41 protein-coding genes (2 of these 41 cut by a window edge) are annotated in these 57,671 nt (G+C 42.3%); 27 read left to right on the top strand and 14 right to left on the bottom strand.

Annotated elements, in window-relative coordinates:
• The 14 genes from C4F40_RS12820 to C4F40_RS12755 all read right to left on the bottom strand — a co-directional run.
• Positions 1-557: the 5' portion of an SGNH/GDSL hydrolase family protein gene (locus C4F40_RS12820; protein WP_196939783.1), read on the bottom strand. The gene continues 622 nt to the left of window position 1, outside the view; the window shows 557 of its 1,179 coding nt (coding positions 1-557); the start codon lies at positions 555-557; the stop codon falls past the left edge of the window.
• Between the two features lie 276 nt (positions 558-833).
• Positions 834-2,096 (bottom strand): SGNH/GDSL hydrolase family protein, encoded by a 1,263-nt coding sequence (locus C4F40_RS12815; protein ID WP_196939782.1) that lies wholly within the window; start codon positions 2,094-2,096, stop codon positions 834-836.
• Positions 2,097-2,108: 12 nt separating this feature from the next.
• Positions 2,109-4,493 (bottom strand): family 78 glycoside hydrolase catalytic domain, encoded by a 2,385-nt coding sequence (locus C4F40_RS12810; RefSeq protein ID WP_196939781.1) that lies wholly within the window; start codon positions 4,491-4,493, stop codon positions 2,109-2,111.
• 95 nt (positions 4,494-4,588) lie between these two features.
• Positions 4,589-6,478, bottom strand: coding sequence for a beta-N-acetylhexosaminidase (locus C4F40_RS12805; RefSeq protein ID WP_196939780.1), 1,890 nt, complete (start codon positions 6,476-6,478; stop codon positions 4,589-4,591).
• A gap of 34 nt (positions 6,479-6,512) precedes the next feature.
• Complete coding sequence (locus C4F40_RS12800) at positions 6,513-7,547, bottom strand: hypothetical protein (RefSeq protein WP_196939779.1); 1,035 nt, start codon at positions 7,545-7,547, stop codon at positions 6,513-6,515.
• Between the two features lie 160 nt (positions 7,548-7,707).
• Positions 7,708-8,844, bottom strand: a complete 1,137-nt coding sequence (locus tag C4F40_RS12795) for an InlB B-repeat-containing protein (RefSeq protein WP_196939778.1) — start codon at positions 8,842-8,844, stop codon at positions 7,708-7,710.
• A gap of 92 nt (positions 8,845-8,936) precedes the next feature.
• Positions 8,937-10,214: a fibrobacter succinogenes major paralogous domain-containing protein gene (locus tag C4F40_RS12790; RefSeq protein WP_196939777.1), complete on the bottom strand. Its 1,278-nt coding sequence runs from the start codon at positions 10,212-10,214 to the stop codon at positions 8,937-8,939.
• Positions 10,215-10,253: 39 nt separating this feature from the next.
• Positions 10,254-11,981 carry a RagB/SusD family nutrient uptake outer membrane protein gene (locus tag C4F40_RS12785; RefSeq protein WP_196939776.1) on the bottom strand — a complete coding sequence of 576 codons (1,728 nt, stop codon included), beginning with the start codon at positions 11,979-11,981 and terminating at the stop codon, positions 10,254-10,256.
• Positions 11,982-11,990: 9 nt separating this feature from the next.
• On the bottom strand, positions 11,991-15,332 hold the full coding sequence (locus C4F40_RS12780; RefSeq protein ID WP_196939775.1) for a TonB-dependent receptor: 3,342 nt from the start codon (positions 15,330-15,332) through the stop codon (positions 11,991-11,993).
• Between the two features lie 235 nt (positions 15,333-15,567).
• On the bottom strand, positions 15,568-16,698 hold the full coding sequence (locus C4F40_RS12775) for a FecR family protein (RefSeq protein ID WP_196939774.1): 1,131 nt from the start codon (positions 16,696-16,698) through the stop codon (positions 15,568-15,570).
• A gap of 316 nt (positions 16,699-17,014) precedes the next feature.
• Entirely contained in the window at positions 17,015-17,578 is a 564-nt protein-coding gene (locus C4F40_RS12770) for an RNA polymerase sigma-70 factor (protein ID WP_196939773.1), read from the bottom strand.
• A gap of 437 nt (positions 17,579-18,015) precedes the next feature.
• Positions 18,016-19,449 carry a glycoside hydrolase family 28 protein gene (locus C4F40_RS12765; protein WP_196939772.1) on the bottom strand — a complete coding sequence of 478 codons (1,434 nt, stop codon included), beginning with the start codon at positions 19,447-19,449 and terminating at the stop codon, positions 18,016-18,018.
• A 90-nt stretch (positions 19,450-19,539) separates the two neighbouring features.
• Positions 19,540-20,169, bottom strand: coding sequence for a 3-oxoacid CoA-transferase subunit B (locus C4F40_RS12760; protein WP_196939771.1), 630 nt, complete (start codon positions 20,167-20,169; stop codon positions 19,540-19,542).
• Positions 20,170-20,173: 4 nt separating this feature from the next.
• On the bottom strand, positions 20,174-20,887 hold the full coding sequence (locus tag C4F40_RS12755; protein ID WP_196939770.1) for a CoA transferase subunit A: 714 nt from the start codon (positions 20,885-20,887) through the stop codon (positions 20,174-20,176).
• A gap of 152 nt (positions 20,888-21,039) precedes the next feature.
• On the opposite strand from C4F40_RS12755, the gene C4F40_RS12750 reads away from it, so the two are divergent.
• The 27 genes from C4F40_RS12750 to C4F40_RS12620 form a co-directional block, all read left to right on the top strand.
• Positions 21,040-21,633 (top strand): hypothetical protein, encoded by a 594-nt coding sequence (locus tag C4F40_RS12750; RefSeq protein ID WP_196939769.1) that lies wholly within the window; start codon positions 21,040-21,042, stop codon positions 21,631-21,633.
• A 183-nt stretch (positions 21,634-21,816) separates the two neighbouring features.
• On the top strand, positions 21,817-23,319 hold the full coding sequence (atpD, locus tag C4F40_RS12745; RefSeq protein ID WP_196939768.1) for a F0F1 ATP synthase subunit beta: 1,503 nt from the start codon (positions 21,817-21,819) through the stop codon (positions 23,317-23,319).
• An 83-nt stretch (positions 23,320-23,402) separates the two neighbouring features.
• Positions 23,403-23,651, top strand: a complete 249-nt coding sequence (gene atpC, locus C4F40_RS12740) for an ATP synthase F1 subunit epsilon (protein WP_196939767.1) — start codon at positions 23,403-23,405, stop codon at positions 23,649-23,651.
• 365 nt (positions 23,652-24,016) lie between these two features.
• Entirely contained in the window at positions 24,017-24,907 is an 891-nt protein-coding gene (locus C4F40_RS12735) for a branched-chain amino acid transaminase (RefSeq protein ID WP_196939766.1), read from the top strand.
• The gene (gene ilvD / locus C4F40_RS12730; protein WP_196939765.1) at positions 24,891-26,591 is read left to right on the top strand and encodes a dihydroxy-acid dehydratase; all 1,701 of its coding nucleotides are present in this window, start codon (positions 24,891-24,893) and stop codon (positions 26,589-26,591) included. Before C4F40_RS12735 ends, ilvD begins: the two co-directional genes overlap by 17 nt.
• A gap of 110 nt (positions 26,592-26,701) precedes the next feature.
• A complete protein-coding gene (ilvB, locus tag C4F40_RS12725) occupies positions 26,702-28,441 on the top strand; it encodes a biosynthetic-type acetolactate synthase large subunit (RefSeq protein WP_196939764.1) in 1,740 nt (579 codons plus the stop codon).
• Positions 28,442-28,443: 2 nt separating this feature from the next.
• Entirely contained in the window at positions 28,444-29,034 is a 591-nt protein-coding gene (gene ilvN / locus C4F40_RS12720; protein WP_196939763.1) for an acetolactate synthase small subunit, read from the top strand.
• A gap of 88 nt (positions 29,035-29,122) precedes the next feature.
• Positions 29,123-29,590: a DinB family protein gene (locus C4F40_RS12715; RefSeq protein WP_196939762.1), complete on the top strand. Its 468-nt coding sequence runs from the start codon at positions 29,123-29,125 to the stop codon at positions 29,588-29,590.
• A 114-nt stretch (positions 29,591-29,704) separates the two neighbouring features.
• Entirely contained in the window at positions 29,705-31,186 is a 1,482-nt protein-coding gene (gene ilvC, locus C4F40_RS12710; protein ID WP_196939761.1) for a ketol-acid reductoisomerase, read from the top strand.
• Positions 31,187-31,275: 89 nt separating this feature from the next.
• A complete protein-coding gene (gene leuC, locus C4F40_RS12705) occupies positions 31,276-32,673 on the top strand; it encodes a 3-isopropylmalate dehydratase large subunit (RefSeq protein WP_196939760.1) in 1,398 nt (465 codons plus the stop codon).
• A gap of 95 nt (positions 32,674-32,768) precedes the next feature.
• A complete protein-coding gene (leuD, locus tag C4F40_RS12700) occupies positions 32,769-33,353 on the top strand; it encodes a 3-isopropylmalate dehydratase small subunit (RefSeq protein WP_196939759.1) in 585 nt (194 codons plus the stop codon).
• A complete protein-coding gene (locus C4F40_RS12695) occupies positions 33,353-34,816 on the top strand; it encodes an ATP-binding cassette domain-containing protein (protein ID WP_196939758.1) in 1,464 nt (487 codons plus the stop codon). The genes leuD and C4F40_RS12695 overlap by 1 nt, the downstream gene beginning before the upstream one ends.
• Before the next feature lie 7 nt (positions 34,817-34,823).
• Positions 34,824-35,897: a 3-isopropylmalate dehydrogenase gene (gene leuB, locus C4F40_RS12690; protein WP_196939757.1), complete on the top strand. Its 1,074-nt coding sequence runs from the start codon at positions 34,824-34,826 to the stop codon at positions 35,895-35,897.
• A 156-nt stretch (positions 35,898-36,053) separates the two neighbouring features.
• Positions 36,054-37,211, top strand: a complete 1,158-nt coding sequence (locus C4F40_RS12685; protein WP_196939756.1) for a 2-isopropylmalate synthase — start codon at positions 36,054-36,056, stop codon at positions 37,209-37,211.
• Positions 37,212-37,246: 35 nt separating this feature from the next.
• Positions 37,247-38,494: a threonine ammonia-lyase IlvA gene (ilvA, locus tag C4F40_RS12680; protein ID WP_196939755.1), complete on the top strand. Its 1,248-nt coding sequence runs from the start codon at positions 37,247-37,249 to the stop codon at positions 38,492-38,494.
• A gap of 121 nt (positions 38,495-38,615) precedes the next feature.
• A complete protein-coding gene (locus C4F40_RS12675) occupies positions 38,616-39,134 on the top strand; it encodes a DUF2911 domain-containing protein (RefSeq protein ID WP_196939754.1) in 519 nt (172 codons plus the stop codon).
• A gap of 814 nt (positions 39,135-39,948) precedes the next feature.
• Positions 39,949-42,930, top strand: coding sequence for a SusC/RagA family TonB-linked outer membrane protein (locus tag C4F40_RS12670; RefSeq protein WP_196939753.1), 2,982 nt, complete (start codon positions 39,949-39,951; stop codon positions 42,928-42,930).
• A gap of 9 nt (positions 42,931-42,939) precedes the next feature.
• A complete protein-coding gene (locus C4F40_RS12665; RefSeq protein WP_231390051.1) occupies positions 42,940-44,445 on the top strand; it encodes a RagB/SusD family nutrient uptake outer membrane protein in 1,506 nt (501 codons plus the stop codon).
• A gap of 23 nt (positions 44,446-44,468) precedes the next feature.
• On the top strand, positions 44,469-45,563 hold the full coding sequence (locus tag C4F40_RS12660) for a fasciclin domain-containing protein (protein ID WP_196939752.1): 1,095 nt from the start codon (positions 44,469-44,471) through the stop codon (positions 45,561-45,563).
• A gap of 4 nt (positions 45,564-45,567) precedes the next feature.
• Complete coding sequence (locus C4F40_RS12655) at positions 45,568-46,683, top strand: DUF5007 domain-containing protein (protein ID WP_231390049.1); 1,116 nt, start codon at positions 45,568-45,570, stop codon at positions 46,681-46,683.
• 11 nt (positions 46,684-46,694) lie between these two features.
• Positions 46,695-49,844, top strand: coding sequence for a SusC/RagA family TonB-linked outer membrane protein (locus C4F40_RS12650; RefSeq protein WP_196939751.1), 3,150 nt, complete (start codon positions 46,695-46,697; stop codon positions 49,842-49,844).
• A 7-nt stretch (positions 49,845-49,851) separates the two neighbouring features.
• Positions 49,852-51,456 (top strand): RagB/SusD family nutrient uptake outer membrane protein, encoded by a 1,605-nt coding sequence (locus C4F40_RS12645; protein WP_231390048.1) that lies wholly within the window; start codon positions 49,852-49,854, stop codon positions 51,454-51,456.
• A gap of 11 nt (positions 51,457-51,467) precedes the next feature.
• Entirely contained in the window at positions 51,468-52,202 is a 735-nt protein-coding gene (locus tag C4F40_RS12640) for a fasciclin domain-containing protein (RefSeq protein ID WP_196939750.1), read from the top strand.
• A 56-nt stretch (positions 52,203-52,258) separates the two neighbouring features.
• A complete protein-coding gene (locus C4F40_RS12635) occupies positions 52,259-53,875 on the top strand; it encodes a DUF5008 domain-containing protein (protein ID WP_196939749.1) in 1,617 nt (538 codons plus the stop codon).
• Between the two features lie 13 nt (positions 53,876-53,888).
• Complete coding sequence (locus tag C4F40_RS12630) at positions 53,889-55,613, top strand: LamG-like jellyroll fold domain-containing protein (protein WP_196939748.1); 1,725 nt, start codon at positions 53,889-53,891, stop codon at positions 55,611-55,613.
• A 9-nt stretch (positions 55,614-55,622) separates the two neighbouring features.
• The gene (locus C4F40_RS12625; RefSeq protein ID WP_196939747.1) at positions 55,623-56,999 is read left to right on the top strand and encodes a discoidin domain-containing protein; all 1,377 of its coding nucleotides are present in this window, start codon (positions 55,623-55,625) and stop codon (positions 56,997-56,999) included.
• A gap of 24 nt (positions 57,000-57,023) precedes the next feature.
• Positions 57,024-57,671: the 5' portion of a PKD domain-containing protein gene (locus tag C4F40_RS12620; RefSeq protein WP_196939746.1), read on the top strand. Its footprint extends 417 nt past the window's final position; 648 of the gene's 1,065 nt are visible here — the first part of the coding sequence; the start codon lies at positions 57,024-57,026; its stop codon lies beyond the right edge, outside the window.

Raw genomic sequence — 57,671 nt, 5'->3', positions numbered from 1 at the left:
GTCCTCTTGAGTTTACCGTGGATTTTTTGATCGTACAGTTTCGGCGGCTGAGGAGAAAATGCGCCCTTTCGCTCTGGCACGTAGGTCACCGCCAGTTGGTACGAAGGAAATAGTTTGTGTTCATCATACAGCACAAAATAGCCACTATCTTTTGCCAATTGGTAGTACCCTTCTTTCTTCTTGTCCTCTTTAAAAAGCAATTCATCATCCCGCAAAAATGGAATAGGAGAATTGTCGGTCAGCACAATCTCGCGACCATTGACCACCCAATCTTTACCTTCTCGGTATTCCTTTTCCAGATAAACATCTTGTATTTTCAATACCTTCTTAGCCGGAAATAACAAATGACCGATAGCTCCCTTTTCAGACTTACTGATGGGCAATATCAGTTCATGGACAATGGTATCCGCCTTCATAAAAGGGACAAGATAATCCTTCAGTGAGATGTAAGCAGGCCAATGTAAATTTATGGTATCTACATTCACCTGGGCATAGGCACTACTCAAAAAAGAGCAGGACGCAGCTAACAAACAAGCAGCTATAATCTTTTTTAACATAATCTATCTAATGATTTATTTAAGTTTAACAATATAGAGATTACCATCTCCAGCCATAAAATCCTCCGTAAATTGGTTCGAAGCATCGACAGGTATAATTCTCTCAACACCAGTATCTTTTTCAAGGACCTTGAGCGACTCAACATTGCCTGTTATTTTCAAGGTGACAGACTTCGCTACCGCATAATCCTCCGTGCGATTCCAGTTTCATAAACGTAATGCCCAATTTCTTCATTTCCTTATTCAGCTGTTGAAGTACATGAATATTTATTGTACCTACGGCGTCAAAATAGCCGATACGATATGTGCGTACCACCTCGCCAAATAGTCATTGGGGTGATTGATATTGTTTGAAGTCATATCTTGATAGGATTTGTTTTGCAACAACCATTTATGCCAAAGGGTAACGTCCGCCACTGCAACGCCTTTTGTGGCTAAATTTAACATCGGAATACGATAGCTTTCCTGACTCTTACTATGAATAGCAAGGGGGTTCGCCAGCATTGGCGACACTAAAACAAACTCACAGGCTGGATTTTTCTTTTTTGTAATGTCCATGATCCGCTGCAACTGTCCGATAAAATCCGCCTCCGACACACCAAAAGTCCCATCATTCATCCCAAACGCAATAACCACCAAATCAGGATTTTCATTCGCCACACGCTGTTCCGCATTTTCCACTCCCCATTGGGCCACCATGCCTCCTTTAGCATTATTGATATAGGATATTTCAGAAGAATACGTCGATCTTAGTTGATAAACCACCAATTGAGTCCAATTGGGCATAAAAGGCTTGACTCCCAAATAACCACTCGTATTCCCCCCCACTTCTATACTATTCCCGTAAAAGACAATCTTCAGTGGATCTCCCTGTTTCAATTTTTGTAAGGTACGCTCCAGTTTACCGTGTATCTTCTCATCATACACCTTTAATGGTTGATCAGGAACAGTGTGTCCCCGATCTGGTATATAAGTCACCGCTAACTGATGTAAAGGGAAAAGTCGGTGCTCGTCATAAAGCACAAAGTAGCCAGGCTCCTTAGCCTCCTGATAAAACCCTTCCATTTTTTTATCTGCTCCAAAAAGCAATTCAGCCGATCGTAGAAACAACATAGAAGATTGTGCCGTAAGCGTGATTTCACGGCCATTGACTACCCAGTCTTTGTGCTCTTGGTATTCCTTTTCTAAATAAACATCCTGGACCTTCAATATCTTCTTCGCAGGAAACAACAAATGTGCAGAAGCATTGCTTTCCGTCTGCTTAATCGGCAATATCAGTTCATGAACAATCGTATCTGCCGCTGTAAAAGGAACCAAATAATCCTTCAATGAAATGTAGGCCGGCCAATGTAAATGTATGGTATCTACCCCAGCCCCTCCGGATGCAGGATTCTCAGTTTCTTCTTGTGGTCGCTCTTCCGGACGCACGGCTAGTCCCCTTAGATCCTTTTTAGCACATCCGATCATAATCAAACCACTAAAAAAGAGGTAAAATAAGTGTCCGAAAAGTTTTGTTCTTATGCCCATCAGCTTTTTCATATTAAAAATCCTTTAAAGTTTAATTGTATTAAATCCAGGACTTAGTTCGATCTGCGTGTTCTCCCAAAAGAATACACCTGTAATTCCAATAGGCAATTCTATCGTCCCTTCAATGCCTTTACGCCCTTTTCTCTTTAGGTCGAAAGGGATCGCTCCACTCGGATGAATAGCCTTTCCTTTTACCGTAGACAATCTTCCCAGATGAGGTTGCACCTTCACCTTTTTATATCCAAAATCCATCGGCTCGATACCACAAACCGTAGTCATAAAATCAACCAACGGATGTGCGCTCCAAGCATGGCAATCCGATCGTGTCGGTTCTGGCGTCTCCGCGAATGTCGTTAGACCTAGCTCCAACATGTTTTCCCAAGGGGCTAAAAAATCTAGATAGTTGTCCGCTAAGCCCGCTTTCTTGACCGCTTGGAATACATAAAACTTAAAGTAAAGAGAGGCTTCCAACACCGTTCCGTCTGTGTTCATCACCTTATTCATGACACCTCTTTGCTGCTTTTCAGTAAACATACCTACCAAGGTCGCTAGCGCATTGGCGTGCTGACTAAAAGAATTCCTTTCAGGAGAATCTGCCAACAAACCTTTGGTCGGATCCCAACACAACGCATATATGCTGGATTTCATCTTCGCAGATACATTTGCATAGTACGCCGCCTTATCTTTTTGCCCCAAAGCATGAAAAATATCCACCGCCTTTTCCAAGCCCAAGACATACAATAAGGACAACACGGATGAGTGACCGTCAAACGTGCCCGGAGGCGTTCCACCAATCGGTAACTCTGCTTTCCACGGACCAAAAGACCAATCGACAAAGTTCCAATAATCCATCTGCCCGAGCATACCATTCGGTTGGGTATTATCCTCAAACCATTTCAAGATATGCGTTATCGTCTGCACTTGCTCTGCGCTATATGCGGCATCATCACGATACATCATGTAATCGTGCACCATAGCGATCCAGAACAACGAAAACCCCGGTATAATCTGATATTCTGACGAAGGATATCGACTTTGCGTCAAGCCATTGGGCATCGTTGACATTTTAAAATGTGCTATAGCCGCCTTCACCAAGCGATCATCGGTTGTCAAATTAAGCGAAATCAATGCCTGTACCCTCGTGTCGCCTATGTATTGCAATTGTTCATAATATGGACAATCGTAATATAGCTCTCCGGCGCATAAGCGTGTCGTGCGCCATCCCACCTGCCATATCTCCTCCAATAGCCTGTCCTCGCTCTCAAACACGGCTGTCCTTTGAAACGGATAGGCTGAAAAATAACTGTATACATCCTCCAAAACCAACGGATCGTCTTTTGTTTCTATCGCCAATTCGACATAACGGAATGTCCGCAACCACAGGGGTTGAAACGTGCGTGCATCTGCGCCATCTGCAACATAAGTATCTTGCAACATATCGGGCATTTGCTTACCAATGACAATATCCCTATTCCCTTTGACACCTTGAGCGTCGACCAAAGCCTCCGCATAAGCCAACTTTATCAAACTTCCTTTTCCTTTTGAAACGACTATCTCGGGATAGGCCGTCGTCAATATGCCCCGATCCAATAAAATCTTTACTTTAGTATATGCAGGGATGACCATAGCCTTAAATCCCTTTTCAATATTTGTTTTTGCCTTTTTTCCCTCGTGATCTAAGAGATGTACAAAATATTCTTTTTTATAGTCCAACTGAGGGATTGTCCTTGGAGTTAAAGCCCAGTCCCAACCACTTGTCTTCCCCTTGGGTGTCCCACGTCCCAATAAACGGGGTTGCAACCAGGACTGATCATCATAGCCCAGATTCTGCCATGCGAAAGGATACAAACGACCATCCACGACTTCATTGGGCCCTACGGTTGTGTATACTGCAAAACCCTTCGGCGTTTCATACGCTTGATTCACGTAGACCTTCCAATCGGCTCCTGTACTCAAAAAGCTTTCCCTCTTGGAATTGCCCTGCAAAATAAACGCTGTTTTATTCGTAATTTGAGCCATTGGTGCAAATTCAGCGAAATTCCAGATCACCGCAGCCACGACATTTTCGCCTTGTTTTAAATACGGTGCTAAATCATACGTGTCAAAGAACCAATTATTCAAATCGCCCCTTGCCGGCCCTTTACCTACTTCTTCGCCATTGACATATAATCTATACCTATTGTCTGCACTGACGTGTACCAAAAACTCCTGATCAACCGCTGTCAACTGAAAAGTTTTACGAAGATGAAGCACCTGAAAATCCTTTAATGAGATCCCTGGGGCCGTTATCCATTGTGCATCCCATTTCTTATGTATAATAGCAGAGTCAATAGAAGGCGGCACAGCGTACACATTCCCATTCGGGCGAAAAAACAAGAATAAATGGAGAAGAACTAGAATCCTATACATCGTTATTTAAATTAGGTGAAGCTTCGGCTGCAACCTAGGCTATAATCTGTACACACAGGTGTATTTAAACTCGTCTGACACATTTCTTGAAAAAATTAGCGCAATAAAGGATTTTGTAAATCCGTTAGCGGGAAATTAACCTCTCTTCCCAACGGCTGACCATTACGATACGTGATCACCCGAATATGCGATGCTCCTTTTGGCACCTTCAAAGGATTCTTGTCGTATTTTTCCGAGAATTTATCCGCGATCGTACCATCAAAATTGTAATAAATATCCGCGTCAGGATACTCCGAATCTAGCTTGACCAACCACTCATCCGTCGTCTTATCGTGTACGCCTGTTATGATCGCATTTTTAAAACTTGTGGCATAATTTACCTCCGCAGCAGCAAATCTCGGTAAGTGATTTTCGACTTTAACCAAAAAATCTGGCCAGCTATGTTTACTTTTCGGTGACCAAAAAACCTCTGACAGTGCCAACGCTCTCGGCCATGTCATATACTCCAGGTGACGGTCGTTTGGAATACTTTCTGCCCACAGATTGCCCTGCCCACCTAAGATGAATTCCTCTTTGGCTCCTTGAGGCACGATATCAAAATTGTAGCAGTGCTTTAGTCTAACAATGCCGCCGATGATACTGAACGGTTCTGAGGATGGGTCTCCCTGGTAAAAATCCAAATACGTTTCCCAATCGGGAGTCATGACCACATTTCGACCTTCTTGTGAAGACTTAATACCTGCTCCGTTACCTTGCCAGCTGTAGACAGCTGTCTCGGGATCCATCCCTTCCATATAATCTCCATACCAACAGATCATTTTCTTCCCTTTGGACTGAATGATTTTTTCCATTCTTTTCTGAAAATAGTTTTGCAGTTGGTTGCCCGTACTGATATTTAAGCTTTTCATAAGTTGCTGGCATCCCTCATGCTTATTCCAATAATCATAATTTACCTCATCGGCACCTACATGAATATACTCACCCGGAAACAATGCGGCTACCTGTGTAAAAACACTATCCAACAAATCATACACCGCCTCATTGGAGACACAAAGCACATTATGCTCATGACCGATACCTCTTCCGTTGTTGATCATAAACTGTTCTCCCGAACAGGATAACCATGGGTAAGCAACTATCATGGCTAAGCTATGTCCCGGAACATCGATCTCCGGCAAGATGGTAATGTATCGCTCTTGGGCGTATTGAACGATTTCTTTGATATCCTCTTGGGTATAGTATCCTCCATAGGTCTGCGCTTCATTTTCCTCAGGCATCAGTGAGGCCCATCTTCCTTTACGCTCCGCTCGCCAAGCGCCTACTTCGGTCAACTTAGGATAACCTTTGATCTCTATACGCCAACCATTGTCATCCGTCAGATGCCAATGAAAAACATTCAACTTGTATTTGGCCATTTGGTCGAGATATCCTTTCACAAAATCCTTAGAAAAGAAGTGTCTGCTCACATCCATCATCAATCCTCTCCAGCCAAAGCGGGGATAATCCACAATGTCCACACAAGGCAAATCCCAAGCATTTTTCTGTATCAACGCACCTGCTTCAATCTCCTTTGGAAAAAGCTGCTTGATGGATTGTATACCATTGAAAAGACCGTGTGCAGTATGTGCTTTGAGATGCACCCCTGCCGATGAGATACGCAATTCGTAACCTTCTTTACCCAGCTTAGACTGATCAGATTCGGAACTGATTTCAAAGAAAACCGAATTGTTAACTTTGCTTGACACAGCTTTTGCTATCTGCAGAGCATAGCCAGTCACCGGCGCGATTTCCTTTTGAAAAACGTCAATAATATCTCGAGCCTCTTCATTGTTGTATTTTAGTGTAGTCGAAGCCTGTAGTTTAAAGGTCCCGGCTTTTCTCTCCATATGATGGGGCTCTGGAATGATATGTATATAGGAAACGGCAAAAGTGAGCTTACTGGAAAAGAAAAGCAAGCAGAGTATACTGAAAAAATAAGTTCTCATTGAATTAAATATTAATATGGATTATAAAATAGCGTTACGGGGTAATGGTGACCTTGAAGTTTTTGATTGCTGTAGCCATGACGTACTTATCCGATTTGGTGGGAAGCACAATTTCTGTACCCAACAAAAAACTCACCACTTCATAATTACCCAAATTATCACTCAACGGTCTATCTGGATAATTTTCCTTGATCTCCTTAATGATCTTTGTCATGTCTTCTCGCGTGATACTCCAGCCAAAATATTGAAAATCACTCCAGGCATTCCCTCTGAAAGAGCCTGAGTTTTCCATCTGCGTGATATATCGTGAGCTGCTGCTTAGGATCGTCGGCACCATGACGTTGCCACTGCATTTATCGCAATCATCTACCATAAGCCCCTCATGTGCCGTCCCTCTACTGTCCCAAATTTGGGCACCTATATAGAAAACCGTTCCGTGCACTACATCGCGCAGCGTAAAATTAGGCCCCAAATAACCAATACCATTGGTACCATACCCATTAGCGATGGGCATTTTGGCTTCAAATGACATGTTGAGCGACTTTCTATTATCCGCAAAAGGTCTTATTCTTTTGCTCTGGGAAAATGTCGCATGTAGGGGGTGTACCGGAAAAATCAATGTCCCCGACATCTGCTCTATGATGTCCGGAAATAGGTGTGGCGCATTTATTGCGCCGACAGCATCGCCCGCAGCTTGGAAAGCTGTCGCACCTTTACGCCCGTTGGCTGTAGAGATACTGAATTGAGAGTGTAGAAAAGGGAGTGAACTGGCTACCCCAGTAAATTCACCCATATCCCATGCTGTGATCGGGAAGAAATAGTGTTCACCAGAAGTATAGCGATGCAAAGAATACGCTGTCATCAGCATCCGATCCTCCAACTGATATGCAACCATATTGGGATCCTTGGACACATAGTTTTCTAGGTTGGTGACTATCGGTTGCTCAAACAACACCCGTACTTCAGGCGTTTCTGGTTTATCATTCGGTTGCTTTTCTTTTTGACACGCGAACAATATACCGGTCAACAAGATCAAGCCTTTAAAAAGGACATACATTCTCTTCTTCATAGCTGTATATTTTGAACAAGGATCAAGCAACGCTATCCACAGGCATAGCATAATAGGTCTAGCAGCAAAATCAATGTTGAAATGAAAAAGAACATATTGTTAACAAGGCTTGATGCCCCGTTAACAACATATGGGTTCTTTCTTATCTAATTACAATGAGTTAGTTTTTGTCTATCTTGACATTAAAGTCAGAAAGATTAAGCATGGTCACATTGTGTCCATTTTTAACATAGTTGGGCAGTTCAAATAAGATTCCCGCCATTGTCAATTCATACTTGGATATATCCGTCGAGAAATTCTCCTTCGAGTCGCGGATGGCTTTTTCCAGATTTTGTTTCGTCAGGTGCACCTCAAAATACTTTTGTTCTTCATAAGGTTTTGACTGTAAGGTTGCAGACATAGGCGCTTTGGTCACGTACGTACTCTTCGCCTCCAAAGGCGAAGACACAAAGCTCACAAATGTATCATGCGCGTTCGCCGTTTCGGGATATGTACCTCGCGATTCGTACATCGGTATGATGTAGGCAAACGTTATCCCATTGACTTTGTCTCTAAAATAGAGACCAAATGACAACTGCGTGACAGGCGCCTGCTCCGCCGTAAAATTATTATCAGCGACACGTCCCTGCGGATCGGTCAATTCGACAAAAGGTACCGCAGCTTTGACACTGAGCGATATATATTGACCATCGACTGACCATGGCGTAATACTTTTCTCTGTAAATTGTTTGGATAACCACATATGTGGGCCACCTCCTGTGATAGGTGTGTATAGCCCCTTGGCTTCAAGCTCCTTGGTATTTATGACCATCGAGATATTGCCTTTATCATTCACGACACCGGATTTTTCTTTAGAAATACCGTTTTCTATAAAATCATCTCCGATATAACGGGTAGTTAGTATCAACTTATTCTCGGGTGTGCTGTTCCCATAATTGGCTATCAGCGGAATCTCGATCTGCTCTGCTTTATTGACGAGCGAATTTTCAGCGGTTCTTCTAAACACGGCAATCAGATCCAGATCACTACTTACTTTAAATGTGTATTGCCCCTCCTTTGAAAAAACCTCGCCACTACCCGCGATCTGCCAATAGTCAAACACGAAGCCATCTATCGGCTTGGCAGATATCGTCGCCTCTTCTCCTTTTTTCAAGCTTGCCTCACCGGCGACTTCTCCCGCATGGGCCGGATATATCGCGATTTTGATTTGATGGTTTTGATTGTCCTCTCTTGCTGTACAAGACAGGCTAAAGAAGGCCAACAATATCATATAAAAAACTGTCTTTATCGTACTCATTTTCTTTCTTTTTATTGCCAATAATTGCTCATGAAGATGAATACTTTCCTGTTTAATGAAGATATCAAACAGGAAAGTATATCAATTGTCTGTTACTCTTTAATTAATCTGACCGACATCTGGAAGAAATTTCGATCTCCTTGCGGAACTTCTATTATATTAGTACCATTGTTTATCAAAGCAAATCTAAACTGTAGACTAGGATCATTAGCTGACAGTGTTTTCGTCCACCAAAAGCCTACTGCACCGATCTCTATAGGCCCACTACCGTACGCTGAAAACCCACCACCGACTGCTGTAAAGCCTTTACTATTGGTTGCTCCCGTGTTCGGCGCATTCCATAGGCTGGTACTTTTTAATTGACCACCATCCTGACCGACAAAGGCCGCTAGCTTTTGCCAATCTTCCAACGTAGGGACTCGCCATCCTTCAGGAGCCAAATTGCGTGCATCAATGGCTGCATTGGCGGAATACAACCTCCCATAAGCATCCAGATACTCTGGGGTAAGATCCAATAGTCCCGCAATAAGGTCTCCATTTCTGTATTTTCGAGACTGAAAGTTTTCGCCCATCCAGATCTGATCGCCAATACGCACCTCTGTGTATGCATTACCGTCATTATCCGTCACCAGCTGACGAGTACCATTAAAAAACACCGTTTCACCATAGCTGATACCGCCATTGCTGATCGTATAAGCACGAATACGATAGGTCTTCGTTATATCCAGACTGCTCAATGGAACATCCACAAAATACTCCGCTTCGTCCAAGGATGCGTTAGATGTCAGCTTATCACCCTCAATCGTCGGTACACCCGTCAGCGTCCAGCATATTCCGCGTTCGACAACCGCATCCAGATGATCTGTTACACGACCTCCTAAACGTACCACGGCCGCATCTTTAACAGCTTCCAACGTCACAACAGGAGATAACGGGGTCGGGGTCGTAAATGAAAACTCTTCGCCGTACGCAGTACCTTTATCATTCGTCGCATAAGAACGCACATAATAAGTAGTACTATGGGTCAGTTTGGTCAATGCACTGCGATACTCGCCTTTGGTAAAACCATTGCCATTTCTGAAATCACCTATCGTTGGTGCGGGATTCTCCGCCCAAACAATACCTGCTGAGCGGATCTTTCCTCCTCCATGTTGAAGAACCTCACCCCCACTTTGGGCTGCAACTTGCGAAATATTCGTTGTGGCCAAAGTTTTGACCACAGGAGGCTCCATTTGGGAGAGCGGGACATCATCATCCGCTGTATCCCGCGCAAAATAATCCTTTTGACAGCTCAGTACAAAGAGCATAGTCAAAGCGCATAAAACGGGAAATATCGCCCTATATATTCTTATATTCTTGATCGTTTTCATACTTATTCTTTTTAAATCGTCAACAAAACAGACTTGTCTTTACCATCCCGGGTTTTGATTGTCAGAAAAATCAGGCACATTACTCAACTCACTCGATGGAAGCGGGAAAATCAAATACTTATCTTGCCAAGATGCTCTGCGCTGCACAACAAAACGCGTATAGACATAGTTGTTGGGACTTACTTGTGTGATTTCCATACCGGTGACCAATTTATCCACCTGATCGATGATTTTCCAACGTCGTACATCCCAGAAACGATGCTCTTCTAAAAACAACTCGACCCTACGCTCCCGACGGATGCGGTCTCTAAATTCTTCTTTCGTCAGCCCCGCGGCGATATCAGGCATATCGGCCCTTCTTCTTACCGTATTGATCGCTTCATAAGCCAAACTGATATCCACTCCCGCTTCATTCGCTGCCTCCGCAAAATTGAGGTAGATCTCCGCCAATCGATACTTCTTAAAACTCGCATTCGATCGCTCACTTACCTGAATCATAGGATCGATAAACTTGCGCAGATAATAACCTGTTCCTGTATTGGCATTGACCTCTGTCCTTAACATTTGATCGGCTCCGCCGGTAAAAGTTTCTACGGTGTGGATATTGCCCCGAATATTATCATAACTCGCGCCATTGTACCAAATCGAAGCATAAAACCGTGGATCACGTCCGACATAGGGCGCATTTTCATTGTAACCAGAAGCCGTACTGATGATGGGGTCGAGGTGATTGGCATCGTTGTAACCCAAGATAGCAGGAAGACCTGTGGCCTGCATATCATAACTATCGACCAGTTCTTGTGTAGGTGTAGCGCCAGCACGATCTACCCCCGTCTTACTCGGGATATTGTTCATCGTGATAAAATGGGTCCTGCTACCGCCGCCAGTTTCCATGATAGTTTCCCGATCTTGAGGCTGAGGTACGACATCATAACCCCTCAAGAAGTAATCGCCATAGTTACTGTACAATTTATACTCATCATTTTTTGTCAATTCTTGGATTGCTTCTTTACTGGCTTGCGCCGCCGCCGCCCATTTGCTGATATCACCTTCTGGATTGGCCGCATCTTGTGAATTCCAAAGCGGGCTCGCATTGTATAATAACGCCTGCGATTTAATCGCATGCGCAATCGCTCTCGTCACCCGTCCGCCTTGGCTACCAACAGTTATCCTGATCGGCAGACGCGATTCTGCTAATGCATCATCCAAGTCACGGACAATAAAATCAACGTTCTCTTGGAAAGTAGGACGCTTCAAAGAGGTAAAATTAAAATCCACCGCTATCTCTTTGTCGATAACTGGCATCGGCCCGTATTGCTTGATCAACTCCAGGTAATAAAAAGCGCGCAATATTTTTGCCTCCGCTTTAAATAAGCCCCTGTTGTTTTCATTGGTTACCTGCGCACGATCTATATTCTCAATAAATACATTCGCATAGCGTATACCCGACCAGCAATTGTTATAAAAATCATTGACAAAATTGTTGTTCGGACTCAAGGAACCATTGGCCCAAGCAATACCAATCCCCTCTTTGTAATAGCTCTCATCAGACAAGCCTGAGATCGTCTCAAAATAACCGTAAGACATAAAATAACCTGGAACAAATTGGTACACCGTATTCAGAAAAGCCTCTGTTCTGATCGCGTCCTTCCAAACATCTTCCATCGTAATCCTACCATCTGGCGTTATATCCAATGGATCATTCTTACAGCCTAGCGCAAAGTAAGAAATACCAATACTCACTATATATACAATAATTTTTTTCATAATAGTCGCTTAAAAGATAATGTTTAACCCTACATTATAATACCTCACCACAGGATAAGAATAACCTTCAGCTAATTCGTCCGACAGCTCCGGATCAAAATTTCTCGTTGGCAATCGATCCCATGTAAACAGGTTAAAACCATTTCCATAGATACGAACCGAGTTGATACCGAACCGCTTGGTCACATCGGAGCCCAACGTATAGCCGATCTCCATATTTTTCAACCGGAGGTAACTGGCATCCATCGTGAAGTAATCGTTTTTCCACTCATTTTGTGTGGATAATGTCGTCAATCGAGGATAGGTAATCTTGTCGCCATTGTCCGCTCTTTCCTTCGTCCAGCTATTCAAGTGCATATCATAGAAGTTGTTTCGCGGAAAGATATTTCTATTGCGATAAAAATTGGAAACATTGGTCACGCCTTGCAACAAAGCACTAAAATCAAAACCTTTGTAGTTGAAACCTAGTGCCCCTCCTAAGGTATACTCTGGAACGGAAGGATGTCCGATAGGCGCCATATCTTTTTCATCTACAATACCGTCTCCTGTTAAATCTCTGTATTTGAAGTCTCCAGGCCTTGGTGTCGTGCTGACATTTTGTACCGGAGAAGTCGCAATATCCATATCATCATAAAAAAAGCGGTCTACCAAATAGCCCCATCCTTGTCCAATAGAATATCCTGTTGAGGTATACCGGTACGCAAAGTCATCTCCTCGGATAGGCTCGTCTATAAATAGAACCTTATTTCTGGCATAACTCAGGTGTGCTTTGGAAAATAGAGAAAAATCAGCATTAAAGCGCTTTTTGTAATTAAGCTCTATTTCGTATCCTTTATTTTCTACTTTCCCCATATTCGCAGGAGGAAGTACGCCACTGCTCAAACCGATCACACGAGAGATACTCTGCCTATAAATCAAGATATTATCCCTGCGCTCTCTAAACATGTCCACGTTCAATGTCAATTCATTCCATAAACCTACTTCCAATCCGATATTGGTCATTTTGGCCAATTCCCAAGTCAAGTCGGCATTACGCAACGAACTGATGTTGATCGTCTGCCCTCTACCCAAGCTGCCACTGCCACCGCCGCCCATCTGGATATTGTCCAGGTACAAGAATCTTCTTCCTCCTATCCGATCATTACCCACATGTCCGTACGAACCTCTTACTTTTAACAGCGTGACAAGATCATTCTTGAAAAAATCTTCGTTAGACACTAACCAAGCTCCCGAAACAGCAGGGAAAAAGCCAAAGCGCTTGCCTTTCGCAAATTGCTCAGACCCATTGTATCCAGCATTGAATTCGGCAAAGTACTTGTCGGCATAACCATAGGTCAGACGTCCTGAGAAACCTCTTAGGTTGTAAGGCAACTCCGCATTGATCACGGTCTTCTCCTGTTGAAACAAAAGCAACCCGGTCACATTATGCTTTGCGAAACTGCGCTGATAATTTAAGAAGGCCTGCACATTGGACCGTGTCTGGTACGTTCGAATACCATGTAATCCCAAAGGTGTATTTTCATTGGAGTCGTAGGGTCTATAATTCACGACATTTTCCCCGGCTTCATTTTGAATGATTTCATAAATGTAACGAGGGTACTGTTTGGTGGCATAAAAATTATTCGCCGCTTTGGTATCGTAGGACATGATAGCTTTGGCAGACAATCCTTTCGTGATGAAATCCAAGTCATGCTCCATACCATACGTCGCTGTCACATTCGTGATAGCACGCTGCACGTAGCCCGTTCTGTTCAACTGTCCATAACTCGGCATTGCTACAGTCTGGCTGGTAAGAACTTGTCCATCAGGAGTCAAAGGTCCCGGAAGCGTCGCATTCAGATCATTCATATAGGCCAAGATCCAAAGCGACGGCGAGCTAGATGCCAAATTGTCCAAAGACACACCTTCTACATATGCTCCTGCTGCTGAATTCAATTTCTCCAAATATCCCGCAACATTCATGAAGGCTTTCAGGCGCTTGTTCAGATCGATATCAATATTGGACCTGAAATTATACCGATCCATTTTAAAGGACGGATCATACGAAAGATCTTTTTCGGTCTTGAATTGCCCCCCTTGGTTGATATACCCTGCGTTTACAAAGTATTTGGCCATTTTGCCTGCGCCCGACACATTTAAATTATACCTGTGTTGCGGCGCATAATCCTTCAACAGGATATTTTGCCAGCTGGTGTTGGGATACATCGGGTCATTGCCAAGCCGATATTTCTCGATCTGCTCCGCCGTAAATTCATGGGTTCTCCCTTCATTTTCGAGAGCAAGGTTTTTCAAAACAGCATAGTCGTACGAATTTACAGGCTTTGGTGACCTTGTAAAATCCTGAAGAGAGAACTCTGAACTGAAATTAATCTGCGGTTTTTCACCTTTGCCTCGTCTGGTGGTGACCAAGATAACACCATTCGCTCCACGAGTACCAAAGATCGCCGTAGAGGATGCATCCTTTAAGATCGTCACAGACTCGACCTCATTGGGATCAATATACGTCAATTCCCTTTCAACACCATCCACCAAAATGATCGGGTTCTGGCTATTGATCGTACTGACACCGCGTAAGTACAATTCTGCACTTTCACGACCAGGCTCTCCGCTACGTTGAATGGAAGTCAGCCCCGGTAGCCTGCCAGCGAGTGTAACAGCCAAGTTTGCTGCAGGACTCTGCTTGATTTCTTTTGTCTGGATAGATGCAATAGATCCGGTGACCGTTTCTTTCTTTTGCACACCATATCCTACGACCACAACTTCATCTATATCTTCCAGAACAGACTCCAGGACAATGTCTGACGTGGTTTGACCTTCGGTCAACAGCACTTCTTTTGCGTGAAATCCAACGATTTGATAAATCAAAGTCTCTCCAGCTTGTGCTTCGATCTGATACCTTCCGTTCGTATCTGTAGAAGCACCTCTAGCCGTACCTTTGACCAAAATACTGACGCCAGACACGACATTGCCGTCAATATCTCTTACAATTCCTGTCAGCGTCTGCTGTACTATCTTAACAGACCGTACATTCTTCGTCGAGGTATTGGTCTTTTTCTGAGCGCCTTGACGATTCAGGACAACAATCTTATCCTGTATTTCATATCCATAAGGCTTACCTTTGAACAGAGCGTCCAATGTGTTTGAGAGGCTCTCATTATTTACCTCAATATAAACAGACTCTAGATTTATCTCTCTTTTGTTGTAAAAGAAAGTGTAGCCACTCTGTTTCTCAATTTTGCTTAGGACTTTAGCCAGCGGAGCATTACGCTCCTTCAGGGTTACCCGCTGTCCATTTGCTATTAGCTGTAAACAACAAATGGTTAACAATGTGATTGTCAGCTTCAAACGCATAATATTTTTTTTATTAAAAAGCAATAAAAAGCGTAATAATAGTTTTAAAAACATACCTTTGTATGGTTTGGGTTATTTAATCATAAAATATCTACTTCGAATTGGATTTTGTTGGTTTGCCCTAACTATTAGCTGGAAATGTTGCAAGCGTTTCCAGTTTTTTCGTTACACAAACCTCTTTTTTAAGTCTCTCCTGTTTTCATATCAATCATAATTAAAGGTTAGTTATATCCTGTTACTTTATAATAAGGTAACGATTGTCTTTCCACTCGTAGCTGACGCCTGCACTTTTCAGCACATTGAGCGCAGTAGCCAGTGTTACTTTACGTGGAATTTTTCCGACAAACAAATAGTCAGAAGTGGTTGATTCATATTTTATCTCGATATCATACCATCGTTCAAATTCTTTCATGACGGTATAGATACTGGCATCATTAAAATAAAAATAACCATCTTTCCATGCCGTAAATTCTTCCACATTAACCTCACCCACAGAAACCTGACCGCTCTTCAAGATAGCTTGTTTGCCGACCGTCAATACAGCCAGATGACTCGACGGCTTACCTAATGCGCTGACTCCTACGGCCCCTTCTGTCACCGTGGTGACTGTACCCTCTTCATACATATTCACATTGAATTTCGTGCCTAATACCTCCGTCAGCTGTTGGTTATTTCTGACATAGAATGGCACTTTTTTGCTATGCGCATACTGTGTACTGATTTCAAAAAATGCCTCTCCTGACAGCAGTTCAACTTCTCTAAATCTCTCATCGAACTTCTTCGGAAACTTCAAGGATGAGGAGGAGTTTAACCATACCTTCGAGCCGTCTGGCAGTTGTATTTGATACTGTCCTCCCTTTGGTGTGGATAGAATAGCAGATAAGCTCTCGTCCGTATCCTGATCAAAAAGTTTTGCCCCGTCAACGTAGGCTATATTATCTCCCACAATCAATCCTTCGTGCTGCTCACTCAAATCTATTTCTTGCCCATCTGCCAATGTCAATGTTGCCTTATTTCCACCAGGCTGTACTTGACTTACATGATGGATTGCACCATTGTCATTTATCTTTTTGCTATACCAAAAGTATCCTCCAAACAAGAAAAACAGCGCCAGAGAAGCTGCAACTGCCATTTGCATTTTTGGCGTAAACAAAACACGCTTTGTCCTTGAATCAGAAATATTACGGTTGACTTTATCCAAAATCCTGGATTGCAGTTCTGCCTCATCGCGAGCGAAAGTAAGCGGAATATCCACCTCGTCATTTTGCGCATGATACCACTGCGCAAATTCTTCCTTCTCCTCATCTGTTATACTGCCGTCCAGCCACTTTGATGCTAACTCTTGATACCGCCTCTCGCTACGCATAATTTTAACCTTTACATATATGTATCAGATGCAGGACAAATCCCTTAGTGCTCAAAACATTTTTTTTAAAAAAATTCAAAAAAAACAATATAACGATAAAGAAGACATGCGTAACTCATAAAAATTGGATGATTTTAAACTAGCTGCTGTGAGAAAGTAAATGTCTAATATGCGATATCGTGATTTTTAATTGAGCATATTAACTCTAGAAAGTGTAGGGATATGTAATTGGGTTTTTTGTATATAAAAGTACCGGAAATAGCACTAATTGAATGTGATTGCAGCATTAAAATTAGATTATAATGCAATAAATAATCTATAATAATGTCACCATAAAGTTGGTAAGTTTTGACCGAAGAGTTTTAAAGGCTTTTCCAAGATGGGCTTCAACAGTTTTTTCAGAAATACCGAGTTCTTCTGAAATTTGCTTCTGCGAATATCCCTCTTCTCGACTTAATTGAAAAACCAGTTTACATTTTTCAGGCAACTGTTGCACGTATTTACCTAGTTCTGTCCGAAGTTCGTCAAAAGCTAAATATTGCTGAGTAGAATCGTCTATTGCGTGGTCAGTCAAGGCTGCATCAACATACTTTTGCATATTGTAATATCGATTCAACGTTCTGATGACTCTATACTTTACCGAAACAGCCAAATAACTGGACAATTCTGATGTGATTTCTACCTTATCTCTACGATTCCAAAGCGAGGTAAAGATGTCTTGCACGACTTCTTCTGCATCCTCCAGATTATGCATTCGATTTGCAGCCAAAACAAATAGCTTCTTCCAATATCTATTATAGATCTCTGTAAAAGCAACGGCATCACTTTGAATAAGCAATGACAGCAGCTCTACATCTGTGTGATTGGAATACGAACGCATAATAGAGGTTTCTCTGTACTTAATGTAATGCTACTAATATAAAAAAAGTATTCGGTGATGAAAAATATTCTATGTAAACTTTCCCTCAGTATACTATTATACTTCCCTATCCGCTCAAAGCAAGGTAGTGAAAAGGTGCCGAGACTGTTCTTGTTGACAAGATTGGACTACCACTTTTTACAAATATTCCGTAATTGGTTGCGTAAGCAATGTTTCAATTGTCTTATTCTGACACCAATATTGCGTTCATAAATTACTTTTAAATAATTATAGATTTATAAATGTGTTCTAAGATAAAACACGCTGTTCATATAACTGTTATGAACTGTCATGTCTTGTTTCGGAAGCGACCCACGCTTACCACAATATCTTTTCTAAAATACAAAAGCCCTTTTTAGGGCTTTGCATTGACTAATAAGCGAATAAAAAAGAAAGGATTAAAACTTTTCAGATTTTTCCTTTTTGCTATTATTTGCACTTTCTATTGACTCGATGATCTTTCCGTTTATTTTAAAATTGGAGAAAACAACATTTTCTGTATAATTGCTCTGAACAGGAATACCTACTCCATTAATTGACGAATTAATGACCGTAAAATTCGTTATTGGAGACTCTTTATAGGCGTCTATCAAAACGCCAAATTTCCCTCCTTTTTCGACCTGTAGGTTCTCTATCCATACATTTTTAATTTGCGGAAGGTGGTCGCCGGGATTCTCGTAGAACATATTAAAGCGAATAGCGGCCTCCTTATATGTACCGACTTTAATATTCCGAACATATAAACCGTCTATTGTTCCTCCTCTTAATGAACTTGTCTTCAATCGGATAACGCGATCTAACTCTGGGCTATCCATCTGAAGATTTTGCGCGAAAATGTTTTTTGCACCTCCCGAAATTTCACTTCCGATGACAATACCGCCGTGGCCATCTTTCATGACACAATTTTCTATAATAATATTTTCTGCGGGAATAGCCAGATCCCTTCCGTCTTCATTGCGCCCGGATTTTATGGCAATACAGTCATCTCCTGTATCAAAATAACACCCTGTTATGAGTACATTCTTACTGGCTTCGGGGTCACAACCATCGTTATTAGGCCCATGCGTTACAATCTTCACATCCCGCACGATTACATTTTCGCACAACACGGGATTGAGATTCCAAAAAGGCGCATTATTTATGGTCACATCGGCAATAACAATATTTTTGGACTGGTAGGGCTGGATAAACGGAGGCCTTAAGAAACCACCCTCTCCATATATACGCTGCGCTACAGGAACACGATCTTTAACTTGTTGTGTCAATTTCTTCACAGATGCCAATTGGTTATCCATTCCATCGACCCACCCGTATTCTTTCTTGGCTTTCCAAGGCCACCAATGTTGATTGTCGGCGTTACCATCTAACACCCCGTTTCCAGTTATGGCGACATTCTCTACCTGATAGGCATAAATAAGTGGTGAATAGTTCATTAGATCCATACCCTCCCATCTGGATCGTACCAGCGGCAAATAGTCCTGCGGATTGCGGCTGAATATAATTTTAGATCCATCTTCAAAATGTAGATTCACATTTGATTTTAAATGAATGGCTCCGCTTAAAAAGACACCTTTTGGTACCACCACTTTTCCACCTCCGCTTTCCGAACAGCTCGTGATAACTTTATTAATGATATCCGTATTCATAAATACGCCGTCGCCTTTCGCACCATGATCGGTTATTAAATAAGTTTTATCTGCAAAAGTAGGTGCCACGATCAAAGCTCTAATACTATCTAATTTTGCCCACGGGCCACTCTCATGATGTTGTGAGCAGGCTGTCAGCGAAAAAACAAAAAGACTTAGAAAGAGTATCGGAAAAAATCGATTCATATAAGGAAAAATTTATTAACTAACGTTATTTAACTCCTCGAAAATATGGAAAATTTTGTACAATCCGTGTCTATCTAAAAAAATAAGCGTCTATTCCACAAGTTTTCCTTGCGTACTATATCTTACTTGATCGAGGGTAACACCTTCATGCAGTTCAACGATTTTAAACCCTCCTTGAGGTAATACATCGAAAACACCTAATTCGGTTACGATCTTCTTCACGCACCTAATACCTGTTAACGGCAACGTACAGGCGGAAAGTAACTTGGATTCGCCTGCTTTATTTACATGTTGCATGGCGACAATAATATTTTGCGCACTGGCAACAAGATCCATTGCTCCTCCCATACCTTTTACCATTTTACCCGGGATCTTCCAATTGGCAATATCTCCCTGTTCAGAAACTTCCATCGCTCCCAAAATAGTGAGATCAATTTTCCGTGAGCGAATCATACCAAAGCTCATCGCCGAATCAAAGAAAACGGAACCGGGCAGCGTAGTAATGGTTTGCTTGCCCGCATTAATGTAATCCGCATCCTCTTCTCCTTCGTATGGAAACGGGCCCATGCCTAATAATCCATTTTCACTTTGTAACATCACATTGATATCTTCTGAGATATAGTTGGCTACCAGGGTCGGAATGCCAATACCTAAGTTTACATAATATCCATCTTGTATCTCTTTCGCAATACGCTTTGCAATTCCATATTTATCTAGCATAGATTTACTCTTTTGGTCTAAAAGTTCGCTGTTCTATTCGCTTCTCGTAATTTTCACCTTGAAAAATCCGGTGCACATATACTCCGGGGGTATGAATAAAATTAGGATCCAATACACCCGGTTCTACCAATTCTTCTACTTCGGCAATGGTAATCTTACCACACATGGCCATTGCATGGTTAAAATTCTGCGCTGTCCCTCTATATATTAAGTTGCCTGTGCGATCGCCCTTCCAGGCTTTCACCAAGGCAAAATCTGGTTCAAACGCGTATTCCATTAAATATTCCTTTTCCACACCATGGAATTTAAATGTACGGACTTCTTTGCCTTCGGCCACTTCTGTGCCGACACCTGCGGGTGTATATACTACGGGGAGACCATATCCCCCGGCCATTAAACGCGTAGCCAAGGTACCTTGAGGCACCAATTCCACCTCCAATTCACCACTTAACATCTGCCGCTCAAATTCTGCATTTTCACCTACATACGAAGCAATCATTTTTTTAATCTGTCGGCGTTGTAACAAAAGACCCAATCCAAAATCGTCCACTCCTGCATTATTGCTGATACAGGTTAATTCTTTTAGGTCTTTGGCCATCAATGCTGCAATAAGATTTTCCGGAATGCCGCACAGTCCAAATCCACCAACGGCGATTGTCATCCCGCTCTTGACTTCACGTATTGCTTCGAGCGCATTTGATACACTTTTATTTATCATAGATTCTACGGGTTTATTCTTTTGGTATACCTAATATCGTGTTTATCTTTTTAAAATACGATATTAGCCACAAAAATATATAACGAGTTACTTGGAGCTACGCAATATATTTTCAAATTTTATGTTACATTTAATAAACACTATATTTATCTATGCTTAAGCTTATACACGCAATCACGTTTCTTTTGTTTATTTCAAACGCTTTCGGGCAGAAAATCAATCTTCAGGAAGCCTTGACAAAAAGTTCTATTGACAGCCAGTTCTATTATCTAAATATGCTATCGCGCTCGCAGGACGCTGATTTCAAAATAATTCGTAAAACAAACTTAGAACGTATCCGCCAAAATACGCGTGATACACTCAACACCTTACGTAACGAAATCAGGGAACTAAAAAATTCGAGTTCGTCTACTGTATCTACTAATGTAGCGTTGACAGACAGTGTCCAACATTTACAAACGCAGTTGGACGCCGAAAAATTAAAAACAGACAGTATCTCTTTCTTCGGCGCGAACTTCTCAAAAGGTGGATACCATACGCTTGTATGGATCTTGATCATCGTACTTGCAATAGCGTTTACAATAGCTCTTTTTGCCTTCCGTAAAGCAAAAGTAGACACGGTATCTTCCAAGAAAAATGCGGAAGAATTTCAAGAAGAGCTTCATGCATATAAAAAGAAAGCACTGGAAAAAGAACAACAATTAAAAAGGCAGCTGCTCGACGAACAACTGAAAAGAAATTCCTAATTCAATCGCAGATTCGCAAATAATACGGATTTGCAGATTCGCAAATAAGCGGTTTTAAAAAAAACATTCATTTATTTAATGAAGAAGTTTTGCTTTTAGAATGATAAAGCTTATTTTTGCATTCCAAAATACAGGTTGAATGACCTGTAATTAAATAGATTAATAAATTTTAGTCCCTATAATATGCCCAATATTGGTAAAATAGCACAGATTATCGGCCCAGTGGTTGACGTCAACTTTGCCGACAATGAAAATCTTCCTAAGATTTACGATGCATTGTACATTGAGAAAGATAATGGACAACGTGTCGTTTTGGAAGTTCAACAACATTTAGGTGAAGAACGTGTTCGTACTATTGCCATGGATGCAACTGAAGGTTTGGTGCGCGGAATGAAAGTAGTAGATACAGGCGCTCCTATTAAAATGCCTATTGGCGAAGAAATTAAGGGCCGTGTATTCAACGTTGTTGGAGATCCTATTGATGGTATTCGTGCATTGGACAAAGCTAATGGCCGTTCTATTCACAATGTGCCACCGAGGTTCGAAGATCTTTCTACCGAATCCGAAATCCTTTTTACGGGTATCAAAGTTATCGACTTATTAGAACCATATGCTAAAGGCGGTAAAATCGGTTTGTTCGGCGGTGCTGGTGTAGGTAAAACTGTATTAATCCAAGAGTTGATCAACAATATCGCAAAAGGGCACGGTGGTCTTTCTGTATTTGCAGGTGTGGGTGAGCGTACACGTGAAGGTAATGATTTGTTGCGTGAAATGTTGGAGTCAGGTATTATCAAATACGGAGAGCATTTCATGGAAGGCATGGAGAAAGGCGAATGGCCTTTGGAAACTGTAGATCAGGAACTGTTGAAAGATTCCAAATGTACATTTGTATTCGGACAAATGAATGAGCCTCCAGGTGCACGTGCTCGCGTAGCACTATCTGGATTAACAATTGCCGAATATTTCCGTGATGGTGATGGCGAAGGACAAGGTCGCGATGTATTATTTTTTATTGATAATATATTCCGTTTTACACAAGCCGGTTCTGAGGTTTCTGCTCTTTTAGGTCGTATGCCTTCAGCAGTAGGCTACCAGCCGACATTGGCTACAGAGATGGGACTGATGCAAGAGCGCATTACATCAACTAAAAATGGATCCATCACTTCGGTACAAGCGGTATATGTACCTGCCGATGACTTAACTGACCCTGCACCAGCGACAACGTTTGCCCACTTAGATGCTACTACGGTATTGTCTCGTAAGATTGCGGAGTTAGGTATTTATCCGGCGGTAGACCCATTGGATTCTACTTCCCGCATTTTGTCGCCGGCAGTGTTGGGAAATGAGCATTACGATACGGCGCAGCGTGTGAAAGAAATTTTACAACGCTACAAAGAGCTTCAGGATATTATTGCCATATTAGGGATGGATGAATTATCCGAGGAAGACAAATTAACGGTGACACGCGCACGTCGTGTTCAACGTTTCTTATCTCAACCTTTCCATGTTGCTGAGCAATTTACAGGCCTGAAAGGTGTATTAGTAGACATTAAAGACACGATCAAAGGTTTTAACATGATCATTGACGGAGAAGTAGACGAATACCCTGAAGCAGCTTTCAACTTGGTGGGAAATATAGAGGAAGCAATCGAAAAAGGTAAAAAATTATTAGCAGAAGCAGTTTAATAGTACCGAGTACAACGTATTAAGTATAGCGTATTAATGCGCATATCTTAATACGCTATACTTAATACTCAATTCTAGTTAGAATGAAATTAACAATTATTACTCCAGACAAATTAGCATACGAAGACGAAGTAACCGCGGTTACGGTTCCCGGTTCTGCAGGATCTTTTCAAATATTAAAGGATCACGCAGCTATTGTGTCTACACTGGACGATGGTAAGGTCATTATCAAACAAGGTAATGATGAGCAGGTCATTATTATCAAAGGCGGCGTGGTAGAAGTAAAGGACAATAGTGTCATCGTTTTAGCAGAAGGAATTGTGCAGAACTAATAAAGATAATAACACCTATAAATAGCCCTTAAGACTTCAAGTTTTAAGGGCTATTTTTTTATAGTTTTTCTGGTAAAAAATCATTTTCGGGAAGAATTTTGGTCTTTGACATCATTTCTTACAATTTCAAAAAACATACCGATTTTAATTCTAGTCTGCAGGTTAACGAACATAAACCTATTAAAACAAAATATAACAATATATTATTTTGAATATATAAACATAACAAAATAAAAAACTTTTTTAAAATAGTATGAATAGCTATTGTAAAGAATTTTAATTCGAGCTAACTTAACAATGTTATAATTTTGATTGACATAAGAGCTTTTGGGAGGAGCTCTTCATCAAAAAAGAAACCAGGAAAAATGCAGTATTACAATCAGAACACTTTAATTTATTTAAATGGCGAGTTTGTGAAAGCACATAGTGCTAGCATTGATCTATTTGGTCAATCACTTCACTATGGATATGGTGCTTTTGAGGGACTCCGGTCATACAGTACACACAATGGCACCCGAATATTCAAAGCTGAAGAACATTTTGAGCGTTTAGAAAAATCATGCAATGCCATTAACCTGCCCTATTCTTGGAATAACCGGGTGTTGATCGAAAAAACATATGAACTATTGGCGGCTAATAATTTAAGATCCGCTTATATTAGACCTTTGGTTTTTTCTGGTTCCAACATGCATTTGACTTCGTCTGACGACGCCAATATGATGATAGCCGCATGGGAATGGGGACCATACTTGGGCCAGAATTTATTAAAAGTAAACATCTCCAGTATTGAACGCCCTAGCCCAAAATCATTCCGCGTAGATGTCAAAATATCGGGACAGTACATCAATTCTATCATGGCCACAAGCGGGGCAATTAAAAATGGATTTGATGAGGCGCTACTATTAGATCAAGAGGGTTTTGTGGCACAGGCATCCAGTGAGAATATATTTATAGAAAAGGATTTCAAAATTTACACACCGCCATTGGAAAACATCTTCCCGGGCATCACCCGTCAAACGGTAATTGATATTTGTAAAGATCTAAACTTTGAGCTCATTGAGAAGAAACTAACGGTCGAAGATGTTTATCAGGCTGACAGTGCTTTTCTAAGTGGCACAGCAGCGGGGATCATTGGTGTAAAACAAGTGGATCATGTGTTGTACCAAGAGCCTTGGGAGCATACAATAGGAGCATCTATCCAAAGAAAATATAAAAATTTAGTATTAGAGCAAGAGAATTATGAAGTCATCATCTGACAGCACAAACGTATTAAACAAGTATAGCCGTATTTTTACACAAGACAAAACACAACCGGCGGCCAAAGCCATGTTGTATGGAATCGGATTGACCGATGCGGATATGGAAAAAGCGCAAGTGGGTATCGCAAGTATGGGTTACGATGGTAACACGTGTAATATGCATTTGAACGATTTGGCACAGGTCGTAAAAAAGGGCGTATGGGCCAACGACCTAGTAGGCTTAACGTTTGGCACGATCGGTGTCAGCGATGGTATGAGTAATGGCACTGATGGTATGCGTTATTCCTTAGTATCTCGTGATGTCATTGCAGATAGCATCGAAACCATCTGTGGTGGACAATATTACGATGGAGTAATTGCCATTCCAGGTTGTGATAAGAATATGCCTGGAGCTATTATGGCAATGGGTCGCCTAGACCGTCCGGCCATTATGGTATATGGTGGTACGATTGCCCCGGGACACTATAAAGGGGAGGAATTAAATATTGTGTCTGCTTTCGAAGCATTGGGTAAGAAAATAGCAGGTACTATTTCGGATGAAGACTACGATGGCGTAATCAGACACACTTGCCCGGGAGCAGGGGCATGCGGAGGTATGTATACGGCTAATACAATGGCTTCGGCAATTGAAGCTTTGGGAATGAGCTTGCCTTACTCCTCTTCCAATCCGGCCGTATCTACAGAAAAACAAGACGAATGCCTTGAAGCTGGAAAATATATCAAAATTCTTTTAGAAAAAGACATAAAGCCGTCTGACATCATGACGCGGAAAGCTTTTGAAAATGCCATTCGTACCATCGTTATATTAGGAGGTTCTACAAATGCGGTACTGCACTTTATTGCTATTGGTAAATCAGTAGGTGTAGACATTACACAAGATGATTTCCAACGGATGTCGGATGAAACTCCGGTATTGGCAGACTTCAAACCATCTGGCAAATATTTAATGCAAGATTTACACCAGTACGGTGGTGTGCCTGCCGTGCTGCGCTACCTGTTGGATGAAGGTCTGTTGCACGGGGATTGCTTAACGGTAACGGGCAAAACACTGGCTGAAAATTTAGAGGGCGTAAAATCGGTGATTGATTATAACCAACCAATTATTCAAAAACTGGACAACCCGATTAAAGCGACAGGGCATTTGCAGATTCTATACGGTAATCTAGCAGAAAAAGGTTCTGTTGCGAAAATATCGGGTAAAGAAGGGGAGAAATTTAGCGGTCCTGCCCGTGTATTTGATGGCGAACACGATTTGGTGGCAGGTGTTTCATCAGGCAGAATTAAACCGGGCGATGTTGTCGTAATCAAGAATGAAGGCCCCAAAGGAGCTCCTGGAATGCCTGAGATGTTGAAACCTACCGCTTTGATTATCGGTGCGGGGCTAGGCAAGTCTATCGCCTTAATTACCGACGGTCGTTTCTCTGGTGGTACCCACGGCTTTGTCGTAGGACACATCACTCCGGAAGCTTACGAAGGCGGGCTGATCGGGTTGGTAAAGGATGACGATATTATCGAAATCGATGCGGTAAATAATACGTTGAATCTAAACGTACCAGAAGAGGAGATTGCCAGCCGTCGTGCTACATGGACACAACCAGCATTAAAAGTAACAAAGGGTGTATTGTACAAATACGCAAAAACTGTTGCTGATGCTTCACAGGGCTGTGTGACGGATTTGTAATCAGACATGAGATAGGCTTTCAATTTAAGTACTATAAACTAGAAAATGGAGAAGAATTAGACAGTATATCAAATCTAACTTCTCAAATCTAATATCTAAATACTGAAAAAATGAGTACACTGGAAAAAACGGAAAAGGAACAAACTGCTCCCGCTACTACACAACAATTGAGCGGTTCGCAAGCGGTCTTAGAGGCCTTGATCCATGAAGGGGTAGATACCATTTTTGGATATCCGGGTGGCGCTATTATGCCAATCTATGATGCCTTATACGATTACAATGATAAATTGACCCATATCCTCGTGCGCCACGAACAAGGAGGAATCCATGCGGCACAAGGTTATGCGCGAACATCAAATCGTGTAGGTGTCGCTTTTGCTACGAGTGGCCCTGGTGCGACTAATCTAGTCACTGGATTAGCAGATGCCATGATCGATAGCAACCCTATTGTCTGCATCACCGGACAGGTCTTCGCCTCTTTACTCGGAACAGATGCTTTCCAGGAAACAGATGTTATTAATATTACGACACCTGTTACAAAATGGAACTATCAAGTGACAGATGCCACCGAAATTCCAGGTGTACTGGCGAAGGCTTTTTATATTGCACGCACAGGTCGACCTGGCCCCGTATTGATCGACATTACTAAAAATGCACAGTTGCAATTATTCGATTATAAAGGCTACGAATTCTGTAATCATATCCGGAGTTACCGGCCTAAACCTATCGTTCGTCATGAATATGTCGAGCAGGCGGCTCAATTGATCAATGAAGCGAAAAAACCATTCGTAATCTTTGGCCAAGGTGTTATCTTAGGAAAGGCAGAGCAAGAGTTCAAAAATTTCATTGAAAAAGGAGGATTTCCTGCTGCTACAACTGTAATGGGTCTGAGTGCGCTAGAAACAGACCACCCACAGCACGTTGGTATGTTGGGCATGCACGGAAACTATGCGCCTAATGTCATGACCAACGAATGTGATGTTTTAATTGCCATAGGTATGCGATTTGATGATCGGGTAACTGGACGTTTGGACAAGTATGCAAAACAAGCTAAAGTAGTTCATTTGGATATTGATCCTGCAGAGATCGACAAAAACGTAAAAGCTACGGTGCCTGTTTGGGGAGATTGTAAGGAAACTTTACCGCTCTTGACCAATTTAATCAGCCGAGTGGATCACAGTAACTGGCTTCAAGAATTCCGCGAACTGGAAAAAGAGGAGATAAAAGAGGTAATCTACGACGAACTTAACCCGACAAGTGATGTGATGACCATGGGTGAGGTCATTAACGTATTGAACGAACTGACCGGCGGTAATGCGGTAATCGTTACAGATGTTGGTCAGCACCAAATGGTAACCTGCCGCTATGCTAAATTTAACTCTTCCAATTCCAATGTTACTTCGGGAGGATTAGGAACTATGGGATTTGGATTACCCGCAGCTATTGGCGCTTGGTATGGTGCTCCAGACCGTGACGTGGTGGCCATCATTGGGGATGGTGGTATCCAAATGACTATTCAGGAACTGGGAACAATTATGCAATTTGGTGCTAAAGTCAAAATCTTAATTCTAAACAATGAATTTTTGGGGATGGTGCGTCAATGGCAGCAGCTCTTCCATGACAGACGCTATTCTTTCGTAAATATTACAAGTCCTGACTTCGTAGCGGTGGCAAAAGGGTATTATATAGATGGCAACAAAATTTCAGAACGTAAAGATTTACGCAATGCACTAAAGACAATGTTAGATCACGACGGCTCTTATCTTTTGGAAGTAATGGTAGGTAAGGAAAACAATGTGTTCCCTATGGTAGCGCAAGGCACATCTGTATCGGAAATTAGATTGAAGTAAAAATGGAAAAACAAGAATATACCATCACCTTATATACAGAGAACTCTATCGGTATGATAGGACGTATCTCCGGGATTTTTTCGAGGCGTAAAATTAATATTGAGAGCTTAAACACCTCTCCCTCTGAAGTAGACGGCATTCATCGCTTTACTATTTTAATTACCGAATCTGAAGAAGTAGTGCGTAAGCTATGCCGTCAGATTGAAAAACAGGTGGAAGTACTGAAAGCATATTTCAACACGAATGATGAATTGATCTGGCAAGAGCAGGCTTTATATAAAGTACCTGCACATGTGATCGCGGAGAAGGCGTATGTCGAGCGGTTATTACGCCAGTACGGCGCAAATGTAGTGGTAATACGTAACGACTATATCGTTTTTGAAACTGCCGGCCATCGTGAGGAGATCGATCGATTAACGGAGGAGTTGGGTAAATATAAGCTCATTGAATTCGTGCGCGGAGCGCGTATCGCTATCATTAAGGAAAGCGCTGGCTTCCACTCGAAATTAATTCAGTTCGAGAAAACAGAGCCTTCGCCAGAAATCGTGGAAAACGAGTTCCTCGATCAACAGGACAATGTTTTTACAATGTAAGGAGCAGAGATGAAGGAACAAGGATAAAAGACTTGTTTACAAACCACGCAAGTCTCAATACTTTGTACTAAATACGCAATACCAAAAAATGGAAAAGACATTCAAATACATTATACAGGCGCGTAAGGCCTTTATTACCTTAATAGACAGGTTCAATATTCAAGAGCTGAACCATATTCCCGAAGGATTTAACAACAATATCATCTGGAATTTTGGGCATATTGTCGTTGCAACTCAGGGGCTGTGTTATCTTCGTACAGGAGTACAACCCAATTATATCGTTAAATATGGCGCAGCTTATACGAAAGGAACCAAACCGGCGTATCCCGTTACACAAGAAGAAGTCGATAATTTGAAAGTATTGGCTATCCAAACGGTTGAACAGATAGAAAAAGACTATTATGCCGGTGTTTTTACAGAAATCACTCCGTTTGCAACCGATACGTATAAAGAGATCATGCCAACTATTGAGGATGTCATTACCACTACTATAGGTCATGATAATCTTCATTTTGGTTATGCTCTGGCACAAAGACGGATAATCAAAAGGGATTAAGGAACAAGGATAAAAATTAAAGAACAAGAGATTACAATAGAAAATAGAGGTCATTCGTAAACGCTATAGGAATCTCCATACTTTGTACTAAATACTAAACACTGATAAAAGAAAATGGCAAATTATTTCAACACATTACCTCTTAGAGAACAACTAAGACAGTTAGGACAAGCAGAATTTATGGATTCATCAGAATTCGCAGATGGCGTACAAGCTTTAAAAGGTAAAAAGATTGTAATTGTAGGATGTGGCGCTCAAGGTCTAAACCAAGGTTTAAACTTAAGAGATAGCGGATTAGATGTGTCTTACACATTACGTAAAGAAGCTATTGAACAAAAAAGAGATTCTTGGAAAAACGCAACGGACAACAATTTCAACGTAGGAACATACGAAGAACTAATTCCTACAGCGGATCTTGTGATCAATTTAACTCCAGATAAACAACATACTTCTGTCATCAATGCAGTAATGCCGTTGATGAAACAAGGTGCAACCTTATCGTATTCACATGGTTTCAATATTGTGGAAGAGGGCATGCAAATCCGTAAAGACTTAACCGTCATCATGGTGGCGCCTAAATGTCCGGGATCTGAGGTACGTGCAGAATATTTAAGAGGTTTTGGCGTACCCACCTTAATTGCCGTTCATCCCGAAAATGATCCTCAAGGTAAAGGTTGGGCTGAAGCCAAAGCGTACTGCGTGGGTACAGGTGGCGACCGTGCGGGTGTGTTGAAATCCTCATTCGTAGCGGAAGTAAAATCTGACTTAATGGGCGAACAAACTATCCTTTGTGGTTTGTTACAAACGGGTTCTATTCTTTCTTTCGACAAAATGGTCGAAAAGGGAATAGACGCAGGATACGCTTCTAAATTGGTACAATACGGGGTTGAAGTAATCACAGAAGCATTAAAGCATGGTGGTGTGAGCGGTATGTTGGATCGCTTGAGCAATCCGGCAAAGCTCAAAGCTTTTGAGATCTCGGAGGAATTAAAAGATATTATGCGTCCGTTGTTCCAAAAACACCAAGATGATATCATCTCCGGTGAATTCTCAAAAACAATGATGGAAGACTGGGCGAACGGCGATGCTAATTTGTTAAAATGGAGAGCGGAAACAGGAGAAACGGCTTTTGAAAAAACACCCGCGGGCGATGTAAAAATTGCTGAGCAAGAATATTTTGACAACTACACATTAATGGTTGCTTTCGTAAGAGCTGGTGTTGAATTGGCGTTCGAGACAATGGTTGAAGCGGGTATCAAAGCTGAATCTGCTTACTACGAGTCATTACACGAAACTCCGTTGATCGCAAATACGATTGCACGTAAAAAATTATTCGAAATGAACCGTGTTATTTCGGATACAGCGGAATACGGATGTTATTTATTTGACCAGGCCTGTAAACCGCTATTGGCAGACTTCATGAAAAAAGTAGACACGGAGCTGGTTGGTAAAAACTTTAATGATGGAAAAGATGGCTCTGTAGATAATGTAAAACTAGTACAGGTAAATGAACTTTTACGAGACCACCCGGTTGAAATCGTCGGTAGAAAACTACGTAAAGCGATGACGGCAATGAAAACGATAAAAACGATCTAATTACAGAATTCTAGATCGTGAATAAGGGGTAAATTGCTTTTTATTTTACCCCTTATAAAATTTACAACAACATAGAGAAAGAGAGAAACATGGGAAAAACATTAGTCGAAAAAATTTGGGATGCACATGTCGTCAAACGTCAAGAAGGGTTTCCAGATATTTTATATATCGACACCCACTTGATCCATGAGGTAACATCTCCTCAGGCATTTGATGGATTACGCAAAAGAGGTCTTCCGGTGTTACGTCCACAACAAACGGTAGCAACCGCCGACCATAATGTCCCGACTTTAAATCAACACCTTCCTATCAAAGAAGAACTATCCCGTTATCAAGTGGATATGCTCACTAAAAACTGCGCTGAATTTGGTATTGAGTTATATGGCCTGGGCCATCCCTATCAAGGTATTGTTCACGTTATAGGACCTGAATTAGGTATCACCTTACCCGGCAAAACAATGGTATGTGGTGATAGCCATACATCTACCCATGGTGCATTTGGCGCAATTGCTTTTGGTATTGGGACTTCCCAAGTGGAACAAGTTTTTGCGACGCAATGCCTATTGCAGCAAAAACCAAAAACGATGAAAATCGAGGTGAATGGTGAACTGGAAAAAGGCGTGGGCGCAAAAGATATTATCTTATATATTATTGCTAAAATTTCCGCAGCTGGAGGTACTGGATACTTCATCGAGTATGCCGGATCGGCTATTCGTTCATTGAGCATGGAGGCCCGGATGACCATCTGTAACATGAGTATTGAAATGGGTGCACGAGGCGGACTGATTGCTCCAGATCAAATTACATTTGACTATGTAAATGGCCGTGAATTTGCTCCTAAAGACGCAGAATGGGAAAAATCATTGGCTTATTGGAAGACATTATATTCGGATGATGACGCAACATTTGATTCCGTGCTGACATTCGATGCGGCAGATATCCAACCGATGATTACGTATGGTACAAATCCGGGTATGGGCATGGGTATTACCGAACATATTCCGACTACAGTTGCTCAACCTGAATCTGAACGTCCGTCTTATCAGAAGGCATTGGATTATATGGGATTTCAAGATGGCGAGGAGGTAATCGGCAAACCAGTTGATTATGTTTTCATCGGAAGTTGCACGAACTCGCGCATTGAAGATTTACGTGAAGTAGCCGCTTTTGTACAAGGGAAACAAAAAGCTTCTAATGTAGAAGTCTGGATTGTACCGGGTTCTAAACAGGTAGAAGCACAAGCCAAACTGGAGGGGATCGATAAGGTGTTTGAAACAGCTGGTTTTCAACTTCGTGAACCCGGCTGTTCGGCTTGTCTGGGTATGAACGAAGATAAAATTCCAGCAGGAAAATATTGTGTCTCCACTTCGAATAGAAACTTTGAAGGTCGTCAAGGCCCCAATGCACGTACCATGCTAGTGAGCCCGCTTACCGCTGCTGCAGCTGCTGTTACGGGTAAGATTGTCGATGTAAGGGAATTAATTTAGTATTGAGATATTAGTATTGAGTATTGAGATTTTGATCGTAAAGCTTAAGCCATACCTGCGGTCTCTCTTTGCCATTTGACTTTTTACTTAAAAAAATGAAAAAATTTGAAACATTAAGTTCAAGGGTAGTACCCCTACCGATTGAAAATATTGATACCGATCAGATTATTCCAGCTCGTTTCTTAAAAGCAACGACCCGTGACGGATTTGGTGATAATCTATTTCGTGATTGGCGATATGAAGCGGACAATCAACCAAAAGCAGATTTTGTGTTGAACAATCCGATCTTTAACGGAAAAATTCTAGTAGCTGGCAAAAATTTTGGCTGTGGTTCTTCACGGGAACACGCTGCCTGGGCAATTCAAGATTATGGATTTGACGTGGTTATCAGTTCATTCTTTGCAGATATCTTCAAAGGAAATGCCCTGAACAATGGTGTATTGCCGATTCAGGTTCCAGACGCTTTTTTGGAAAAGATATTTGATGTGGTCTTTACCAATCCCGCAGCCGAGCTGGTTGTTGATTTAGAAGCACAGTCAGTAACATTACCTGCTACAGGGGATCAATACATATTTGAAATAAACCCATACAAGAAGTCCTGTTTAATTAATGGATATGATGATATAGACTATATATTAAGTCAAAAGGAATTAGTAGAACAATTCGAACAAAATAGATAATGCCAACAGCTTTTATCCAGATACAGCACCTTACCGTTCAATATGGGATACAAATCGTATTGGATGATCTTTCGTGGATTATCGAGAAAGGACAACAGTGGCTTATCGGTGGTAAAAGCGGCACGGGCAAAACAACCTTAGGTAAGGCTCTTGCAGGTGTAACGACGACAAGTGGAAATAGACGAATCGATTTCGATACGACAAGTCATTTACCTGCGACAGCATACTATATTTCCAATTGGTTTCAATTTACGAACCTGGAGGGCGACCGCAATTTCTACTATCAACAGCGCTATAATAAACACCAAGGACAGAATACATTAACAGTAAAAGCGGAGTTGGAACATTTCGCGCGGCAAGAAAACTTAGATTTTTCGGAGATAGAAAACAGATTGATTGAATTTGGCTTTGCCGATGTGCAACAATCGCAATTGATTGAGCTTTCCAGTGGCGAACACAAAAAGCTTCAATTGGTGAAAGGCCTATGGCTCAAACCGCAACTTTTAATTATTGACGAGCCTTATACCGGCTTGGATAAAAATTCAAGAATTGTATTAAACCAGTGGCTTGATGAACTAGCCGAAGAGGGTGTACATTTAGTTATTATCAGCAATGATACCGCCCTTCCAAACGCCATTAATCGTTTTGCGCAACTGCGAGATGGAAAAATTGATGAGGTTGGCAGTCCCCTTGCATTTGCGAAAGAAAGTTTACGTCAACGTAGAACTTTGCCGACATTTTTAAAAGAAGTACCGCATACACCGTATGACACTATTGTACAATTAAACGATGTGCATATTCGTTATGATGCAAAAAACGTACTGAAAAATGTTTCGTGGGAAGTAAAGATCGGAGAAAAGTGGGTTTTACAGGGCCCCAATGGATCTGGTAAGTCCACTTTACTGAGTCTGATCAATGGCGATCACCCGCAATCTTATGGAATGGATATCCATCTGTTTGGTAATAAGAGAGGTTCGGGGGAGAGTATTTGGGACATAAAACAAAAAATTGGACTTATCTCTCCAGAGATGCATTGGTATTTTGACCAAAATGCGACGGTGTGGCACACCATCGCTTCTGGCTTTTACGATAGCATCGGTTGGTTTATCGATGTTAAATTTAAGGAGCAAAAACAGATTGAAGAATTGATGGCTTTTTTCGATTTAACGGAATACAAGAATCAATTGCTTCATACCTTACCGCTGGGCAAACAACGTCTGGCGCTACTCGCAAGAACAATCATCAAAAATCCTCCTTTATTGGTATTGGATGAACCTTGCCAGGGTTTGGATAGTGACCAAACCCAGTATTTTAACGATGTAGTAGATGAATTGGTACTATATGGTAAAACATTAATTTATGTGGGCCATTATGAAAGTCAACTGCCAAAATGCATCGAACACCGGATTGTATTAGAACAAGGCGAAGTCGTAGCCATAGAAAATATATTAGTAAACGTTTAACACTGCAATGAAGAAAAATATTCTTATTATTCCAGGTGATGGAATTGGACAAGAAGTAACCACATGGGGAAAGCAAGCATTGGAAGCTGTAGCCCAAAAATATAACCATGAATTTATTTTTGACGAAGCCATAATGGGCCACACCGCTATTGAAGCGACTGGAGATCCACTTCCAGATGAAACCCTGGAAAAAGCAAAAGCTTCGGATGCTATTTTATTTGGTGCTATTGGTCATGCGAAATACGACAATGATCCTTCAGCAAAGGTGCGCCCAGAACAGGGCCTCTTGAAAATACGCAAAGAACTGGGGCTCTATGCCAACCTACGTCCGATCTTATTATTCGATGAACTTTTGGATGCCTCCAGTCTGAAACCGGAGGTGTTACGTGGAACAGATATCTTATTCTTCCGCGAATTGACGGGTGATGTGTATTTCGGCGAAAAGAACCGCAATGACGACAATACATTCGCTTCCGACCTAATGAACTATCATCGTTACGAAGTAGAACGCATTGCACGTAAAGCATATGATGCGGCACGTACGCGTAACAAAAAATTATGTTCTGTCGATAAAGCAAATGTACTGGAAACTTCTCGCCTCTGGCGCGAAGTTGTACAAGAAATTGCACAAGAATATCCTGATGTGGAAACCGAACACATGTTTATCGATAATGCGGCAATGCAATTGGTAAAGAATCCGAAAAAATTTGATGTCGTATTGACGGCGAATTTATTTGGCGATATATTAACAGACGAGGCATCACAAATTGCGGGATCTATGGGTATGTTGGCTTCAGCCTCTATTGGTGACGGAACAGGATTTTTCGAACCCATCCATGGCTCGGCGCATGATATAGCTGGCCAAAACAAAGCCAATCCATTAGCTTCCATCCTATCTGTTGCATTAATGCTCGATATTGCGTTCGGCTTACAGGAAGAAGCAAAACTGGTAACAACAGCCGTAGCGGAAACGCTGAAAGCAGGGTGGCGAACGGGTGATATTGCCAACGCAGATACTGCTTCCAATAAAATTTTAGGCACAAATGAAATGGGTGCTAAAGTCTTGGAGTTTATTAAATAGTATTAAGATAGGAGCATTGAGTATGAAGATTTGGATAATGCAAACTATGGCCTGTTTTCGCATTATCCAAATAATTGGATAAAAAGATAATCCTGCATAACTTTATAACTCGATGACCTCTTAATGTATACTTTATTAATTTTTTAATTTAAAATTATGTTACACGATCCGAATCACTTATACATCTTCGACACGACGCTTCGCGACGGTGAGCAAGTTCCTGGATGCCAATTAACGACGATAGAGAAAGTCGAAATTGCCAAAGATCTCGAACGGTTGGGCGTTGATATTATCGAAGCTGGATTTCCAGTATCAAGTCCTGGCGATTTCCAATCGGTTGTCGAATTATCCAAAGCGGTAGACGATGTGATTATTTGTGCCTTAACCAGGGCCAATAAAAACGATATCGATGTAGCGGCTGATGCACTTAAACATGCCAAACGCCCGCGTATACACACTGGAATTGGTTCATCTGACATGCATATCCAATACAAATTCAGCAGTACCCGGGAAGAGATTTTGGAAAGAGCTGTAGCGGCAGTCAAACATGCGAAATCCTACGTTGAAGACGTTGAATTCTATGCAGAAGATGCCGGTCGTGCCGACCTAGCTTATCTCGCTCAAATGATAGAAGCTGTAATTAATGCTGGTGCCACGGTAGTCAATATTCCTGACACAAATGGTTATTGCCTGCCCGACCAATATGGCGCTAAGATAAAATACCTTAAAGAGCATGTCAAAAACATCGATCAGGCGATCATCTCTGCGCATTGCCATAATGACTTAGGGTTAGCAACCGCCAATTCTATTGCAGCAGTGCAGCATGGAGCTCGCCAGGTAGAATGTACGATCAATGGTATCGGAGAGCGTGCAGGCAATACATCGTTAGAAGAAGTCGCAATGATTTTAAAAGTGCATAATCAATCCTTTGGAAACTTGAGCTCCAATATAGATAGCACGATGTTTACTTATATATCACGAAAAGTGAGTGACATGATGAACATGCCGGTACAACCAAATAAAGCGATTGTAGGCCGAAATGCTTTTGCCCATAGTTCAGGTATCCATCAAGATGGGTTCTTGAAACATCGTGAAAATTACGAAATCATCCGGCCGGAAGATGTCGGTCTGCAAGAAGCCGATATTATTTTGACTGCACGATCAGGCCGCCATGCCTTAAAACATCACTTAGAACGCTTGGGTTACCATTTAGACAAAGAAACCTTGTCCAATACATACGAACGTTTCCTGGTTATTGCAGATGCAAAAAAAGATATTAACGATGAAGACCTGCTTTCCTTAGTTAAAAGTTAGTTTTTGACTTTTTACTTTTTACTTTTGATTTTAACATGGACTTATCAACATTAGAAATAGACTCGCTACAGGCCAAAGAACGCATAAAAGACGTTATAACGCGCACACCGCTACAATACAACCTACATCTTTCTGAAAAGTACAGTGCAGAAGTATACTTAAAGAGAGAGGACCTTCAAGTCGTGCGTTCGTATAAATTGCGAGGGGCCTACAATAAAATCGTGAGTCTATCAGAAGAAGAGCGATCACGTGGAGTGGTATGTGCCAGCGCAGGTAATCATGCACAAGGAGTAGCCCTATCATGCAAAAAACTAGGTATCAAGGGTGTTATTTTTATGCCCGGTCCTACACCTCGCCAAAAGATTACGCAGACCGAAATGTGGGGAAATGGTCACATCGAAATTGTACTGACGGGCGATACATTTGACGACTGCCAAAAAGCAGCGACAGAATATGCTACCGAACACAGCATGAATTTTATCCCACCTTTCGACGATATCAAAATCATTGAAGGACAAGGAACCGTAGCTGTTGAAATCTTAGAAGATCTTCCGGATCTGGACGCTGTATTTCTCCCCATAGGAGGAGGCGGATTATCTTCGGGAGTAGGCTATCATATGAAAAAAGTTGCCCCACAAGTAAAACTGTATGGCATAGAACCCGAAGGAGCACCGTCCATGCAAGCAGCTATCGCCCATGGTGGACCAATCGAGCTAGAACATATCAACAAGTTTGTAGATGGAGCTGCAGTTAAAAAGATTGGTGCACTAACCTATGCGATCAGTAGCCAGTTATTGGATTCTGTAAAATCGGTTCCTGAAGGCAAAATCTGCACGTCCATTTTAGAGCTTTACAACAAGGATGCCATTGTAGCTGAACCGGCCGGTGCGCTTTCGATTGCTGCATTGGAGTTCCACCAAGACGAAATCAGAGGCAAAAAAGTAGTTTGTATTGTTTCCGGTGGCAACAACGACATCGACCGTATGAGCGAAATCAAGGAGATGTCCTTGCTTTATGAAGGATTCAAACACTATTTTATCGTTCGTTTCCCACAACGTCCTGGTGCACTACGTCTCTTGGTCACCGAAGTGCTTGGGCCTAAGGATGATATTACACGTTTTGAATACATCAAAAAGACTGAACGTGAACGCGGCCCGGCACTAATTGGTATTGAACTAAATGATCCCAAGGATTATATCAACTTTATCGAACGAATGAAAATGTACAAATTCGATTTTATCGAAGTCAATAAAGATCAGACCTTATTTGAGTATTTGGTATAACTATTACTATAACAAAAAAGGAGATTCTGTTGAATCTCCTTTTTTTGTTTATACAGACAATCTTCCGCAAACATTCAACCACTTCTATTGTTTCACTATATAGACTAAATCGAATAAAAAAATGAGAACAACACTTTTAATTATGATGACGATGCTATGCACCATCGTATTTGGACAGACCGACAAAAGCAAAAGGCCTAGCCCACCTGACAGTGTAATTATAACCACCGATGATGGTGTTACAATGGCAATACATTACAGCAGTCCATCACTAAAAGGCAGAGAAATAGGAGTAGATATTGTTCCATTAGGACAAGTGTGGCGCACGGGGGCTAACGAAGCGACTACTATCGAGTTTGACAAGGATGTATTGATTAATACCGAAAAGCTTGCAAAAGGCAAATACAGCTTATACACCCTGCCCGGTGAGATGCAAACAATACTTATATTCAATAAAATCTGGGACCAGTGGGGTGCTGGCAAATACGATGAAAAGCAAGATGCTTTACGGGTTACCGTAATTAATAGCAGCGGAACTAATGCACAGGAGCGGTTTAAAATAAATGCTGATAATACGGGTAAGGTAACGTTAGTCTGGGGAAATTACTTATTACCGTTTCAAGTAAAAGTAGCCCGATAATTACGAGTAGTTATGTAATAGGCGTGCTGGAAAAGTGCGTTTTCTGATACGCCTATTACTATTATTTTTCTTTCATGATCCTTTTTAAAAATTGATCCTGCTTTCCCGAAACCTGAATCTGATACACCTTCTTTGCCATAAGTTTTTCCGCCTACCCGGGAGATTGCTGATACTTAAGAACTGTTACACAAAGTGACAATCTATTATTCAACGATAGAGGCAAATATTAATCCTAAGGGGTCTTTTAAACAAAATTTAGGAAAAAAATTTTTTTTATTTTGATTGTAACTTTTTTATATCTAGTTTAGAATATAGAATGAATTATGATATTTTATTTTATGAAGCTAAATCGATTTAATATTTCACTTTAAAGAACATAAAGCACCAAATAATGGGCACGTTTTAATTTATCGTTGCTTAAGGCGAGACTACCAGAATACTTACATTTTTATGATTCTTTCTAGATTATGATCAGTAGCCTCGTCTTTAAGAACTATAAAAGTGATACTTACGAAATTTTTTTATAGATTTTTCGTCGAGTACATGGAGTTTTTATAGAAAAATCATTTTGGAACCGAATAAAAACGAGCAAAGCAAATATAATTTTTGGAATTTTTGCTAAATCGTATTAACTAATTTTTATAAACTTATATTAACAACCAATTGGATAAATATGTTTTCAGTAATACACGTTAGCGACACCAATTTGCGATATGAATGCCGATATCCTAAATAGGTAGATATGGTCATCGCAAGATCGAACGAATTATAAAGTTAATCATCAATTATAATAAAACTAAAAACCTAAATTTATATGAAGGAGAAATTTCCAAGCACATATAATGTCGGTATTCCTGCTGTGTTTATTATGCTATTACTTCATGTTCAGCTATTTGCAGGACACGAAGACGAAAGGGGCTTCACTGTAATTCCCCCGCTTAATGTATTGCAGGATACGGTTCCTCAGCTTCTAGATTCGGTCTTTGAGCTGAATTTTAAAAACATCAGGACAAAATCTGTGCACAAGCCCATTGAAGACATTGCTCTTTATGGAAATGCAACTATTCCGCAATTGTTGAAAGGCGAGGCTGCGGGCCTTTATATTAGCGAACCGACTGGTGAACCCGGAACACCAAATTACATGTTTATCCGAGGTATTTCGTCTCCGATATTCAGCAATAAGGATGTTTATCAGAGCCAACCTCTGGTTGTACTTGATGGCATTCCCATGATTAGCCCTCACCCCTTTTCTTATATGATCCAATCTTACGATATTGATAGAATTGGGCCTGAGAACAATTTACTGAGCAATATTGACGTGGACAATATTGCTTCCATTGAGGTGCTGAAGGATATGGCAGACATCGCAATTTATGGCCCCATAGCCGCGAATGGCGTTATTAAAATCACATCTAAGAAAAGTGCTAGCGACAATAGAAGAAGAATAAGTGTGAACAGTTTTGTAGGGATGGCGAGCAGACCACAGGTGACTACCATCAATGGCGGCTATGAAAACCGATTTAGGCAGCAATTTTACGACTTGTATACCACCAACGGACGCTACAATGCGGATGACACGTACCCGGTATACTTGAGTGATTCATTAAATACCCGCTACTACGGTCCCTCGAACTGGAGCGACACTTATTACAATAACGGACTGAACTATGGCATAAATGCCCGATTATCAGGAGGAGGGAAACGCTCTAATTTCCAATTCTCATTGGGCACGTTGCAAAATTCAGGGATCGCCGAAGATACCAACTTCAAGAAGTACAATGCTCGGTTTCAACTGGATCTACAACCCCTTAAATGGCTCTTCTTTCACACCACAATCAACGCAGCACGTCTCGACAGGAACAGGAATAAAAACCTCCGAAATCGCTATGCTATGTTGTCTTATCTGCCTGATTTAAGTGCGCCATTGGCTCCTAATAAAGAGGCATATGATAGCTATAGGCAAAACAATGACAAAGGTTTTGACAATAACTTTTCGAATATCCTAGAAGGCAATATGGCGCTCAATGTACAATTTGGATCCTTTAAACTTAAATCAAGCATGTCGGTTGACTACAATGAAGGGTTCCGCGACCTTTTTCACCATAGCAGCTTGATGGAACGAAATAACTTTGCGTCCAACTATTACGGCTATAGCCAGCGATTGATGTATGATAATGTAGCTTCTTATGACTGGAAAATGGACAACAGCAATCTTTTCTTGGAAGCGGGAAATGTTTTGCAGTGGGATTTGCATAAATATAATTATGCCTATGCATACAAAGGAATTAACGACCATATTAAAATCAACTTGCTAGAATCCGATCCCAATAACGATAATTTTCTAAATCCCACAGCGTTTCCAAGACAGCTAACCTATAAGTTTTTGGATCGTACGCGCCACAACCTTGTATCGTTCTTCGGTCGTGGAACCTATAACTTAATGGACAAGTACTCGGCCAGTCTATTGCTTCGATATGATGGCTCTTCCAATGCCCAACCAACTAATCGATGGCTGTTTACACCATCACTAGCGTTGGGGTGGGACATTAAGAAAGAGTTCTTACAAGATAATGATGTGTACCAGAGTTTTAAAATTAGGACCAGTGCTGGAAGGCTAGGTATCCTAAATATGTACGACAATATTTCCCAAGGGCCGAACTATACGGCGCAGATAGGTTACACGGGTAACGTCATCGTACCGGCCTACAACGGAATCGCAGCTTTAGTACGCCCTTATGAAGATGGTTGGGTTGGTTATAATATTCCTTGGGCTTACACTGACCAAGCGAATGTGGGAATTGACATCCAACTGTCCAAACGCAACGCATACATCACCTTGGATGCATATATCCGAGAGAACAAAAATCAAATATTAACGGTTCCTGCCTACGCGGAATATGGATATGAATACAGTATAGAGGCAGGGATGGATGTACGTAACACCGGGATCGAATTGGCTTTTGGCGGAGATATCATTACTGGTCTTGAGCGCAACTTCCGGTGGCATTCGGGTTTGAACCTAGGTGCAAACAACAATAAATTAACCGCATTACCGGGTGGGCTGGATGAGGTCGTCATACAGAACAGGAAACTAAAAGTCGGTGAACGGATCGATGCGTTCTGGATTTTGGAAAACGAGGGAATTTACCAATCGGATGCAGAGGTACCAGAAGTAGACGGTGTGAAGAAAAACTACAATGGACTGACGTTTAAGGCTGGGGATCCTATTTGGACAGATCAAAATGGCGATAACCGGATCTCGTCCGAAGACCGCGTGATGCGCGGCAATCATATACCCAAAATAACGGGTTCATGGCAGAACGATTTCTATTACAAAAATTTCGATCTTAAAGTGAACCTTTACTTTAATCTGGGAAGGCAGATCCTTAATCAGGAAATGGCAAACCGTTTTGATTTTATCAACAATGAAAATGCAAAGAATGTCAATTCCATTAAAGAAATCACTTATTGGGAAAAACGTGGTGACTACAGCAAATATCCGTTATACAATCCTTGGAGCAGCGTCAATGCCTACCAATCTTCGCAGGATTTATTCCTCGAGAATGGCGCTTTCATGAAACTAAGACAGGTCTCGCTGGGTTACAATTTCTCCGACCTCTTGGGATCACAGCTGGGCGGAGGCAAATTATACGTTTATCTCGCCGCAAATAATCTGTTTACCGTTTCAAACTATTCAGGACGCGATCCTGAGATCGTTAATTATTTGGGATACGACGAAGGGTACAACATGGTTATTCCGAGAACGTTTTTAATGGGTTTTAAACTGAACTTTTAAAATAGCCACATGAAAAAGATACTTTATTATTTGATGTTTTTGACCCTGCTATGTACGGGTTGCAATGATATGCTTGATATTGATTCGACACGGGTGGTTTCGGAAGAAAATATGTGGGAAAAAATTGAGGATAACCGCGCGAAGTTGATGGGCGTATACGCCATGACCAAATCTGCCTTGGTGGATCGTAACGCCTTTTGGTTATACGGCGAAGTACGGAGTGGTGAGTATGCGATCCCTTCCCGCATGGATTTACGTGCGATATCAGCGAACGAGCTGAACGCCAACGACCCCACATTAGATGCGCTGCGCAGCTGGCGCAGATGGTACACAGTAGTCAACGAAGCCAATATATTTTTGGAGCGTGCACACGAGGTTCTTGAAAAAGACGAACGTTATACGCAAAACAATTTGAATGTTGACTTGGCGCAAGCCCGATTTTTGCGTGCTTTCGCTTACTTTAATATGACTCGTATATGGGGCGATGTACCGCTCATCACAAGCTCTTCGGAAGGCAGTTTTACGTCTAAAAAACGAGAAGAAAAGGAAAAATTGATGGCTTGGATTGAACTAGAACTCCAACAGGCTGCTGATCATCTTCCGGTGCGATACAGCGTGAACGAGCCGGAACAATTGGGTAACTATTATAATGAAGCCACATCCCGCTGGGACGGCACATTGGCCACCAAAATTGCGGCATACGCGATCATGGCCCACTTGGCAGCCTGGCAAGAAAATTATCCAAACGTGGCATCCTATACGGCTTATGTTATGGACAATTATACGAGGGCTAATATTAACTTTGTAGCCACGTCGAGTTTGGTCTCCCCTAGCGGATTCTTTTTTGACAAACACAGTAGCCAGATGTTTGCGTTCCCTTCTATTTGGGGCCATGTGGAAGCAAATTTCACAGGTCAAGTGGAGGAGCTCACCTTGGCCGCTCCTATCGTAAATAAAAGTATTCCTGACATGTACTACACAAAGGAGACCATCTCCGCTGTGTTTAATGAACCAAAAGATGAGCGCTTTAGTATAGATACGTTAGGAAATCCGGTTACTGAAAATTATTTCAGTAATTTCAATGGCCGCTATCCTATTCTCAGTAAGATAAAATGCATTCAAGGCGGAAATACCGATCCTTCCTTTCGTATCTTTTCCAGTGCCCTTGTTTTTTCGAGGCTCGAAGACATGGTGTTGCTGCGTGCCGAAGCATTAGCTGTATTAGGCGATCGGGGTGGAGCAGTGGAGATGCTGGATCGAATCCGTGAAAACAGAGGCTTAGAAGTGTATACTGAGGCCGAAAACGGCGATTTAGTAGACGCTATTTTCAAGGAGAGGCGTCGCGAGTTGATGGCAGAGGGACATCGCTGGTATGACCTTGTACGATACCACAAAATTAAAAACAATGATCCAGACTTCGTACGGTTGATTAGAGAAGGAGGGATTTACTGGCCTATTGCCGAATCCTTGCTCCGGCAAAATGTCCTCTTGGAACAAAACGACTACTGGCAATAATCTTTAATAAAAAAAGAACTATCATGACACTCCGAATATTATACGCTTTATGCTGCCTCTTAGCGCTTTCCTGCACCAAGGACAACGGCTTCTATAAACATGAGTTAAAAAAAGAACAGTTTAATGGAAATATCTATGCATACCTCAAAAGTAAGCCGGGTGTGTACGATTCAATTATAAAAGTTGTTGACCGTGTAGGACTCGATCAGGTATTGGCGAACGATGGCGTCACCTTATTTGCGCCGACCAATGAAAGTTTTAGGTTGGCAATAGAAAATCTAAATATTGTTCGGCGGCGGGCCGACCAACCTAAGGAATACCTGCTAGATGTAGACTTGGCACATTTAGACACCATGATGTCTCAATATATCGTACGCGGTAAGCTTAACGGAGATTCGTTGGCATCCAAGGACGGGAAATCGCTAAGCGATTTCCGCTATGGATATCCTATGCACGGAAAATTGACCGAATCCTATTCCTCTGGCTACGTTCATGGGGGGCCTTCGGTCATCGAATTTAGCGACACTAGAAAGAGTAGCTTTATACGCAATTGGGTAACGACCAGTACCGCATCCATTAATATTGAAACCACGAATGGTATCGTGCACGTTTTATCGCCCGATCATGTGTTTGGTTTCAATGATTTCGTGAAGAGATTGACCTATATCCCTCCTCCACCAAATTTATTTGTTACCGTAGGCGGCACGTTTAGCGCATCGACGGAACACAGCGGTGGCCCGAATGCAGCAGAAGCATCCAAGTACGTCTTTGACGGCAATTCACAAACGAAATTCTTAGTGAGTTTTGGAAATTCCTTATGGATGCAAGTGCAATTAAACGAACCTTCTGTGGCCAACGCCTACACCTTGACTTCGGCTAATGATGAAGAAGATAGAGATCCCATCGATTGGCGACTGGAGGGTTCTCATGACGGCACCACATGGGTGCAGTTAGATTCAAAATCGTCCGAAGAGTTTGTAAATAGGTTTATGCAACGCGTGTTCCGCTTTAGAAACACTACCGCCTATACCTATTATCGGCTTACCGTTACACGGATAAGAGAGGGATCTACATTCCAACTAGCAGATTGGTCTGTAAATTTTGAGGAATTACTATAGTCGGATGAAACTTAACAATAACCTATATATGATGAGCTATATGAAATACAGGGTTTTGGGAATAGCGACAGGTTTATTTTTTGCTGCAACATCCTGCACTGAAATGTACGATTTGCCAGCGGATAAAGATTTTATCAGCGAAAACCTAACCTATTCAAACAAGTTGTTGGAACCCAGATTAGGGATGACGACGGTTATGAATCGGCTGAACGCGGACAACTCGACTTTGCCCGTTACGTTCGAGATTATTAACCCCCGCTTCGGCGACGGTAGACCGGTAGGGGATTTTTTACAGGTCGTACCAACATACGAATGGATAAGAGAGTACGATGGTGAAGAAACCTCGCTACAGGAGATTGAAAATAAACGACAGCTGGTAGACAAGCCGCTATTTGAAGTTGACGCAGGAGGCCGTTTCATTATGCATGCGGCGGCTACAAATGAACTGGTAATGCCCCGTCCTGCTGACACTGTGCTAAAAACACAAGATATTCGCTTTTTCGATCTAAAGCTTAGCAATTCGGGCGGTGTACGTTATGTTAAGGACTTTCAGCTTATCCCTTGGCGAGAGATACCTTACGAACCTTCAACCGATATCAACCCGTACACGGGCGGTATTGCGCCAGACCCTAATGCCCCGAATGATCCGAGAAAAAGAGCATACATCTTACCCACATTTATAACAAATGTTGTCGGCGAAAGCACCAACGTGCCACTGATCAACAATAACCAAAAGAAAGATATAGTCGTTTACATCCGGCCGTTTGAAGGCGGAAACGGGAATAAGCTACGCTTTAAATTTTTGAATAGGGACAGTCTCCCGATCTACCCGCTAGAATTCAATGAAACCCGTTGGGATGAATTGGTGCATGGCTTCAACAAGGAAGTAACGGCTGAATACGTGCAATATGACGTAGCCTATCCAATTCCGTTGACTTCAATCACAACGGATTATGCGATTGGCGACCGTGCTTTTGTGGAGTTTGGCTATTCCCGTATTGGATGGGGCGGCACCCGTATTATTGCTGGTTTTGGCCTGGCCTTTAAGATCTTTAAGAAAGGCGATTGGGAAATCGTATTTCATTTCAAAAACGATAATCCAAAATTTGACAACGAATAACACGGCTTCCTATGAAAAATAAAATTATATATAGCATACTTCTATTTTGTATGAGCCTGAACCTTTCCGTAACGGCACAAACAACTGTGAAAGGAAGGGTGCTGGACGAAAATGGCAGGGGCTTAGCCAATGTCTCCGTCATGAATGCCTCTACTGGTCGATCTCTCGTTGCCTCGGACGCAAACGGAGGGTTCTCGGTTTCAGTTGGCTCAGGTACTGCCCTACTTTTCAAACTGGTAGGTTATGGTAACAAACGGGTAGCCCTAGCAAACGGACAAACCACCCTAACAGTCACTATGGAATCATCAAACAGTGAAGTGGAAGAAGTGGTGGTAACGCGCGGTTACGTAAAACGGCCCAAAGAGACCTCTACGGGTGCTTCCAATATTATCACGGCGGATGATATCCGCGATATACCCGGATCTTTAGAGACTTTATTGCAGGGAAGGGCACCTGGTCTCAACATACAGGTGAATACCGGTGCGCCGGGATTCCGTGGTACGACTCAAATCCGTGGTCTTTCTACCCTAGCCACGGCAGGATCTGGGAACGAATCCATCCTCATGCCAACCTCCCCCCTATATGTTATCGATGGGGTGCCATTGGATGCGGATCGGGCCTCCGAAATGGGTCTGCAGCAACAGGGGCCGGGTATCAGTCCATTGTCCATGATTCCGCCAGAAGACGTGGAAAGTATAGAAATTTTAAAAGATGCACAAGCTACCTCTCTTTATGGTTCATTGGCCGCTTACGGGGTAATTATCATCAATACAAAAAGAGGTAACTCGGAAATCCCACGTATCAATTACGTCAATAATTCATTTATGCGGACGCCTCCCAAATTACGGGAAACCTTAGGCGGTAACCTCGAACGGCGGCTTAAACTGCAGCAGATCTTTGGTAATGCTTTAACACAAGCAGATATCGATCGTATACAACAGACACCACACCTATCGGACAGTTTGAACGCGTATTTTAACAATTCGACCAACTGGCAGGACTTGTATTTTCAGACTACATTCAATCAAAGTCACAACCTGAGTGTCGACGGGGGTAACAATGTATTATCGTACAAAGCCAACATCGGTTATCATACTGAAACGGGTATTATTCGAAATACAGGTTTTGATCGCTACTCTACAAACCTACGCATGGACTACAGCCCGGATTCCAAACTTCGCTTTACAGGACAGGTGTTTGCCCAATTAGGTAAGGTGAATAAAGGTGACGGTACCGGCATATTGCAAACGGGTGTAGCCTCTGGCGGAATGTCTTCTACCTTACTGCCGCCACCATCTTTCTATTCGGCGTCGTCGGAGTATATCTCTTCCATCAGCACAAAAAATGACAATGCCGTTCGACTTATACGCCCCTATATTGAAGGATCTTATGAAATTTTAACAGGTTTGCGCCTCACATCGGCGCTGAGTTACGAATTTGTCTCCAGCACAGAAGATACGTTCTCGCCGGCAGCGGCTAACAACCAGTTTTCGAAAGTCTATTCTTTTGCTGGAAGGCAAACGCAACTGTATAGCCGTAGTTCGCTGAATTACAGCAAGTCCTTCAATGAGGCGCATAATATTTTTATCAACCTTTTTAACGAAGCGCGTAACGTGACCCGGCAGGATTTCCCGATACAACCTGATCGCACACCAAATGATAGTTATCAGGGTCCGTTGGGCTATGATGGGTATTTTTCACGGGGAGGGGGATTGTTGGACAATTTCAGAAACGAAAAAGCGCTATCCTTTGCCTTGTCTACTTCGTACGACTACAAAAGAAGATATGTCGTCGACCTTTCCTATCGTATGGACGGCTCTTCGGGAAATGGCTTTGGTAATCTCTATACGAAGAACCCCGCGCTCGGCCTACGCTGGAATGCGCATAATGAAGAATGGATAAAAGATAATGCCTCTTGGATAAGTCTAGCTTCCATACGCGGAAGTTGGGGGATCAATGTGATGCCAAACAGTACATTGGAGCGGATTTACGGTCGATATGATATACTAGGCAATTACAACCAACAAGCGGGGATAGGTATTAATTTTGGTCAGATTCCTAATCCGGACTTGAAGCCTACGACTTCTATGCAGTATAACTTTGGATTAGATATTGCTTTATTTAATAATCGCATCGATTTTGTCTATGATACGTATTACAAAAAGGTGGACAATTTGCTCTTCGATCAATTTTTAAATAATACCGTTGCGTTTAATGTGCTGGCGTCCAACGACGCTGCCATTGCAAACTACGGACATGAATTAATGTTAAATGTTAGACCTTTACGCCCTGGAGGGGATTTTAGTTGGACCTTCTCCATCAACGGAGCACTCAATAAGGATGTACTGTTAAAATTGCCTGCGCATTATGGTGGCCAGTTTATCAAGTTGAGTGATGATGCTGTAGATGGACAACATAATGTATTCCGGGTAGGTACGGCCACGCTTTCCAATTACCTTTTAATTAATCAGGGCGTATATGCGCATGATCAAGACGTGCCAATTGATCCAGCCACCGGCTTGCGTTACCGCACGGCAGATGGAACCTTCTTTCAGGCCGGAGACCCGATTTGGAAAGACATAAACGGGGACTACATTCTGGATAGCCGTGATATGGAACGGACTGGCAACTCCCAACCGCTGGTTACAGGCGGGGTACAAAATACGTTTACCTATAAAAATCTCCAGTTTAGCATGTATGCATCGTACACGGCTAAGCGTACGATCTTGAACAATGCATTAGCCGAGCGCATGGGACTCATGTCCGATCCCTTTGGAAAAGACGGAGATAATAAAGTCGTGGTGCCGCTAGACGGATATGATATGTGGCGACAACCGGGCGATATCGCCAAATATCCCTATGCTTACGCCTACACACGAAGCGAACCAGTAAACCCATTTCGGTACGATCAAACCCTATGGGCGGAGAATGGCACCTATTTTAAAATCAACAACATTATTTTGGCCTACAATTTCAGCCGCGACGCCTTGAGACGATATGGACTACAACGACTGCGTGTGTATGTCTCGTTGGATAATGTGGTGACCTTCTCTAGCTACAGCGGACCGAACCCAGAAAACGTAACTAGTCTCGGACGTGACCTCTCCAATGGATACCCCATACCTAGGACATATAACGTAGGTTTAAACCTTTCATTTTAATTATGCCATGAAAAGAAAACAGTATATGATATACGATAAGATAATCAAAAGACTGCTCTTGGCAGCGGTGATTTTGATGACGACTGCTTGTCAGAAGTATTTAACAGTAGAGCCGATCGACCGTTTGACTGGGAATAACTTCTACCAGTCGAAAGAAGACGTGGAAGCGAATATGGGCTTTATGTATGCTAAATTTTTTGAAAAAATAAGAGAAAGCTGGGTAATGGGGGCTACGGGAGAAGCGCGATCGGGTGAAATCCGGGCAACTGTTAATGCGGGAGATTCCAGGACGCGTCCGCTTGACCCAGCGGAGCGCACGGTTGTGGAAATATTGGGGGCCAATGCGCTACCTATAGCAATTAGCCTTACCACATTTACTGATTATAAACTTGTCGAAATCACCAAATGGCAAGGCTATTATCAGGTGATCCAAAGTGCCAATATCTTGCTGTCCAAGTTGGATGAAGGTATTCCGGGTGTAGAGGGTGCCGATCTGGCACGTTATACCGCGGAAGCAAAATTTATCCGCGCGTTCACCTATTTTTGGATGGTCCGTCTATATGGTGATGTGGTGTACTACACCGATCCATATTTTTCAAATTCCTTACCGCGTGAACCGATGGTATCGGTACTCGATAAGTGTATTGCCGATTTGGAACCCCATAAAGATCAGATGCCCTGGACATTTAGTGATCCTGCCGAGAGAGGCGCTCGTCCGGGACGAGGCGCCATTATTGCGCTGCTGATGCACATGCATGCATGGAATGCCTCATTTGATCGTGCCAATAGCCAGACGCATTACACCAAAGTGGCTGCATTAGGCAAAGAGTTGATCGACAGCAAGGCACATCGTTTATATAGCCTTACGGCACAAAATTGGGCCGAAGTATCCAAGGGGAGAACAGAGGAATCGTTGTTTGAGTTCTACCGCAGCATAAACTATGGGGACGACCAGTGGCTTTCGGAAGATTGGGACAATTTTAATGTCAGAAACCATTATCAATTCTGGAGCCACTTTTTAAGATGGCCATACCTGTTCCCTCGACACGATAAATCCATAAGTGCGGCTTACTTTGTTTCCGAGTATATGAACAGCATCTATCCAGAAGGCGAAGCCGATCTACGTCGCGACATGTGGTTTGACGATATTGCCTCAGATAACGGCCAATTTGCGCTCAAAAAATTTGGGTATAATGTGTTTACGTCGGGCAATGAACAAGGATACCCCGCGAACTCGATTATTATCTTTCGATATTCGGATGCCATCTTGTTGCAGGCAGAGGCACTTGCCGAGCTCAATCGCGACGGTGAAGCGACGGCAGCAGTGAATCTGGTTCGGAGTAGAGCGGAAGCATCGCCATACTCAGGGGGTGGCGGCAATGACCTGAAAGATTTTATTTATATGGAACGGTGCCGGGAACTGATCGGTGAAGCACACCGCTATTTTGACCTGATCCGTACGCGACGGATCCTCAATGCGACATGGACCATGGCTCCGATGAATTTGGACCAGTATAACCGAGGAGCATGGACATGGCCTTTGCATCAAGATGCGAGAAGATATAATCCGCATATCGTGTTAAATGAATATTGGACAACAACAGGTAGATAATAATGAACGTTATGATGAAATCAATAATAAAACAGGCTACCTTAATCTTCGTCTTGACAACACTTCTGTATGCTTGTAAGGAGGACGAATATTATACAGATGGTGGACGTGCGGAGGCTGTCTTCGACGGTACGATAATGGATTATCTGGATTCAAAACCCCCTGAATTTGATACCATCGCACAGATTGTGCGTCTGGCAGGCTTGGAAGATAAATTCACGAATGATGAGTTTACATTTTTCGCGCCCCGGGACGAGGATATAAAGCATTTGATCGGTTCTTTCACGGCGGGGGGACTAAATGCCCAGCTTTATGCCCTTGGTTTGGATACCATTAAAGTATTGAGCGATGTGGACCCTGTTATCTGGAATTTTTACCTGCATCGGCACATATTCAACGGTAAGAATAAACTAGCAGACTATCCACAGGTAGATTATGACCTAATGAATGTATATGGTGGTCAGTACTACCAATCTCAGGGCGATGCCGTTTGCAATATAGGAGTCGTATTTAACGATGCTAAAAGCTCTGATGGTAAATCGGTGTTACGGTATATGGGATATCGACAATTACATATCTCCTACATCAGCGATCTATCTAATCCTGATGTGTTCGGTAGGGTTGCCATAGCGTCGTCTGATATACAGCCCTCTAATGGGGTAGTACATGTATTAGACTATACGGTGGCCCAATTTGGTCACAGCAATTCACATGTGATGGCAGATATTATACAAAGCAAGCGATAACGAAATACAGATGCCAGCAAAACGGATCATAAAAAATCTATTATAGCATTATTTATATGAAAAATGGAATTATAAAATATATTGTAGTGACACTTTCCCTGTCATTATTGACCACGGGCTGCAGAAAGGAAGCAACATTTTTCTCCGAACCATACGGGCCCGGAAAAGAAACGTTGGGTGTGGTTTTTGATCGCTCCTTAGTGCCCTCGCCTGCTAGCGGAGGTGTGGGTACGATCGTCAAACTCAAGGTATCGGGGCTTTCCGAGTACCGGGAAAAAGCAATTGTTAAGTTCAGCGGGCAAGCTGCGGAAATTGTGAGCCTGGACGGAGAAGAGCTTCAAGTGAAGGTACCTTTATATGCAAGTACCGGTATTATGTCGATTACCATTGACGATGTTATCATTTTCGGGCCTGAGTTTGAGGTAGACGGTAGAATTAAAATTGACCCGACCTGGGAAGCCAGACAAGGTACAAACAATTCGGTGAACGATAGGTTCGTCACACAGGATGGAAAGGTGATTTATATCGGCAATTTTACAGACTACGATCGCAGAGGTTTAGTAAGACCGATCAATCGATTGGTACGGACATATTCGAACGGCACCTATGATGTGAGTTGGCGGACCGGCCTTGGTGCAAATGGTGCATTAGTTACCATCACGCAGATTGGCGATCGCTATTACATTGGAGGATCATTCTCTGGTTACGATATGAAGCGTGAGAACATATCGAATTTGACCAGTTTGCATCTTACTGGAGGGCTAGATTCCGTTGGCATCAAGCCTTATAGGAGGCCCGACCAGTCTGACACCACAAAATATGTCCCCAGGTTTAACGGTGGGTTTAATGCTGCAGTGCTTCGCCTCTATCCGCAGGACAACAAACTTATCGCCACGGGGCATTTCAGGTATTATGTGAGCCGCCAATATGACAAACCGAACGCGAGGGAAACGCGGGATACGACGATTTTGGACAGCATCGAAATAAGGCAAATTGCCCGGTTAAATCTAGATGGTTCCTTAGACAAAACCTTCCGCTTTAATGGTGATACTCCTTTTCAAGGTGCAAACGGGGACGTAAGCACAATAACGCATGAATCAGGTCCACATCAAGGCAAAATTTTAGTTTTTGGCCAGTTCACGCGTTTTGATGACAAAACAGTAGGCTATATTACCCGCTTGAACCTCGACGGTACCATCGACAACACCTTCAACGCACAAGGAGTAGGTGCCGATTACGTCGTAACGAATGTAACCTACAATGCTGAAACGAACAAATACATCGCTTTAGGGCAATTTACAACGTATAATGGGCGGCCGGCGCGACACATGGCTTTGCTGAACGCCGATGGTACATTGGATGAAAGCTTTCAGGCTAAGATATTCCTAGGGGGATTTCCGAGTTACGCCAAGCAATTGAACGATGGACTAATTATGGTATCCGGAAGGTTCCTAACATACGGTGGTGTAACCCGAAACGGCTTTATGATGATTAATCCCGACGGTAACCTAGCCGAAACTACCTTAAATGCTACAGGACAGTTTTTAGGCTCGGTATACCAAGCTTATGAAACTACTTCCGAAGATGGAAAGCGCGCATTGCTTTTGATGGGTGAATTCTGGAAATTTGATAACAAAGACGTTTCCAATATAATTAGAGTGACTATAGAATAAAAAGATTATGAAAATGGAAAAGCTACAGAGAAATATTAAACTGCTACTAATAGCCTTCGCAACCTTCGGTCTTTTAGGTCAATGTAAAGAGGAGTTTAGCAAGAAAATACCCCCACAAGACGAGGAAGAGGACGTGGATGTGGTATATGGAGCGCGAAAGGTGCTATTACTAATTGTAGACGGCGCACGCGGGCAATCAGTAAGGGATGCCAAATCCCCTACCCTAACCAAATTGCTACCAAGTTCCATCCATACCTGGGTAGGATTGAGCGAGGAAAATGCACAGGGTATCGCTGCGAACTGGACCGATATCTTTACGGGTGTAAATTATTTAAAGCACGGAGTTGTGGACAACAACTTTTCGACCAATAAACTGGATATCTACCCTTCCATTTTCAGCCGAATAACGGATTTTGATGCCGAAGCCAAGATAGAGATAATTAGTCCGAATCAGCAATTTCTAGACAATTACGGAACAGACGCCGAAGTGAAACTTGCATCTGGTGACGATGATGTTAAAAACAAAGTAATAGCCAGTCTAGGGGTGGAAGATCGTTCTTTAATTACCGCTCACTTTGAAGACATACAGAAAGCAGGTATAAACAGCGGATTCGACCTGTCGTACAACGCGTACAGGGAGGCTATCAACAGCTTTGACAGCAAGGTGGATGAGATCTTAAAAGCACTAGAGCAACGGGAGCATTATGCGCGTGAAGACTGGTTAGTCGTTATCACTTCCAGCCAGGGAGGGCATTTCGATATCCCGGCGGGAGAAAATGACAACACCGTGTTTAGCAACCCATCGTTGAACACCTTTACGGTTTTATACTCTCCGAAATACAGTTCTAAATTCATCGGAAAGCCTTATATCGGTAATAAGCTTTCGGGTGAGTTTATGCGTTTTAATGACGTTAAATATGCAGAACTGCAAGCCCAAAATGATCTTTTCGATCTCGGCCTAACAGATTTCACGATAGAAATCAAAATCAAGAAAAACAGGGGGTCGAATAACAACTATCGATTCAGCCATCCTTCGATAATCGGAAAACGAGAGACCTGGCAAGGAGGTTGGGATAGGGAACTGATGAACGGCTGGGTAATCCACCTTTCGGATAATTTCTGGGTATTCAACGCCCGCGGTAACACGGGGTATGGGGAAGTCAAAGCGGATCAGAATCAACGCTTGAATGACGCAACCTGGAACACCATTACTGTAGTAGGTCTACGCAGAGAAACTTCGCGATTTGTACGTTTATATACCAATGGTCAATTCAATCGGGAGGCAGATATTACCGGTTGGGGAAATTTAAATTCGAACTCGCCGTTACGGATTGGTTTTTTGCCTACCCGCGAAAGCTGGCGTTCGGATGCTTACCTGGCCGATGTAAAGATCTGGAATACGGCGATGCCAGAAGATATGGTGCAGCAGTTTAGTTGTGATATAGGTGTAGATCCAAACCACCCCTATTACGCTAATCTAGTGGGATACTGGCCGATCATGGGCGGTAGTGTGGATGGAATGCTTCTTGATGAGGGACCATTTGAAGCTAATTTAAAACTGGGTGACCCAAACTACCCGAGTACGCAGCTTAATGATTTTATTTGCGCGCCTTCTGCAACCGAACTGGGCCAAATGGTACCGCGGACGTACGATGTATCAGCGCAGATCATCAGTTGGCTAAAGATTCCCCGTCAATTAAATTGGCAGATGGATGGTCGGGTATGGTTGGACAAATAATTTTATACGATGATGAAAATATTTAAAATATTCGCACTGACAGTAACCGTAGCCTATACCTTCGTCGCTTGCCAAGACGCAAATCTCGAAGATTTTGATCTACAAGGTGGAAAAGGTGTATTGGTAGCAGCTAGCACCAGCATTGGTACTATCGGAAAAACAAATGAAACACTCACTATTCCCGTGAATCTCAAATTGAGTGGAGCTGCTTCGAAAGCTTTTGAGGTGAGCTTACAAGTCAATCAGGATACTGTAGCGAAGCAGATACTAGAGGGCAAATTAACCGATGTAACTGCTATATCTTCAGGCGCCATACTGATCGACAATGTTGCCAAGGTGAATTATGGATCAGACCTAGCGCAGTTTCAAATAACGGTAGCCAGAACCGAAGTGGAGAAATATTTCGGTAAAAAAATAGCTATTGGCTATACTATTGATAATGTTGGAAAGGATAATAGCGTCGATCAAATGCAAAACACGGGCATCATCGTAATCAATACTTCAGAACTGTTGACAGCAGATGATATTCACTATATCTCGTTGCAGACGGGTGGCAATACGATTGAGGCGAAAGACCGACAAAATTATTCAAGCAGTTCGGGGGGTATATCTATTCCGCTAGTGGCGAGTTTAGCGAGTTTTCCGGGAAGCGCATTTTCAGTGGGCATAGCCGTTGATTCGGATACTATTCAAGCTCTAATACAGGACGGCACTTTACCTTCAAATGCCATGGCCTTACAAGAAGGCGAATTCACGATCACAGACAAGGTCACCTTTCCCAGCAACGCAAGCGAAGCTACATTTGCACTTGACGTACCTTGGACAGTTATCAATAATAATTTGGGAAAACAGCTCGCTATTGTGGTACGTTTGGAAGCCCCTAGCCTGCATATCCTGAATACAGAAAAAAGCTTCACTACGATTTTGATCGACTGTAACAATGTGCTCGAAGAAGATGTGACACATTTGGGCGTATTCTCGGTTAATAGAGATAACGGCGGAGGACCTAGTGCTAACGAAGGATCATTAAAGATGGTGGACAATAATATTAACAATAAATTCCTACAGGCCGACTTTATTGGAGATTTGGTGTGCACATTGGTATTCACTGAGCCACAAAAGATCGGTGCATACACGTTGACATCGGCCGACGACGCCGATGCACGGGATCCGAAGGAATGGAATCTACAAGGCTCTAACGACGGAGTGAACTGGACAACAGTGGACAGCAGGAGCGACGAATTATTCAATGGAAGAAAATTGACACGTAGATTTAATGTGTCCTATCCGACGTTTTATACACACTACAGATTAAATATCACAGCTATAAAGGGCGGCACAAATCTATTCCAGCTTGCTGAATGGCGCATGATTAAAGTTCGTTAATCTTCAACTTTAAATGTAATGACTATGACTAGAAAATATTTGTATGTGATGCTGTCCTTAGTGATTGGCTTCACTTCCTGTTCGAAAGAGGAAAGCTTGATCGTCGACGAGGAAGGACTGCTTCCGAAACCAACATCGTCCTTTACGTATACTATCCCCGACCCCAAAGATCCGTTTACCGTCAAGTTCACTAATAGTTCTACAAATTTTGTGGATAGCAGATGGTCTTTTGCTGATGATAGCACCTCCTCAGAAACATCGCCGGCACATACCTTTCTAAATACGGGAATTTACAATGTTAAGCTAGTGTCCCTTAATGAAGAGGGTTATTGGGCGCAGCGGGAGGAAACGGTCAGTATATTACCGATGGACCTCGTCGAATTAATTGCTACGCCATCCGGAGGAAGCCTCCGGATGTCATACGAGTCAGACATGACCATAGGCAAAACGACTTGGTTTACCAAGCGTGGCAGCGCAGACTATCAACAAGAATCGGATGCCTCGGATATGGTGCTGAATATCCCTGCGGGGGAATTTGTGAATGCCTATGTTGAATTGCTAACACCAAAAGGTTCGAAAACACGACTCGACATGCTGTTAATGGCGTCGGGGATTGTGAAAGATTTAACAATCGTTGAAAACGATTTTTCGGTGTCGCATGAAAACGACGGA

Origin of the sequence: Sphingobacterium pedocola, assembly GCF_015209965.1 — a bacterium.
GTDB lineage: Bacteria > Bacteroidota > Bacteroidia > Sphingobacteriales > Sphingobacteriaceae > Sphingobacterium > Sphingobacterium pedocola.
Note: the sequence above shows the minus strand (reverse complement) of the source record. Positions and strands in the feature narration are given on the sequence as shown.

What these genes read in the sequence shown, in the direction of transcription:
- C4F40_RS12645 (WP_231390048.1), top strand. Translation starts at nt 49,852, where the DNA reads ATGAAAAGAAAACAGTATATGATATACGATAAGATAATCAAAAGACTG.
- C4F40_RS12765 (WP_196939772.1), bottom strand. Translation starts at nt 19,449, where the DNA reads ATGAATCGATTTTTTCCGATACTCTTTCTAAGTCTTTTTGTTTTTTCG.
- ilvD (WP_196939765.1), top strand. Translation starts at nt 24,891, where the DNA reads ATGAAGTCATCATCTGACAGCACAAACGTATTAAACAAGTATAGCCGT.
- C4F40_RS12800 (WP_196939779.1), bottom strand. Translation starts at nt 7,547, where the DNA reads ATGAAGAAGAGAATGTATGTCCTTTTTAAAGGCTTGATCTTGTTGACC.
- C4F40_RS12675 (WP_196939754.1), top strand. Translation starts at nt 38,616, where the DNA reads ATGAGAACAACACTTTTAATTATGATGACGATGCTATGCACCATCGTA.
- C4F40_RS12695 (WP_196939758.1), top strand. Translation starts at nt 33,353, where the DNA reads ATGCCAACAGCTTTTATCCAGATACAGCACCTTACCGTTCAATATGGG.
- C4F40_RS12750 (WP_196939769.1), top strand. Translation starts at nt 21,040, where the DNA reads ATGCTTAAGCTTATACACGCAATCACGTTTCTTTTGTTTATTTCAAAC.
- C4F40_RS12760 (WP_196939771.1), bottom strand. Translation starts at nt 20,169, where the DNA reads ATGCTAGATAAATATGGAATTGCAAAGCGTATTGCGAAAGAGATACAA.
- C4F40_RS12795 (WP_196939778.1), bottom strand. Translation starts at nt 8,844, where the DNA reads ATGAGTACGATAAAGACAGTTTTTTATATGATATTGTTGGCCTTCTTT.
- C4F40_RS12660 (WP_196939752.1), top strand. Translation starts at nt 44,469, where the DNA reads ATGACACTCCGAATATTATACGCTTTATGCTGCCTCTTAGCGCTTTCC.
- C4F40_RS12715 (WP_196939762.1), top strand. Translation starts at nt 29,123, where the DNA reads ATGGAAAAGACATTCAAATACATTATACAGGCGCGTAAGGCCTTTATT.
- C4F40_RS12670 (WP_196939753.1), top strand. Translation starts at nt 39,949, where the DNA reads ATGAAGGAGAAATTTCCAAGCACATATAATGTCGGTATTCCTGCTGTG.
- C4F40_RS12810 (WP_196939781.1), bottom strand. Translation starts at nt 4,493, where the DNA reads ATGTATAGGATTCTAGTTCTTCTCCATTTATTCTTGTTTTTTCGCCCG.
- C4F40_RS12770 (WP_196939773.1), bottom strand. Translation starts at nt 17,578, where the DNA reads ATGCGTTCGTATTCCAATCACACAGATGTAGAGCTGCTGTCATTGCTT.
- ilvB (WP_196939764.1), top strand. Translation starts at nt 26,702, where the DNA reads ATGAGTACACTGGAAAAAACGGAAAAGGAACAAACTGCTCCCGCTACT.
- ilvC (WP_196939761.1), top strand. Translation starts at nt 29,705, where the DNA reads ATGGCAAATTATTTCAACACATTACCTCTTAGAGAACAACTAAGACAG.
- C4F40_RS12735 (WP_196939766.1), top strand. Translation starts at nt 24,017, where the DNA reads ATGCAGTATTACAATCAGAACACTTTAATTTATTTAAATGGCGAGTTT.
- leuB (WP_196939757.1), top strand. Translation starts at nt 34,824, where the DNA reads ATGAAGAAAAATATTCTTATTATTCCAGGTGATGGAATTGGACAAGAA.
- atpC (WP_196939767.1), top strand. Translation starts at nt 23,403, where the DNA reads ATGAAATTAACAATTATTACTCCAGACAAATTAGCATACGAAGACGAA.
- leuD (WP_196939759.1), top strand. Translation starts at nt 32,769, where the DNA reads ATGAAAAAATTTGAAACATTAAGTTCAAGGGTAGTACCCCTACCGATT.
- C4F40_RS12625 (WP_196939747.1), top strand. Translation starts at nt 55,623, where the DNA reads ATGATGAAAATATTTAAAATATTCGCACTGACAGTAACCGTAGCCTAT.
- C4F40_RS12775 (WP_196939774.1), bottom strand. Translation starts at nt 16,698, where the DNA reads ATGCGTAGCGAGAGGCGGTATCAAGAGTTAGCATCAAAGTGGCTGGAC.
- C4F40_RS12805 (WP_196939780.1), bottom strand. Translation starts at nt 6,478, where the DNA reads ATGAGAACTTATTTTTTCAGTATACTCTGCTTGCTTTTCTTTTCCAGT.
- C4F40_RS12655 (WP_231390049.1), top strand. Translation starts at nt 45,568, where the DNA reads ATGAAACTTAACAATAACCTATATATGATGAGCTATATGAAATACAGG.
- C4F40_RS12785 (WP_196939776.1), bottom strand. Translation starts at nt 11,981, where the DNA reads ATGAAAAAAATTATTGTATATATAGTGAGTATTGGTATTTCTTACTTT.
- C4F40_RS12630 (WP_196939748.1), top strand. Translation starts at nt 53,889, where the DNA reads ATGGAAAAGCTACAGAGAAATATTAAACTGCTACTAATAGCCTTCGCA.
- C4F40_RS12640 (WP_196939750.1), top strand. Translation starts at nt 51,468, where the DNA reads ATGATGAAATCAATAATAAAACAGGCTACCTTAATCTTCGTCTTGACA.
- atpD (WP_196939768.1), top strand. Translation starts at nt 21,817, where the DNA reads ATGCCCAATATTGGTAAAATAGCACAGATTATCGGCCCAGTGGTTGAC.
- C4F40_RS12685 (WP_196939756.1), top strand. Translation starts at nt 36,054, where the DNA reads ATGTTACACGATCCGAATCACTTATACATCTTCGACACGACGCTTCGC.
- C4F40_RS12755 (WP_196939770.1), bottom strand. Translation starts at nt 20,887, where the DNA reads ATGATAAATAAAAGTGTATCAAATGCGCTCGAAGCAATACGTGAAGTC.
- ilvN (WP_196939763.1), top strand. Translation starts at nt 28,444, where the DNA reads ATGGAAAAACAAGAATATACCATCACCTTATATACAGAGAACTCTATC.
- C4F40_RS12815 (WP_196939782.1), bottom strand. Translation starts at nt 2,096, where the DNA reads ATGAAAAAGCTGATGGGCATAAGAACAAAACTTTTCGGACACTTATTT.
- C4F40_RS12635 (WP_196939749.1), top strand. Translation starts at nt 52,259, where the DNA reads ATGAAAAATGGAATTATAAAATATATTGTAGTGACACTTTCCCTGTCA.
- ilvA (WP_196939755.1), top strand. Translation starts at nt 37,247, where the DNA reads ATGGACTTATCAACATTAGAAATAGACTCGCTACAGGCCAAAGAACGC.
- C4F40_RS12790 (WP_196939777.1), bottom strand. Translation starts at nt 10,214, where the DNA reads ATGAAAACGATCAAGAATATAAGAATATATAGGGCGATATTTCCCGTT.
- C4F40_RS12665 (WP_231390051.1), top strand. Translation starts at nt 42,940, where the DNA reads ATGAAAAAGATACTTTATTATTTGATGTTTTTGACCCTGCTATGTACG.
- C4F40_RS12780 (WP_196939775.1), bottom strand. Translation starts at nt 15,332, where the DNA reads ATGCGTTTGAAGCTGACAATCACATTGTTAACCATTTGTTGTTTACAG.
- C4F40_RS12650 (WP_196939751.1), top strand. Translation starts at nt 46,695, where the DNA reads ATGAAAAATAAAATTATATATAGCATACTTCTATTTTGTATGAGCCTG.
- leuC (WP_196939760.1), top strand. Translation starts at nt 31,276, where the DNA reads ATGGGAAAAACATTAGTCGAAAAAATTTGGGATGCACATGTCGTCAAA.